The 57,671-nt window shown below is 41.9% G+C and carries 55 protein-coding genes, 1 other RNA gene and 2 pseudogenes (1 of these 58 running past the window's edge); 8 read left to right on the top strand and 50 right to left on the bottom strand.

Going from position 1 to position 57,671, the window contains the following annotated elements:
- The 8 genes from pknB to P7J49_RS07500 form a co-directional block, all read right to left on the bottom strand.
- Positions 1–1,032: the 5' portion of a Stk1 family PASTA domain-containing Ser/Thr kinase gene (gene pknB / locus P7J49_RS07535; RefSeq protein ID WP_408570319.1), read on the bottom strand. It extends 963 nt beyond the left edge of the window; the window shows 1,032 of its 1,995 coding nt (coding positions 1–1,032); the start codon lies at positions 1,030–1,032; its stop codon lies beyond the left edge, outside the window.
- The gene (locus P7J49_RS07530) at positions 1,032–1,769 is read right to left on the bottom strand and encodes a Stp1/IreP family PP2C-type Ser/Thr phosphatase (RefSeq protein ID WP_408570318.1); all 738 of its coding nucleotides are present in this window, start codon (positions 1,767–1,769) and stop codon (positions 1,032–1,034) included. The genes pknB and P7J49_RS07530 overlap by 1 nt, the downstream gene beginning before the upstream one ends.
- A 37-nt stretch (positions 1,770–1,806) precedes the next feature.
- A complete protein-coding gene (rsmB, locus tag P7J49_RS07525) occupies positions 1,807–3,120 on the bottom strand; it encodes a 16S rRNA (cytosine(967)-C(5))-methyltransferase RsmB (protein WP_408570317.1) in 1,314 nt (437 codons plus the stop codon).
- Entirely contained in the window at positions 3,110–4,045 is a 936-nt protein-coding gene (fmt, locus tag P7J49_RS07520; protein ID WP_408570316.1) for a methionyl-tRNA formyltransferase, read from the bottom strand. The genes rsmB and fmt overlap by 11 nt, the downstream gene beginning before the upstream one ends.
- 130 nt (positions 4,046–4,175) lie before the next feature.
- Positions 4,176–6,566, bottom strand: coding sequence for a primosomal protein N' (locus P7J49_RS07515; protein ID WP_408570315.1), 2,391 nt, complete (start codon positions 6,564–6,566; stop codon positions 4,176–4,178).
- A gap of 84 nt (positions 6,567–6,650) precedes the next feature.
- Complete coding sequence (gene rpoZ / locus P7J49_RS07510; protein ID WP_004195201.1) at positions 6,651–6,965, bottom strand: DNA-directed RNA polymerase subunit omega; 315 nt, start codon at positions 6,963–6,965, stop codon at positions 6,651–6,653.
- Positions 6,966–6,997: 32 nt separating this feature from the next.
- Entirely contained in the window at positions 6,998–7,618 is a 621-nt protein-coding gene (gene gmk / locus P7J49_RS07505; RefSeq protein ID WP_024377213.1) for a guanylate kinase, read from the bottom strand.
- A gap of 119 nt (positions 7,619–7,737) precedes the next feature.
- Positions 7,738–9,351 carry a ribonuclease Y gene (locus tag P7J49_RS07500; protein WP_408570314.1) on the bottom strand — a complete coding sequence of 538 codons (1,614 nt, stop codon included), beginning with the start codon at positions 9,349–9,351 and terminating at the stop codon, positions 7,738–7,740.
- Positions 9,352–9,480: 129 nt separating this feature from the next.
- Between P7J49_RS07500 and P7J49_RS07495 the strand changes: the two genes are divergently transcribed.
- A complete protein-coding gene (locus P7J49_RS07495; protein ID WP_029186807.1) occupies positions 9,481–9,963 on the top strand; it encodes an S-ribosylhomocysteine lyase in 483 nt (160 codons plus the stop codon).
- Between the two features lie 219 nt (positions 9,964–10,182).
- Here the strand turns inward: P7J49_RS07495 and P7J49_RS07490 are convergent, their stop codons facing one another.
- From P7J49_RS07490 to P7J49_RS07470, 5 genes are all read right to left on the bottom strand, one after another.
- Positions 10,183–11,637: a cell division site-positioning protein MapZ family protein gene (locus P7J49_RS07490; protein ID WP_029186808.1), complete on the bottom strand. Its 1,455-nt coding sequence runs from the start codon at positions 11,635–11,637 to the stop codon at positions 10,183–10,185.
- Positions 11,638–11,646: 9 nt separating this feature from the next.
- On the bottom strand, positions 11,647–12,813 hold the full coding sequence (locus P7J49_RS07485) for a class I SAM-dependent RNA methyltransferase (protein ID WP_024377209.1): 1,167 nt from the start codon (positions 12,811–12,813) through the stop codon (positions 11,647–11,649).
- Between the two features lie 53 nt (positions 12,814–12,866).
- An RNA gene (gene rnpB / locus P7J49_RS07480) (RNase P RNA component class B) lies at positions 12,867–13,231 on the bottom strand.
- 138 nt (positions 13,232–13,369) lie between these two features.
- Positions 13,370–13,705, bottom strand: a complete 336-nt coding sequence (gene gpsB / locus P7J49_RS07475) for a cell division regulator GpsB (RefSeq protein WP_044673778.1) — start codon at positions 13,703–13,705, stop codon at positions 13,370–13,372.
- A gap of 70 nt (positions 13,706–13,775) precedes the next feature.
- Positions 13,776–14,315 (bottom strand): DUF1273 domain-containing protein, encoded by a 540-nt coding sequence (locus tag P7J49_RS07470; protein WP_408570313.1) that lies wholly within the window; start codon positions 14,313–14,315, stop codon positions 13,776–13,778.
- A 65-nt stretch (positions 14,316–14,380) separates the two neighbouring features.
- On the opposite strand from P7J49_RS07470, the gene recU reads away from it, so the two are divergent.
- Genes recU through rsmG form a run of 3 tightly spaced genes read left to right on the top strand, consistent with a single transcriptional unit; the run spans position 14,381 to position 17,925 of the window.
- A complete protein-coding gene (gene recU, locus P7J49_RS07465) occupies positions 14,381–14,998 on the top strand; it encodes a Holliday junction resolvase RecU (protein WP_004194173.1) in 618 nt (205 codons plus the stop codon).
- Positions 14,979–17,153, top strand: a complete 2,175-nt coding sequence (gene pbp1a / locus P7J49_RS07460; protein WP_408570312.1) for a penicillin-binding protein PBP1A — start codon at positions 14,979–14,981, stop codon at positions 17,151–17,153. Before recU ends, pbp1a begins: the two co-directional genes overlap by 20 nt.
- 58 nt (positions 17,154–17,211) lie before the next feature.
- The gene (gene rsmG / locus P7J49_RS07455; RefSeq protein WP_099832567.1) at positions 17,212–17,925 is read left to right on the top strand and encodes a 16S rRNA (guanine(527)-N(7))-methyltransferase RsmG; all 714 of its coding nucleotides are present in this window, start codon (positions 17,212–17,214) and stop codon (positions 17,923–17,925) included.
- A 41-nt stretch (positions 17,926–17,966) separates the two neighbouring features.
- Here rsmG and P7J49_RS07450 read toward each other — a convergent pair whose 3' ends face one another.
- From P7J49_RS07450 to P7J49_RS07410, 9 genes are all read right to left on the bottom strand, one after another.
- Complete coding sequence (locus P7J49_RS07450) at positions 17,967–18,170, bottom strand: cold-shock protein (RefSeq protein WP_004195223.1); 204 nt, start codon at positions 18,168–18,170, stop codon at positions 17,967–17,969.
- Positions 18,171–18,329: 159 nt separating this feature from the next.
- Entirely contained in the window at positions 18,330–19,163 is an 834-nt protein-coding gene (locus tag P7J49_RS07445; RefSeq protein ID WP_024398636.1) for an energy-coupling factor transporter transmembrane component T family protein, read from the bottom strand.
- Positions 19,160–20,833 (bottom strand): ABC transporter ATP-binding protein, encoded by a 1,674-nt coding sequence (locus tag P7J49_RS07440; protein WP_408570310.1) that lies wholly within the window; start codon positions 20,831–20,833, stop codon positions 19,160–19,162. The genes P7J49_RS07445 and P7J49_RS07440 overlap by 4 nt, the downstream gene beginning before the upstream one ends.
- 106 nt (positions 20,834–20,939) lie before the next feature.
- Positions 20,940–21,071, bottom strand: a complete 132-nt coding sequence (locus P7J49_RS07435; protein WP_408570308.1) for a hypothetical protein — start codon at positions 21,069–21,071, stop codon at positions 20,940–20,942.
- A gap of 446 nt (positions 21,072–21,517) precedes the next feature.
- Entirely contained in the window at positions 21,518–22,501 is a 984-nt protein-coding gene (locus P7J49_RS07430) for a rhodanese-related sulfurtransferase (RefSeq protein WP_408570306.1), read from the bottom strand.
- A gap of 210 nt (positions 22,502–22,711) precedes the next feature.
- On the bottom strand, positions 22,712–23,632 hold the full coding sequence (locus P7J49_RS07425; protein ID WP_253212384.1) for a hypothetical protein: 921 nt from the start codon (positions 23,630–23,632) through the stop codon (positions 22,712–22,714).
- A gap of 106 nt (positions 23,633–23,738) precedes the next feature.
- A complete protein-coding gene (locus tag P7J49_RS07420; RefSeq protein ID WP_408570304.1) occupies positions 23,739–24,287 on the bottom strand; it encodes an ECF-type riboflavin transporter substrate-binding protein in 549 nt (182 codons plus the stop codon).
- Between the two features lie 20 nt (positions 24,288–24,307).
- The gene (locus P7J49_RS07415; RefSeq protein WP_004194192.1) at positions 24,308–25,156 is read right to left on the bottom strand and encodes an S-adenosyl-l-methionine hydroxide adenosyltransferase family protein; all 849 of its coding nucleotides are present in this window, start codon (positions 25,154–25,156) and stop codon (positions 24,308–24,310) included.
- 461 nt (positions 25,157–25,617) lie between these two features.
- A complete protein-coding gene (locus tag P7J49_RS07410) occupies positions 25,618–26,334 on the bottom strand; it encodes a YebC/PmpR family DNA-binding transcriptional regulator (RefSeq protein ID WP_024419089.1) in 717 nt (238 codons plus the stop codon).
- Positions 26,335–26,494: 160 nt separating this feature from the next.
- On the opposite strand from P7J49_RS07410, the gene P7J49_RS07405 reads away from it, so the two are divergent.
- Positions 26,495–26,806: a PadR family transcriptional regulator gene (locus P7J49_RS07405; RefSeq protein ID WP_029186817.1), complete on the top strand. Its 312-nt coding sequence runs from the start codon at positions 26,495–26,497 to the stop codon at positions 26,804–26,806.
- 10 nt (positions 26,807–26,816) lie between these two features.
- Positions 26,817–27,443 carry a DUF2812 domain-containing protein gene (locus tag P7J49_RS07400; protein ID WP_023369445.1) on the top strand — a complete coding sequence of 209 codons (627 nt, stop codon included), beginning with the start codon at positions 26,817–26,819 and terminating at the stop codon, positions 27,441–27,443.
- Between the two features lie 71 nt (positions 27,444–27,514).
- Here P7J49_RS07400 and P7J49_RS07395 read toward each other — a convergent pair whose 3' ends face one another.
- Both P7J49_RS07395 and P7J49_RS07390 read right to left on the bottom strand, forming a co-directional pair.
- On the bottom strand, positions 27,515–29,683 hold the full coding sequence (locus P7J49_RS07395; RefSeq protein WP_408570301.1) for a PTS transporter subunit IIBC: 2,169 nt from the start codon (positions 29,681–29,683) through the stop codon (positions 27,515–27,517).
- Positions 29,684–29,716: 33 nt separating this feature from the next.
- Positions 29,717–30,508, bottom strand: a complete 792-nt coding sequence (locus P7J49_RS07390) for an endonuclease/exonuclease/phosphatase family protein (RefSeq protein WP_408570299.1) — start codon at positions 30,506–30,508, stop codon at positions 29,717–29,719.
- A 196-nt stretch (positions 30,509–30,704) separates the two neighbouring features.
- Between P7J49_RS07390 and P7J49_RS07385 the strand changes: the two genes are divergently transcribed.
- A complete protein-coding gene (locus P7J49_RS07385) occupies positions 30,705–31,412 on the top strand; it encodes a UTRA domain-containing protein (RefSeq protein WP_408570297.1) in 708 nt (235 codons plus the stop codon).
- Between the two features lie 69 nt (positions 31,413–31,481).
- On the opposite strand, the gene glgP is transcribed toward P7J49_RS07385, so the two are convergent.
- From glgP to P7J49_RS07260, 25 genes and pseudogenes are all read right to left on the bottom strand, one after another.
- The gene (gene glgP / locus P7J49_RS07380; RefSeq protein ID WP_408570295.1) at positions 31,482–33,746 is read right to left on the bottom strand and encodes a glycogen/starch/alpha-glucan family phosphorylase; all 2,265 of its coding nucleotides are present in this window, start codon (positions 33,744–33,746) and stop codon (positions 31,482–31,484) included.
- Positions 33,739–35,247, bottom strand: coding sequence for a 4-alpha-glucanotransferase (gene malQ / locus P7J49_RS07375; protein WP_024389575.1), 1,509 nt, complete (start codon positions 35,245–35,247; stop codon positions 33,739–33,741). Before malQ ends, glgP begins: the two co-directional genes overlap by 8 nt.
- 182 nt (positions 35,248–35,429) lie before the next feature.
- A complete protein-coding gene (locus P7J49_RS07370; protein WP_408570293.1) occupies positions 35,430–37,529 on the bottom strand; it encodes an ATP-dependent Clp protease ATP-binding subunit in 2,100 nt (699 codons plus the stop codon).
- A gap of 539 nt (positions 37,530–38,068) precedes the next feature.
- A complete protein-coding gene (locus P7J49_RS07365; protein ID WP_408570291.1) occupies positions 38,069–38,479 on the bottom strand; it encodes a peptide deformylase in 411 nt (136 codons plus the stop codon).
- Between the two features lie 29 nt (positions 38,480–38,508).
- On the bottom strand, positions 38,509–39,681 hold the full coding sequence (locus P7J49_RS07360) for a peptidoglycan bridge formation glycyltransferase FemA/FemB family protein (RefSeq protein WP_408570290.1): 1,173 nt from the start codon (positions 39,679–39,681) through the stop codon (positions 38,509–38,511).
- Entirely contained in the window at positions 39,681–40,907 is a 1,227-nt protein-coding gene (locus P7J49_RS07355) for a peptidoglycan bridge formation glycyltransferase FemA/FemB family protein (RefSeq protein WP_408570288.1), read from the bottom strand. Before P7J49_RS07355 ends, P7J49_RS07360 begins: the two co-directional genes overlap by 1 nt.
- Positions 40,908–41,131: 224 nt before the next feature.
- Positions 41,132–41,850 (bottom strand): annotated as a pseudogene (locus tag P7J49_RS07350) (MerR family transcriptional regulator).
- Between the two features lie 61 nt (positions 41,851–41,911).
- A complete protein-coding gene (locus tag P7J49_RS07345; protein ID WP_408570286.1) occupies positions 41,912–42,352 on the bottom strand; it encodes a UPF0158 family protein in 441 nt (146 codons plus the stop codon).
- A 3-nt stretch (positions 42,353–42,355) separates the two neighbouring features.
- On the bottom strand, positions 42,356–43,171 hold the full coding sequence (locus P7J49_RS07340; protein ID WP_408570285.1) for a hypothetical protein: 816 nt from the start codon (positions 43,169–43,171) through the stop codon (positions 42,356–42,358).
- 3 nt (positions 43,172–43,174) lie between these two features.
- Entirely contained in the window at positions 43,175–44,008 is an 834-nt protein-coding gene (locus P7J49_RS07335) for an SWIM zinc finger domain-containing protein (protein ID WP_408570283.1), read from the bottom strand.
- A 96-nt stretch (positions 44,009–44,104) separates the two neighbouring features.
- Entirely contained in the window at positions 44,105–45,193 is a 1,089-nt protein-coding gene (locus P7J49_RS07330; protein ID WP_408570281.1) for a nucleotidyltransferase, read from the bottom strand.
- Positions 45,190–45,936, bottom strand: a complete 747-nt coding sequence (locus tag P7J49_RS07325; protein ID WP_408570279.1) for a class I SAM-dependent DNA methyltransferase — start codon at positions 45,934–45,936, stop codon at positions 45,190–45,192. The genes P7J49_RS07330 and P7J49_RS07325 overlap by 4 nt, the downstream gene beginning before the upstream one ends.
- 122 nt (positions 45,937–46,058) lie before the next feature.
- Positions 46,059–46,418, bottom strand: coding sequence for a ribosome silencing factor (gene rsfS, locus P7J49_RS07320; RefSeq protein ID WP_408570278.1), 360 nt, complete (start codon positions 46,416–46,418; stop codon positions 46,059–46,061).
- A 1-nt stretch (position 46,419) separates the two neighbouring features.
- Positions 46,420–46,929: a cysteine hydrolase family protein gene (locus tag P7J49_RS07315; RefSeq protein WP_408570276.1), complete on the bottom strand. Its 510-nt coding sequence runs from the start codon at positions 46,927–46,929 to the stop codon at positions 46,420–46,422.
- Positions 46,926–47,381, bottom strand: coding sequence for a GNAT family N-acetyltransferase (locus P7J49_RS07310; protein WP_408570274.1), 456 nt, complete (start codon positions 47,379–47,381; stop codon positions 46,926–46,928). Before P7J49_RS07310 ends, P7J49_RS07315 begins: the two co-directional genes overlap by 4 nt.
- Positions 47,382–47,383: 2 nt before the next feature.
- Positions 47,384–47,971 (bottom strand): bis(5'-nucleosyl)-tetraphosphatase (symmetrical) YqeK, encoded by a 588-nt coding sequence (gene yqeK / locus P7J49_RS07305; protein WP_408570272.1) that lies wholly within the window; start codon positions 47,969–47,971, stop codon positions 47,384–47,386.
- Positions 47,968–48,600 carry a nicotinate-nucleotide adenylyltransferase gene (locus P7J49_RS07300; protein WP_408570270.1) on the bottom strand — a complete coding sequence of 211 codons (633 nt, stop codon included), beginning with the start codon at positions 48,598–48,600 and terminating at the stop codon, positions 47,968–47,970. Before P7J49_RS07300 ends, yqeK begins: the two co-directional genes overlap by 4 nt.
- Positions 48,601–48,612: 12 nt before the next feature.
- Positions 48,613–48,924, bottom strand: coding sequence for a ribosome assembly RNA-binding protein YhbY (gene yhbY / locus P7J49_RS07295; protein ID WP_004195298.1), 312 nt, complete (start codon positions 48,922–48,924; stop codon positions 48,613–48,615).
- A 57-nt stretch (positions 48,925–48,981) separates the two neighbouring features.
- Positions 48,982–50,088, bottom strand: a complete 1,107-nt coding sequence (yqeH, locus tag P7J49_RS07290; protein WP_011922650.1) for a ribosome biogenesis GTPase YqeH — start codon at positions 50,086–50,088, stop codon at positions 48,982–48,984.
- Entirely contained in the window at positions 50,089–50,616 is a 528-nt protein-coding gene (locus P7J49_RS07285; protein WP_099809818.1) for a YqeG family HAD IIIA-type phosphatase, read from the bottom strand.
- A 110-nt stretch (positions 50,617–50,726) separates the two neighbouring features.
- Positions 50,727–51,404, bottom strand: a complete 678-nt coding sequence (locus P7J49_RS07280) for an SEC10/PgrA surface exclusion domain-containing protein (protein ID WP_408570268.1) — start codon at positions 51,402–51,404, stop codon at positions 50,727–50,729.
- A 117-nt stretch (positions 51,405–51,521) separates the two neighbouring features.
- Positions 51,522–52,151, bottom strand: a complete 630-nt coding sequence (locus P7J49_RS07275) for a copper homeostasis protein CutC (protein WP_408570266.1) — start codon at positions 52,149–52,151, stop codon at positions 51,522–51,524.
- A gap of 49 nt (positions 52,152–52,200) precedes the next feature.
- The gene (locus P7J49_RS07270) at positions 52,201–53,109 is read right to left on the bottom strand and encodes a DMT family transporter (RefSeq protein ID WP_408570264.1); all 909 of its coding nucleotides are present in this window, start codon (positions 53,107–53,109) and stop codon (positions 52,201–52,203) included.
- Positions 53,110–53,184: 75 nt separating this feature from the next.
- Positions 53,185–54,666: a UDP-glucose--hexose-1-phosphate uridylyltransferase gene (gene galT / locus P7J49_RS07265; protein ID WP_408570262.1), complete on the bottom strand. Its 1,482-nt coding sequence runs from the start codon at positions 54,664–54,666 to the stop codon at positions 53,185–53,187.
- Positions 54,667–54,675: 9 nt separating this feature from the next.
- Positions 54,676–55,848, bottom strand: coding sequence for a galactokinase (locus P7J49_RS07260; protein WP_408570260.1), 1,173 nt, complete (start codon positions 55,846–55,848; stop codon positions 54,676–54,678).
- Between the two features lie 132 nt (positions 55,849–55,980).
- On the opposite strand from P7J49_RS07260, the gene P7J49_RS07255 reads away from it, so the two are divergent.
- Positions 55,981–56,979, top strand: coding sequence for a LacI family DNA-binding transcriptional regulator (locus tag P7J49_RS07255; RefSeq protein ID WP_408570258.1), 999 nt, complete (start codon positions 55,981–55,983; stop codon positions 56,977–56,979).
- Positions 56,980–57,281: 302 nt separating this feature from the next.
- On the opposite strand, the pseudogene P7J49_RS07250 reads toward P7J49_RS07255, so the two are convergent.
- Positions 57,282–57,437: pseudogene (locus P7J49_RS07250) on the bottom strand (putative holin-like toxin).
- Positions 57,438–57,671 lie beyond the last annotated feature (234 nt).

Raw genomic sequence — 57,671 nt, 5'->3', positions numbered from 1 at the left:
ACGCATACCTGACCTTGGTTTTGAAACAGGCTTATTTCCCGACTTCGCCACTTCTTTCTTACCAGACCCCTTATCCGTCGCAGAAGTTTGGGCAGAACTGTTTGTATGCGGTACTTTCGTTTCAACATTGGCCTGGGAGAGTTTTGGCAAGGTTTTTGGATCAACCTTGTTCCCTTCTAGTTCAACCCTGGGTTCATTCCGACGATCCATGGATAGGGCCGAAGCTAAATCTGCATACATTTCTGCAACCGACTTATAGCGCTCGTTTAATTTTTTAGCCGTTGCTTTTAGTACAACATTTTCTAAAGCCTGAGGTACGTTGGCATTCTCTTCTCTAACAGATGGGAGAGGTTTTTGGAAATGCTGAAGAGCGATTGTCACAGCACTATCTCCATCATAGGGAATGCGACCCGTCAACATTTCAAAAAGGATGATTCCCATCGCATAAATGTCACTTTGAATGGTCGCTTTCGAACCACGCGCCTGCTCAGGTGAAAGATAGTGAACAGAACCCAACATGGAGTTGGTTTGTGTCAAACTCGTTTCAGCAAAGGCAACTGCAATACCAAAGTCTGTTACTTTAGCGACTCCATTGGAAGTCAAAAGAACGTTCTGAGGTTTCAAATCTCGATGGACAATTCCTCTCGTGTGCGCCATTCGCATAGCAAGGAGAATCTGTCCCATAATTCGCACCGCAACATCGTTGGAGAGTGGTGCATTTTCTTTTATATAACGTTTTAAATCGAGGCCATTGACATATTCCATAGCCAGATACTGTTGACCATCTTCTTCACCGATGTCCGAAATACGAACGATATTGGGATGGTCAAGTTCTGCCATGGCACGCGCTTCACGTTGAAAACGCTGGATAGCAATTTGATCTGTCTGATAGTTGGTCCGAAGAACTTTAACAGCAACCTCTTCTCCATCTAAAATCAAATCTCTTGCTAGGTAAACATCTGCCATACCGCCTCGACCAATTTGCCGAACGATTCGATACCGACCGGCAAAGATCTTACCGATTTGAATCATTACCTAGCCTCCTCCGTAATGTGAAGCAAACCTACTGTAATATTATCTAGACCGCCTGCATTATTGGCAAAACGTACAAGTGTTTCTACCTTGCTTTCAATTGAAACATCACTCAATACAATATCACGAATGTCCTCGGTTGGTACCATATTGGTTAAGCCATCGCTGTTAATAAGGACATAATCTCCAACCTCAAGAGTTTTCAAAGCAATGTCTGGTTCAATTGGTTCGGCTTGTCCGATGGACTGCGTTACAATATTTTTTTGAGGATGGCGCTGTGCTTCTTCTTCTGTGAGCTGACCAGCTCGAACAAGGGCACCTACCAGCGAATGGTCGTTGGTTAGACGTGTATATTCGCCATCTCTAATCAATCCAACTCGTGAATCTCCGACATGGGCATAGATCATTTGGTTGTCGATGACAACAACTGCTTCAAGAGTTGTTCCCATCCCCTTGTATTCTTCTGTCTGTCCAAGTTCATGAATCTTTTGGTTTTCAGCGTCAATGTTGGCAACCATCCACTCACGAACTTCGTTTAAAGTCACTAATTGGGTATCAACCCAAGCAGCCCCTAAATCTGTCGCTGCCATCTCACTGGCAATGTGGCCCGCACGATGACCACCCATTCCATCAGCCAATACGACTAAATCAATACCTGCTCTGTTTTTATAGCGGTTAATATAATCTTGGTTGTTTGAACGTTTTTGTCCAACATCAGTTAATAATGCAATTTCCATACTTTTTTCGTTGCTAAGCAACTTCCTCCTCTTACTTCTAAAATTTTCTTCTAAATTGACCGATGAAAAATCCATCTGTTTGGTATTGTTCCGGTGTAATCAACAAGCAACCATCCACCATAATATCTGTTTTGGGATGGTCCAGCATGACCTGTTCAAAATTAGGATGCTGGTTTAAAAATTCTTGAATAACCTCTTGGTTTTCCTTTTTAATAATAGTACAGGTGCTATAAGTTATTATACCACCGATTTTCAGGCTTTGGCAAACACTGTCCAATATCTGTAGCTGAATAGCTTTTAGAGAATCAAAGTCCATCGATGCCTTGTTATATCGAATATCTGGCTTACGGCGGATGAGTCCAATACCTGAACAAGGGGCATCTACCAATATCTTATCAAAGGTAGCTGGACCAAATTCCTCATGAACGCGACTGGCATCCTGACGTTTGGTCTCAATCTTATCTGCTAGACCTAAGCGAGTGGCATTTTCCTCAATGAGGGTGAGTTTATGATCATACAAATCCAATGCAAGAATTTTTCCATCCGTAAGATAGCTTGCCATATGACAGGTCTTTCCACCCGGAGCTGCACAAGCATCCAAGATGATTTCATCCCCTTGAATATCCAAAGTTGGCGCCACTAATTGACTGGTTTCGTCTTGAATAGTGATAAGCCCTTCCTTGAAATAATCTGTCCCCGCAAAGTGTCCATGAGATTTAACCAACCCAACTGGTGATAACTGCGAGTGTTGGGCATCTAGTTCCTCTGCCAATTGCTCCACTCGTTGACTATCTGTCACACGAACGCTGGCCTTATTCCGATCATGTAAGCTTTGGAAAATCTTCTCTGCACGTTCATCACCATATTCTGCAATCAAGGTTTGGACCAACCAAACTGGCACAGAATACTGAACGGATAGACGTTTGTTCTTTCGTTTGATTTCTGCAGGATTGGGCAAGGTCGATTGGCTCATTTTACGCAAAATAGCGTTGACAAACTTGTCAGTACCAGGCTTTCGCTTGGCAATATTAACTGCCTCATTGACAACTGCGTGGGGTGGTAACTTGTCCAAATATACCAACTGGTAGAGGCTCAACATGAGGAGATAGTAGACCCAAGTGTCCAACTTTTCTCTGTCTTCAATGAAATGGGCCAAATACCACTCTAGGGTAATTTTACGAGAAACCGTCCCATAAACCAACTCGGTCGCCAAGCCCTTGTCCTGTGCTGATAAACGAGAAGATTCTAGAGCCTTATTGAGAGCGATGTTCGAGTAAGCACCTTGATCAAAGACGCCTTCCAGTACAGATAAGGCTAGACTTCTGGCTGTTTCATGTTTATTAACCACCAAATTGTTCTCCTACTGCAATATCTCGACCTGCTCCATTCAAAAAGTCTGCAATGGTCATTTTTGGCTTACCAGCTGGCTGGACAGTTTTCAGAGAAAGGGCTCCCTGACCTGTCGCAATGATCAATTCTTTCTTGCTTCGAGCAATAACCCGACCAACTGGTCCTTCACCTTCTGCTTCTACAGCTTCTTGAATTTTAAAACGTTCCCCTTGCCAATAGGTGTGGGCAACGGGCCACGGGTACATACCGCGAATGTGGTTAAATAGTTGACGGGCTGACTTATTCCAATCCAGTACCTCTTCTTCTGGCTGGATATTTGGTGAGAAGGTTACCTGTGCTGGATTTTGAGCGACTGGTTTCAAGTCACCAGCAATATAGGCTGGCAAGGTTTGCAATAGCAAATCCCGTCCAACAACAGCCAACTTTTCAAATAAGGTACCAACATTATCCGTTTCTTCAATAGCAATGCTATCGCTGGAAATCATGTCACCAGCATCCATTTCCTTAACCATTTCCATGATGGTTACGCCGGCACGTTCATCACCGTTAATCAAAGCGTAATGGATAGGGGCACCACCACGGTATTTAGGAAGAAGAGAAGCATGAACATTGACTGCAAAGTCAACTGAGTTCAATAATTTGGTTGGTAGGAATTGCCCAAAAGCTGCCGTCACAATCCCATCTGCTCCTAAATTCATCAGCTCATCCATTTCTTGACTTCCTGATAACTTTTCCGGTTGATAGACTGGTAAACGGTGTTCCAAAGCCACTTCTTTCACAGGTGTCATTTGAATGACTTTTTTTCGTCCAACAGCTCGGTCAGGCTGGGTAACAACAGCTAAGATTTCATACTGATCATCCGCCAAAAGACCTTTTAAGACTGTCGCAGAAAATGCTGGTGTTCCCATAAAAATCAACTTTGTCATCTTTGCTTTCTCATCTCCTTTACATTACATCGTTCGTACTTATTCTATTATCCCTTAATTATACCATTTTTGCTTATTTTTTCCTTAATTAAAGGTTTTTAAAACAAAAAATGCAAGGTCAATAGTGACCTCACATCATATTCTGCGGTTCGTTGTCAATAATCAGCCGCAAATCTTGATTTTCTCTCTCCTGCGTCCAATCCAAAATCTGATTCAATACCTCTTCCAAACGGTCTTCATGCCGATATTTCAAGATGATCTGGTAGTGGTAGAGATTATGGGTTCTGGCAATAGGCTTGGGCGTCGGTCCCAGGATTTGAATTGCATCTGTTAAGTGTTGACGGAGAAAGGCTACAGTTTCATAGGCTTTTTTCACGACAAATTCTTCCGACTTGTGCGAAAAGGTTAGACCAACTGTAAAATAGTAAGGTGGATAACCAAGATTTTTCCGAATTCCCATCTCATAATGATAGAAACCTTCATAGTCCTGCTCTTTGGCAAAGGCAATAGCATAGTGGTTTGGGTTGTAGGTCTGAATTAAGACCTCCCCTTCCTTATCTGCCCGACCAGCCCGACCAGCTACCTGAGTTAGCAACTGGAAAGTCCGCTCAGAAGACCGAAAATCAGGCAAATTCAGAGCCGTATCCGCATTGAGCACGCCAACTAGGGTCACATTTGGAAAATCCAAGCCTTTGGCAATCATCTGAGTTCCCAGAAGAATATCCGCTTCGCCTCGACCAAACCGTTCGAGCAAGTCCTCATGAGCACCTTTTTTCTTGGTAGTATCCACATCCATACGCAAAATTCTAGCTTCTGGCAAGAGCTCCTGCAATTCATCGTAGGCCTTTTGCGTACCCGTCCCATAATAACGAATAGAACGACTTTGACAGTTTGGACAGGTCTGAGGAATCCCCTTTTGAAAACCACAATAATGGCAATTCATGGTTTTTGTATCCATGTGAAGCGTTAGGGAAATATCACAGTTTGGACACTGGTCCACACTCCCACAATCACGACACATGACAAAAGAAGAATAACCACGCCTATTCAACATAAGAACGACCTGTTCCTTACGAGCCAGCTTTTCTCTAATCTTCTCAATCAAAACAGGGGTGAAATTACTAGCTTCCTGCTGACCGATGTAATCTCGGAAATCCACAACTTCCACTTCTGGAATACGAGCCAAGGAATTGGCCCTCTGGTTAAGAGTCAGTCTTCCATAGACTCCGCGACTAGCCCGAGCCCGTGTTTCAAGACTCGGCGTAGCAGACCCCAAGACCAGAGTCGCTCGATTATAATCTGCCCGCAACTTTGCCACATCACGCGCATGATAGCGTGGATTACTGTCCTGCTTGTAGGTCGCCTCATGCTCCTCATCAATGATGATAACACCCAAGTTTGTCAAAGGGGCAAAAATGGCCGAACGGGCCCCGACAACCACCTGGGCATTTCCCGCCTCAATCTTCCGCCACTCATCGTACTTCTCTCCGTCAGACAATCCAGAATGGAGAATGGCAACCTGCTGACCAAAACGAGAAATAAAACGATTGGTCATCTGAGGGGTCAAGGAAATTTCAGGCACCAACATTATAGCCGTTTTCCCCATTTTCAAGACCCTATCAATAACCTGCAGATAAACCTCCGTCTTCCCAGATCCTGTCACCCCTTGTAGTAGAAAGGTTTGGCTTTCCTGACCGATAGAGGCCACAATCTCCCGAACCGCAATCGCCTGCTCTGGATTCAGTTCCAAGGCCTGCGTTTTTTCTACCTTATCAAAAACACCCTGAGTCCGCGACACTTCCTCTTCCCAGACTTCTATATAGCCTTTTTCTTGGAAATAGCGGAGCGTATCAGCTGAATAATCCGATTTTAGGTTTGAAAGGAGCTGGTCTTCAGGATGAGTCAAAAGAAATTCTCTTAATTGCTGCCGTTTTTTAGCCCGATTGCTGATGTCTGCTTCTCGTAATTTCTCCAAACAAACTCGGTACCATTTTTCTGTCTTGATTTGCTTTTTATCCTTGGCCACATAGTCTACCAAGATTTTTCCTGACTGGGCCAGACGCATGATTTTCCCTTGCTCTGTCACGTCCAAGTCAGAAAAACGAATCTGCTCCTTATCACCAAACAGACTAATCTGCTCTGCCATTTCCAAACCAAGCCCTGGACGGAGCAATTTGTCATAGGTCGAATTGAGCAGGCTTGGCAACATGGATTTTAAGAGGGTAATTTTATAGGAGAAGACCGACTTTCTCATCTGGTCAGCTAACCAAAATTGCTCTTGATTGAGAACAGGACTATAGTCCAAGACTTCCGCAACCTCTTTCAAATCCTGCAAATCAAGCCTATCATCTTCATCAATCAAGTCAACTACAATCCCTTGAATCAGCCGATTTCCCTTACCAAAGGGTACATGGACACGCACGCCAACCATAAGTCCCTCTTCCAAGTCAGCTGGTACTTGATAGGAATAGGCCTGATCGGTCTGCATCAAGGGGACGTCTACAATAACCTGTGCTAACATACTTCCTTCCTCCTTTCTGTCAAAACTTTCATCATTCCGTAAGTGAAAAGAAACCCGGATGGTAATCCCAACCGAGTCTTGTTTCTAAATCTTTTCGCCTTCTTCTTTTTCTTTAGCGATTTGTTCTTTGATTTTCTTCTCTTCTTCTTCCGCCAAACGCTTCGCTTCTTCCGCACGGCGACGAACTGCCTCACGTTTTGCTTCTGGGTCTGGGTGGATGACTACATTGCCAGATTCAATTTCTTCCAAGGCACGAAGGGTTGATTTTACTGAAGTAAATTCTTGAGTTGGCTTTGCACCTGCTTCCAATTCATGGGCACGTTTTGCCTCAAGAATAACCAAGGAATACTTAGATGGTACCTTGTCCAACAAGGTATCGATAGATGGTTTCAACATCATAGTTCTATTCTCTACTTTCTGTTAAGGTTCTGTTACTTGTTCACATCACGAATCATTTCGTCATAACGACCGATTACGCGATCGACACGGAAATGCTCTGCTTCGATAATTCGTTTGACACGTTCAGCTGCCAAAGGAACTTTATCATTGACAACCGCATAGTCATACTCACGCATCAAGGCAATCTCTTCCTTGGCACGTTCGATACGTTGCGCAATGACTTCCTCACTGTCTGTCCCACGACCAACCAAGCGATCTTGCAACTCCTCCAAGTCAGGTGGTGTCAAGAAAATAAACACCCCATCTGGAACCTTTTTCTTCACTTGGAGGGCACCCTGTACTTCAATTTCTAAAAAGACATCAATTCCCTTATCAAGAGTTTCATTGACATAGGTCAGAGGTGTTCCATAGTAATTTCCAACGTACTCTGCATATTCCAACATCTGACCCTGGCGAATCAAATCTTCAAATTCCTCACGACTACGGAAGAAATAGTCAACACCATCAACTTCTCCCGGTCTCTGTGGACGTGTCGTCATGGATACAGAATATTCAAATTTATTATCAGAGCTTTCAAAAATTTCCTTTCGAACTGTTCCTTTTCCAACACCAGATGGGCCAGAAAAGACAATGAGTAAGCCTCGCTCTTTCATGATATCTCCTTTTAAATCTTTCATTCTAGTGTAACAAAATTTAGCATGAATTTCAACTGATTTTAAATGAGCAGGGTATTTTTTCAAGCAGAAAGGGAGCTGATTGGGCTCCCTCCGCATTATTTAGCAATATCTGTCGCTCTTGTTTCACGAATGACAGTGATCTTGATATTTCCTGGATAATCCAGATTATTTTCAATTTTCTCACGAACATCATGGGCCAAGATGGTAATCTGATCATCAGTGACCTTGTTAGGATGAACGATAATCCGAATTTCACGACCAGCCTGAATAGCATAGGATTGTTTAATCCCTTCAAAACTGTTAGCGATTTCTTCCAAGTCTTGCAGACGTTTGATGTAAGCTTCCATAGATTCACGACGCGAACCTGGACGAGCAGCGCTCAGAGCATCTGCCGCAGCCACAATAACTGCAATAGTACTTGTCGCTTCTACATCGCCATGGTGACTAGCAATCGCATTGATAACAATTGGATTCTCTTTATATTTCTTAGCCAATTCTGTACCGATTTCAACGTGGCTTCCATCCACCTCACGGTCAATAGCTTTACCAACGTCATGTAGGAAACCAGCTCGCCGTGCCAAATTCACATTCTCGCCCAATTCAGCAGCAAGTACACCTGCTAATTTAGCAACTTCGATTGAGTGGCGAAGAACATTTTGTCCATAAGAGGTACGGAAATGCAAACGTCCCATGATTTTAATCAAGTCTGGATGAAGGTTTGGTGCCCCAACTTCATAAGCAGCAGCTTCCCCATACTCACGAATACGATTATCCATCTCTACACGGTGTTTCTCAACCAACTCCTCAATACGAGCTGGATGAATACGACCATCTTGAAGCAAGGTCTCCATGGTCATACGGGCAATCTCACGGCGAATCGGATCAAAACCTGATAGAACAACCACTTCGGGTGTATCATCAATGATAACATCGATACCTGTGAGACTTTCAAAGGTACGAATATTTCGACCCTCACGTCCAATAATCCGTCCCTTCATCGCATCATCCGGTAAATGAACCGATGTAATCGTCTGCTCAGCCACATATTCACCTGATATACGTTGCATCGCTTGGGCTAACAAGTCCTTTGCCATCTTGTCAGAACGTTCTTTTACTTCACGCTCTGCTTCCTTGATACGAGTCGCAATTTCATGCGTCAGTTTATCACGTGTATCGGTAAGGATGATTTCCTTCGCCTCTTCTTGACTGAGGGCCGCCACTCGTTCTAACTCCAAAGCTTTTTGTTCTTCGAGTTTTACAACTTCTTGTTCACGCTCATCAATGTGCTTAGCTTTATCGGTCAGACTTTGTTCCTTTTGTTCCAAAGTCTTTTCCTTGTTGGTCAAATTGTCGTCTTTGCGGTCCAAGCTGGTCGCCCGCTCTGTCAAGCGTGATTCGATTTGCTTCAACTCTTGACGTTCTGACTTAAATTCTTCTGCAATTTCTTCTCGGTACTTACGAGCTTCTTCCTTAGCTTCCAAGAGTAATTCTTTTTTCAAGGTCTGGCGATCGCGCTCAGCTGTTTTTAGAATAACCTCAGCTTGCTCTTCTGCTCGACCACGAACATTACTAGCTTCTTGTTCTGCGTTTAAAAGTGTCAATTCTGCAGTTTCTTTTGCAGATTTCATCTTCAAAGAAATGGCAAAGTAACCTAATACTAAACCAATGAGAGCAGAAACAAGTGTCACTACTACTGTAATGATGTTCATATTTCTACCTCTTTTTTTATAATTCGATTTTCACAAAATCTGTATCTATTCTATCATATTTGAAACGATTTCACAATTCCAAATTGTCAAATATGGTATAATAAATTCATCACTTATTTGGAGGAAACCATGAAAAAAGAAGTCACTGTCGAAAGCTTCGAGCTAGACCACACTATTGTAAAAGCACCTTACATCCGCTTAATTTCTGAAGAAGTCGGACCCAAAGGAGACATTATTACAAACTTTGATATTCGCCTTATCCAACCCAACGAAAATGCAATGGATACAGCTGGTCTACATACCATCGAGCATCTATTAGCTAAACTAATTCGCCAGCGCATCGATGGGCTAATCGACTGCTCTCCTTTCGGGTGTCGGACAGGTTTCCACATGATTATGTGGGGAAAACAAGACTCTGAAAAGATTGCTCGAGTCATCAAGTCGAGTTTGGAAGAAATTGCAGAAGGTATCACTTGGGAGGATGTTCCTGGGACAACCATTGAATCATGCGGCAACTACAAAGACCACAGCCTTCATTCAGCTAAAGAATGGGCAAAACTAATCCTTTCTCAAGGAATCTCTACCGATGCCTTTGAAAGAAAACCAATCTAACAAAAAAGCGGATAAACCGCTCCGAACGTAGACAAACTCCTAAAAATATAAAAAATTGAAGAAGTTTGCGAAAGATAGCAAGTCATTAAACTCTTAGAAACATTGATATTTCGGCGTTTCTGAGAGTTTTTTATTTTCAACATAAAGAAAAAAAGATTGAAGAAAATTGTCCAAAATGGACTTTTTCTTCAATCCGAAGCGACTAAACCGCTTTTTTGTTTAATAATCCAAGGCATCAGAATGACCAGCACCATTGCCGACAAAGTAGCCTGTCTTACAATTTATAGAGAACAAGTAGGTCCCATCTGGTTTAAACATATTGTAGTAGCCATTGCCGTTGATAATATTAACTTTTTCCAAGATATATTGATTGCCTGTTATATACCCACGTTGTTGCGAGATAGTCACAATATTTTCAAGAATACCTGGATTGAAATTCCATGCTTCATTGTTTACATCATCAATCATTGCTTGATTATAAGGAACACGACTGCGGTCACGTTGCAAGACGACACCAGCTGGCACGGCAATACCAAAGTCGGTTGTTGAGCCTGAAACCGTTGTTGAAGCGACTTCTGTTGTCGCTGGTACACCAGTAGATACAGTTTCATCAGCACCTTGGTTGCTTGTGACTGCAGCCTCACTTGCTACCGTAGCCGAAGCGACTTCCTGTTGTGAACGACCAAAATTCACGACTGATGCTAATAGACTGTCAACTGCACTAATCCCTGTCGTTGTCGCAGAAAGAGATTCTCCTGATTTAACCGTCGCCGTTGTATCAATTTCACCATTAACAACGACTTCTTTATCAAACTGACCATTAATGGCCTGAATGGCTGCAATGGCTTTTTCAAGATGATCATACTGTTCTTTAGCTTTGGTATAACCGTCCGAATTCTTATCCAATTTTTCCAACAGCACTTTCAGTTCTGCTAATTTACCAAATTCTGAATTTTTTAGCTTGGTCAAACTACTATCCGTAAAGAAACTATTATAGAGCTGTTCAAAAGCGGTCACATTCGCATCTGTCGAACTTGATGCTGTCGATGACGTCTGGCTTGTACTTGTTGAACTTGAAGAAGTCGCAGTATTCGATTTGTTAACCGAATTCATCCAAACCAGGGCCGTCGCCATTACACCAATCATTGAAAGCCCTACTGCTGACCAGAAGTAAAATTTCTTTTTTTGGTCCCTATCTGCGCCCTCACTATGGTCCAAGTCTTCGGCCTCATCTTCTTCCAATTCTAAACTAGAATCATCTGCCATTGGAGATAACCCCTCCATTGCTACAGTACTTGCAATCACTGTTTCTTCCAAGGTTTCCATCGGAGTTACCGAAAGTTCTTCTACAATAGGAGCAATCTCCTCACTAACTTCCGTAAGAGAAGACTCATTTGCTTCTACCTCTTCCGCGCTTTCATGTCCTTGATTTTTTTCCTCATCAGCCACCTCAACTAAAGGAAGAAGATTGATTTTGGTTTCAAATTTTTGAGATTCAATTTCTGCGCGGTGTTGCTTGATATAACGATCCAAGAGACCATCATCTTCTGTCACACCCGCTTCAATTTCCTTATGTTTTTTGACTGCTTCTTCGATTGTTAAATCTTTCGCCACTTCAAAATCTAAAACTTTCTCCTCATCCAAAGGAAGATGATGACTATTTTTTTCTCCCACGATGTCCTCCTATCCTTGCACTTCTTGCACTTGACGTTTCACTCGTTGACCAAAAAATTGATAAAGATCCACTTTTAGGGTACCATTATACAGTTTGCGTTTCTTATCCGCTTGCTGTCCAAAACGGGTTTCAAACAACTCATCACTAGTTAGAATAAACTTAGACCATGTTTTGAGTGGTTCAAAAGTCTGCCCCATTTCTCGATACAGGGTAACAATGGCTTCATCATCCAACAAACGTTCTCCGTAAGGTGGATTAGAAATAATGACACCATTAATTTTATCTGTACGCAAGTCTTGCACACGCATTTGCTTGAAAACAATATCCTGCTCAACTCCTGCCGCAAATGCATTCTTCTTCGCAATTTCAATCATACGAGCATCAATATCTGATCCAGCAATATCTAATACCAAATCTGCCTTGATAGAAGCTTGCGCTTCTTTGCGTAATGCAGCCACCAATTGATCCTCAACCCACGGCCATTCCTCAAATGCAAAACTTCTCTTCAAACCTGGAGCTATATTTTTTGCCAACATAGCCGCCTCAATACAGAAAGTTCCCGAGCCGCAAGTAGGGTCAATAAGCGGTTTATCTGGATACCAATTCGATAATTGCAAAATAGCAGCTGCCATATTTTCTTTGATTGGTGCGCCACCTTTTTCCACCCGATAACCACGTTTGAACAAACTAGAACCTGTCGTATCAATCATGACTGTCGCCACATCTTTCAAAATCGACACTTCAATTTTAAACTCTGCCCCCATCTCTTGCAAGGGAACCCCTTCGGGACGAGAGAAGTGTTTCTGCAGTTTCTTTACAACTGCTTTCTTAGAAATAGCCTGCACACTTGGTTCATTATGCAATTTCGATTTGACACATTTGGCCTTGGAAATAGGGAACTTACAGCCTAGAGGCAAGTAATTTTCCCAGTCCAAGTTAAAAACTCCTTGGAACAACTCTTCAAAAGTCTTTGCTGGAAATTGTCCAACAATGATTTTAATTCTATCTGCTGAACGCAACCAGATATTGGTTTCGATAATGGATTTTACATCTCCTTGGAATCGAACACGGCCATTTTCCACTTGACATTCATAGCCAAGATTACGAATTTCTCGACCCACAACCGCTTCCAGACCTGCTGCTGCCGTTGCAATCAACTCAAATTGTTTTTTCATTTTTTTCCTCTACAATAAAAGCTAGCAGAGCTAGCTACCTATTTTATGCAATTTTCTGTAAGCCATGTTTTGTTCCGGTGGTACTAGGTTCTACCACCTTCGATAACCATCTGTCTACTGTCTAAACAGTCAGGATTTCTGTTCATTTCCATCCATCCCATGCCCCGACCAAAGTTTGGGTTGCTAGCTTGAGGGGTTTACCGCGTTCCATTTTTTACGTTTCCATAAAAACTTCGTCACTGTGGCACTTTCAGATCTACTCTGGCATATCAAAAGACTTAGCCATTTTAACCGCCGTAACGCCCAAGGGCGTCCCTAGGCTTATTGATTCGCCTAGCACAAACACTACTGGCATCTCAGCCAGTGCTAGCATGGACTTTCCTCATGGTAGAAAACTACCACGCGATTATCCAAAAATTGCACCTTAATTATCTTAGAAGTTGTATCTACAAAGCAAGCCACTTTAAATCAAGGAATATCTTTGACAAAAATACAGGATGTATTTGTGCACAAGAAAATAACTGTGAATAAAGTGTCAGTTTAGGTGTATAATTTTCTATTCTTGATCCTGAACGATTTGTTTTCCAAATACTTCTTTCTCCAGACGATTCAGACGGCGGAGAATATCAAAGTTTGTCGCTGAAGATGGACGTTCTGTACGCAATACGTCGTTCGATTCTTCAGTAGGAAGAGTTGTTTTGGAAGAATTTGCTGCCTGCGCTTTCAATCGAGCAATTTCGCCTTTTAATTCCTTGATAATCGCTTCATAAGCATCATAGTCTTTCATAATATCATCAAGAAAATCGTTCACTTCATCTTGATCATAGCCACGAAAACCAATTTTAAAATCTTGCTCGAAAATATCTTTTGTCGTAAATTTAATACTTGCCATCTCTCTCTCCCTAATCTAAAACGTCACTGCTCCTATTATATTAAAAAAAATAGGGAAAAATCAAGTCAAATCACTCAGAATTTGAAAAATTTTCAGCCTCCTCATTCAATTCCTCGAAGGTAAGCGTTTTTCTATTATATCCTTCTTTCTTTAAGACCATGTGATATAAATATTTCAAATTGGTTTCATTTTCAGAATCGTAAAATAAATAACAACCTGTCGTATTATCCAGTAAAAACTGGTTATAGTCTCTAAATTGCCCTGGGTTTTCATAGCGTGGATAGGCATACTTTACAAAATCAACCTGCTTAAACCGTGCTAACTTTGCTTGGTTAGCCTCATTCCACTGTTCGCCATGATTTTCAAATGGAAATATTATTGCAATACTCAGTTGATACCCTTCGGCTCGTAAATCTTCTAAGACTTCTAAGGACCAGTATTCAAATCCCAATTGACCTGTCAGTATAAACCAACTAACTCCCTCTTCTAAAAAACGAATAAAACTCCTACGAATTGCAGATTTAATAATGTGCAGTCGAGGATCTTTTTCTGAAAAAATTCCCAGGTCTGTATGTCTATAACCTGTTACCAAAAGGCTCTTAGTATCCATTTCTTGTACTCTTTTCGCTAATTATGGTATAATATGCTGATATTATTTTATCAAGAAGGAGTTCTATGGTCAATTATCCTCATAAGGTGTCAAAAAAAATCAATAGAACCAGTCCTATTTCATCCCAGCGAGTAAACTTTGCTAATCGCGGAATGTCTTTTGAGGCCGCTATCAACGATAGCAATCAATATTACCTTGCGCACGACATTGCTGTCATTCACAAGAAGCCAACTCCCGTGCAAATTGTAAAAGTTGATTACCCCAAACGGAGCCGTGCTAAGATTGTCGAGGCATACTTTCGACAGGCATCTACAACAGACTACTCTGGTGTTTTTAAAAGACATTATATTGATTTTGAAGCGAAAGAGACACGCCAAAAAGCATCCATGCCCATGAAAAATTTTCATGCGCATCAGATCGAACACATGAAACAGGTTGTAAAACAAGGTGGCATTTGTTTTGTCCTTCTTCACTTTTCAACATTAAAAGAAACCTATCTCTTGCCAGCCACTCATTTGATCGAATTTTATCAAGTAGACATGGGTAGTAAGTCGATGCCTCTAACCTTTATTCGACAATACGGCTTTGAGATTCAAATGGGGCGTTTCCCCAGCATCCCATATCTGGAAATCGTTGAAAAAAATCTATTAGGTGGTGAATCTTTTGAAAACTACAACAATTAAAAAAGCTCTTCTAATCACTGCAAATATGTTACTTGCGGGGGCTATCATTGCCTGCCTGGCCGGAGCTGCATTGGTTGTTTACTACATCCAAAGCGCTCCAGAATTGACAGAAGAATCTTTGACAGCAACTGTGTCAAGTAAAATTTACGATAAGAACGGAAATCTTATTGCAGATTTAGGAGCAGAAAAACGTTCGAGTGCTAAGACTGAGGAAATTCCAACAGACTTGGTAAATGCGATTGTCGCAATCGAAGACCAACGCTTCTTCAATCATAGAGGGGTTGACGTGATTCGTATTGCGGGTTCCCTGATTAATAACTTGAGCGGAGGACGTTTGCAGGGTGGCTCGACACTTGACCAACAGCTTATCAAGCTGACTTATTTCTCGACATCCGTAGAAGATCAAAATCTAAAACGGAAAATTCAAGAGGCTTGGCTGGCTACTCAATTGGAACGCCGCAATACCAAACAAGAGATTTTGACCTACTACATCAACAAGGTGTATATGTCAAATGGTAACTACGGTATGAAGACTGCTGCTCTTGCTTTTTATGGAAAAGAGTTAAAAGATTTGACTCTTCCTCAATTAGCTCTTTTAGCAGGAATGCCCCAAGCGCCAAACCAATATGATCCTTATACCAATCCAGAAGATGCAAAAACACGTCGCGATTTGGTATTGGCTGAGATGCTGGAAGAAAAGTACATTGATAATACCCAGTATGAACAAGCTGTTCTAACACCTGTAACAGATGGTTTGCAACCATTATCTAATGCAGCTGCTTATCCTGCTTATATGGACAACTATCTGAAACAAGTCGTTGAAGAAGTTGAAGCCAAAACAGGTTACAACTTGCTGACAACAGGGATGGATGTCTATACGAACGTCGATCCTGCCGCCCAGCAACAACTTTGGAATATCTACAATACAGATATGTATGTCAGCTATCCAGATGATTTATTACAGGTAGCTTCAACGGTTGTGGATGTTTCTAATGGTAAAGTCGTTGCGCAATTAGGTGGTCGTAAACAAGAAACAAACGTCTCATTTGGTACCAACCAAGCCGTTGAAACCAACCGAGACTTTGGTTCTACAATGAAGCCAATCACTGACTATGCTCCTGCTTTTGAAAACGGCATTTATACATCTACAGCAGATTTAATCTTAGATGGTCCTTATAATTACCCTGGTACAACAACTCCTGTCAATAACTGGGATAAACAATACTATGGTAATATCTCTGTTAAGACTGCTATTCAGTATTCTCGAAATGTTACAGCCGTTAAAGCATTGGAAGCTACAGGCTTAGAAAATGCCTTGAAATTTTTGAATAGCGTTGGTATCAATTACCCAGATATTCATTACTCTAATGCTATTTCAAGTAATACATCCGACACTGGTAGCCAGTATGGGGCAAGTAGTGAAAAGATGGCTGCTGCCTACGCCGCTTTTGCCAATGGCGGCACATACTACGCTCCGCAGTATGTCAATAAAATTGTCTTTAGTGACGGAACAGTAACAGAATACGCTCCTCAAGGGACCAAAGTCATGTCTGCCGAAACAGCCTACATGATGACCGATATGATGAAGGCTGTTATGTCTTCCGGTTATGGATTAAACGCTTCTGTTAGTGGAGTTCCTATGGCAGGTAAAACAGGTACATCAAACTATACCGATAGCGAAACGGATACTATTCTAGCTTCAATTCCAGAAGCAAATTATAGCTACATGGTCGTTCCTGATGAAAACTTTGTTGGATATTCTAGTCAGTATGCAATGGCTGTTTGGACCGGATATACCAATCGTATGACTCCTATCCTTGATAGTAGCATGCGAATTGCAACAGATGTCTACCACAATATGATGCTCTTTATGCATTCGGACTATACTGCTACCGATTGGGAGTTGCCAAGCGGACTCGTACGTTACGGTTCCAACTACTATCTCAGAGGTAGTCGCTCACTCTCCAATGCTTATAACACGTACACTAGCTCTAGTACAAGTTCTTCTAGTTCGACTGAAACTAGTGAAACAACCGAAGCGACGACAACATCAAGCGAAACATCATCTGGAACTGCAACCGAGACTGCAACTTCTTCAGCTGAAACTGCAACAACAGGAAACAATCCTGCGACGGGACAGACAGATGGTCAATAAGAAAATTCCCAGACTCTTCTGGGTTTTTCTTTTGCTTAAATTATGATAAGATAAGATTATGAAACCTGAAGTATTTTATAAAACCTTGGCAGACCAAGGTATTCAATTAACTGACCAACAAAAACACCAATTTCATCGCTATTTCCAACTATTAGTGGAATGGAATGAAAAAATCAACCTGACAGCTATTACCGAGGAAAGCGAAGTCTATCTGAAGCATTTCTACGATTCTATCGCTCCAATCCTGCAAGGCCATATTCAGAACGAACCTCTTCGGCTTTTAGATATTGGAGCTGGAGCTGGATTTCCTAGCCTACCTATGAAGATTATCTTTCCGCAACTAGATGTTACCATCATTGATTCTCTTAATAAACGAATTAACTTTTTACATTTGCTTGCCGAAGAACTAGAGCTCGAAGGTGTTCATTTCTATCATGGTCGTGCAGAAGACTTTGCACAAGATAAGAACTTTCGTGCACAATTTGACCTTGTCACGGCACGCGCAGTTGCCCGCATGCAGATTCTTTCTGAATTGACTATCCCTTATTTGAAGCTCAACGGAAAATTAATCGCACTCAAGGCGTCCAGCGCAGAAGATGAATTGACCCAGGCAAAAAACGCACTCAATCTCCTCTTCGCAAAAGTCATCGAAAACCACGACTATACTCTTCCAAATGGCGACCCTCGAACATTGACCATCGTCGAAAAGAAAAAGGAAACTCCAAATAAGTTTCCACGCAAAGCTGGTATACCAAATAAAAGACCCCTTTAAACATAAGAAAAGCGAGTTTCACTAAGAAACCCGCTCTTTTATTATCCAATTTTTGTAATATTGGTTGCTTGAAGACCACGTTGGCCTTGCTCCACTTCAAATGTCACTTTTTGACCATCTTCCAAAGATTTAAAACCATTAGACTGAATTTCAGAAAAGTGTGCAAATACATCTGGACCGTTTTCTTGAGCAATAAAACCAAATCCCTTTTCTGCATTAAACCATTTAACTGTACCTTGTACCATTTGTGTTACCTCTTTTTTATTTATTTGTAAAACTTATCAAGAGGAAAAACAAAAGATGAAACTGATACTTAAACTCTAAACTTATTTACATTCTCTACTGTAACAGTATATTTCATATATGTCAACGATAAAGGGTTGATCGCCCAATAAATTCAATAATCATCGCCACGGATTATAGAATCGCCCCTGATTAACAAAAAATAGATAGATTGTCACGACTACTAGAGCAAGAATAAATAGCAAGACAGCGTAATCTATTCTCTGTAGAGGCTGTTGGGTATACCATGTTCTTTTTTTATTCTTTCCAAAACGCCGCAATTCCATAGCTGTTGAAATCGTATCAATCCTCTCCAAGGAGCTGAAAATCAGAGGAATGACAAGGGATAGATTCCCTTTTATACGATCCATCACTTTTCCTTTTCTGGACAATTCCAAACCACGCGCTTCTTGAGACATTCGAATCGTATAAAACTCTTCTTGAATATCTGGAATATAACGCATGGTCAAACTGACTGCGTAAGCAACTTTGTAGGATACCCCAATTTGATTCAAGCTGGAAGCAAACTGGCTAGGATGAGTGGTCATGAGAAAGATAATCGCTAAAGGAACTGTACAAAAATACTTCAAGAGAAGATTCACCAGATAAAATGCTTGCTGACTCGTCAAGGAATAAACTCCCAGACCTGATAGCAAGGGAGTGTCTGCTCCGTAAAGTTCCACTCCATACCGTGGTGCAAACAAGTGAACCATCAGGGCATTCATTGCAGCAAAAATGATCGTCAGAATTAAAACAAGAGAGATTTCTTTATAACGAATCCCTGACATTTTGAACAAGGCTAGAGAAAATACTGCGATAAAAAGAATCAAGCGGGTATCGTAAGTAATCATAGCAAGAATGGAAACTATGAGAAAAAAGAGTAATTTACTGACAGCCGATAAACTATGAATCAAGCCAGTTCCTGGATGGTAACCAATTAGTTTTTGTTGACTCATCTTCCTCTCCTTTCTTCCTGCATATAAAACGTCGTTAATTCTAAGGGATTAACTCCCACCCTCTCCGCCAAGTGAAAAATTGATGTTTCTTTTAAATTGGCTCGCTCAATCACCGTATCATCAGATAAAATTTCTGCTGGACTGGCATCTTCAATAATCTGCCCATCCACCACAACAACAGCTCTATCTGAATAATCTAGCATGAGTTGCATGTCATGGGTAATCATGACAATGGTGTGCCCTTGGGCATTTAATTGATCCAAAAACTCCATCATTTCCCGATAATGTCGTTGATCTTGTCCTGCTGTTGGTTCATCTAGCAAAATAATTTCTGGATTGAGAACCAAGATAGATGCTATCGTTACCCGTTTTTTCTGCCCATACGAAAGTGCCGAAATCGGCCAATTACGAAACGAATACAGGCCACATACTTTCAAGATATGGTGAACTCGGTGTTCGATTTCTTCTTCTGTCACCCCTCGCATACGCAAACCAAGGGCAACCTCATCAAAAATCATCGTTTGGCTAATCATTTGGTTGGGATTCTGAAGAACATAACCAATCCGTTCTGCTCGCTCTTTGACAGAATCTTCTTTGATCGACTGCCCCTTCCAGAGAATCTCACCCTCACCCTGAATAAAACCACAAAGCACCTTGGCTAAAGTAGATTTCCCAGCACCATTTTTTCCAACAATAGCTAGACGTTCCCCCTTATGAATCGTCAGTTGAATATCTGTAAGAACTTGTTTGTTAGGATAGGAAAAATGAAGATGCTTAACTTCTAACAAAGCCTCTTTCTCTCCATTTTCAAAGTGTAGAGTCGGTAGGGATGCTATATTCAAAGCCTCAATATCAATTTCCCAAACTGAGGAGAGGCGTTCTGCCTGCGCAATCGGATATCCTAAGGCGCGAAGAGTCGATAGATATAAGGGTTCACGGATGCCGTTTTCCTGTAACAATGAGGTACGTAATAAATCATCAGGTCCTCCATTGAACAAAATCCGACCGTCATTAATCAATACAACTCGGTCCACCTGACGATACAGTACGTCCTCTAAACGGTGTTCGATAATAATGGTTGTGGTCCCTTCTTGCTTGTGCAGACGGTCAATCAAATCAATCGTATCTTGGCCCGATTTGGGGTCTAAATTAGCAAGTGGCTCATCAAACAACAAAATAGGACTCTCATCAATAAGAACTCCGCCCAGACTGACATGTTGCTTTTGACCTCCAGATAAATCTTGTGGTCGATGTGCTAGTAAATCGGTCAAAGACAGTCTTTCTGCCCAATCTCCTACTTTTTGCTTCATCACCACCTGGTTTTCCATATCGTTTTCCAAAGCAAAAGCTAGGTCCTCGGCAACTGATAAGCCAATGAATTGACCATCTGTATCTTGAAGAACCGTTGATACGAGCAAGGACTTATCATAAATTGAAAGATTAAAAGCTTCCTGACCATCCAATAGTAAACTTCCGCTATGTTCTCCCTTGTAAATATTGGGAATAATACCATTAAGACATTGTCCAATCGTCGACTTTCCTGAACCAGATGGACCAATAATCAGAACTTTCTCTCCCTGATAAATCGTTAACTGAATATCTTTTAAAGTGGGTTCCTGTTGCGCTTGGTATTTAAATGTAAAATCTTTAAACTCAATGATTTTTTTCATAAGACTATTATAGCGTAAATTGACTCTGAAAAAAAGGAAGAATCATCAGTTTCTCCCTTTTCAAATAAGTTCATCTATGATTCTAGAGCAGATGAATTCTAACTTCCTACATCACAATCATATTAAAATGATGCCCATCAAGGTCTGTAAAACTTGCTCCATAAAAGCCAGGGGCATCTGTCGGGCGACCTGTAATTTGCCCGTCATTTGCTTCAACACGCTCGATAATTCTATCCACTTCTTCCCTACTCGCCACATTAAGCGAAATCAAGACTTCATTGCCACTCGCTACTACCTGAAATGGTACGCGTTGAGCAAAGCTATAGCCTGCATCAAAATCAAGTTGCCACCCTCAGGCAAAGTCGCAGACTTAATATCTCCAAACATCGCAACTGCAAAGCCGATTGCCTCATAAAACCGACCAGCTATTCGAGGTCTGCTACTGCTAATACTCAATGAAAATCAAAAGTGACCTAGGAAACGAAGCGAAGATAGAACTGAAGTTCATCAAAGCAAGTTGACAACGGATAATTTTATTTTCGAAGGGGATAAGTTCATCCAAAATGACTTCATCTCCTTCTCTTTTCTAATTGATAGGCTTCGTATAGAATGGACTGAAAAAATATAAAGAATTCTGATTGCACAAAAAAATTGCACTGATTTTTCAATGCAATTTTGGTATTACTAAGCATTTGCTGGAGTAAGAGTTTCCCCAATCGCTTCCAAGCGTTCTACCCATTCTTGACGAGTCAAGCCGTTTTCAGAGATGTAACGGTTGCGCTCATGAGCACGACATTCAGCTGAACAGCCACGAACATACTTGTGCTCATTCTCTTCTGATGTCAAAATACGACGGTTACAGAATGGATTGCCACAGTTGACATAGCGCTCACATGGTGTGCCATCGAACCAGTCCTTACCAACGACAACTGGGTCTACATGGTTAACATCGACCGCGATACGCTCGTCAAAGACATACATCTTCCCATCCCACAATTCGCCACGAACTTCTGGGTCTTTACCATAGGTTGCGATACCACCGTGGAGCTGGCCAACGTCCTTGTAGCCTTCACGAACCATCCAGCCTGAGAATTTCTCACAGCGAACACCACCAGTACAGTAAACAACCACGCGCTTGTCCATGAATTTCTCTTTGTTATCACGGACCCATTGTGGCAATTCACGGAAGTTGCGGATGTCTGGACGGATGGCACCACGGAAATGCCCAAGGTCGTACTCGTAGTCATTACGTGTATCCAAAACAACTGTATCTTCGTCCAAGAGAGCTTCTTTGAACTCTTTTGGTGACAAGTAGGCACCTGTGGTTACAAGTGGATCAATGTCACTGTCGAAGTCATTGTCTTCCAAACCAAGGTGGACAATTTCTTTTTTATAACGAACAAACATCTTCTTAAAAGCTTGCTCATTTTCTTCGTCAATTTTAAACCACAAATCGCTGAACAATGGGTTGGCATGAACATAGTCCATGTACTTTTGAGTTGTTTCATAGTCACCAGAAACAGTACCGTTGATTCCCTCATCAGCAATCAAAATACGTCCTTTGAGTCCGATAGACTTACAGAAAGCTAGATGCTCAGCAGCATAGGCTTCCGCATTTTCAATTGGGACATATTTATAATAAAGTAATACACGAATGTCTTTTGACATGATTTCTCCTTCTCAATCTTTGCAATAGATGATAAAACTCTGTCATTTCTAATAAATGATACCTTACGATTATATCGTTTAGCCCCTCAAAAGACAAAAATCTGAACTGAAAATTTAGAACCTCTATTCGCAGGTTCAGTGCTTATATGTAAAAAATACGGTAACATGGATGACATGCTACCGCATTTATTGAAGGTTCGCTATAACTTCTTAGTCGTCTAATTCTATTTTCAGCTGTCGGAGTTTTTCCAAGGTATCATGTCCGATAAGTTGGTCCACTTTTCGCTTATGGCGTCTAGCAATATTTTCCTTCCATTTATCTTCAATAGGATTATGTGGCTTCTCGATTTTCCTTTGCTCTTTGATTTCTCTTGCCTCCTGCCACTCCACTCCTTTAATAACTTCTTCCCAATAGCTGGCAATGGCAGAGCAGAGATAGAGTTGGACCTTATTCAACCAGTGTCCAAAAAAAGTTTGCGGAGCATTTTCCTCCACTAGCCGATAGGTCCTTTGGATTTCAATAAGTTGACTTTGATATTTTTCCCACTGGAGCATAGCTTTACTCGGCTTTTTTCGATAAAGTTGACGCTGTTTGATTAGAGCTATATACGGTGCAACAAAACGACTCGTCCGTATCTTGATAAAATTTCTGGAGGAGCGAATGGCCACCAGCATGCCTGAGGCCAATAGGCGTTCAACCTCCCTTGCCTGATGATCTGGAAAACGGTAATGGACTTGCCACCCCTCTTCTTCAACCACTAAGCGAATCTGCATCCTACCATTTTGCCAACTCGCCTCCACCTCTTGCTTTTCATCCCATAACTTTTGAAAAAAGAGAAGAAGGTAGTAGCCTTGCTTACTAAGTTCATACCAACTGTTCGTGTGGTAAAGGTAGGTCCGAATCGCTCCTTTCATATAAAATTCGCCATGGAAATCATAAAAAGTTGGCTGTTTATATGTAGATTGTGATGGGTGGTTACTAACTCGGAAAACCTTATAATAATAACTATTCCAAAGAATGCATCCATAAATTGATTTCGTCGTTTTCGATTGATAAAGACTTAAAACTTCCTCGTCAGGATTGAGTATAGAATGAATAATCGGTCCCAACTTTTCTTCTGTCCAGACCATACTTCTCCCCTTGAACACATGTTTTTGTTTGTTTTATATTATTATATCATATATGTATTTTTTTGTATTAAAAAACCCTAGAATTTTTTCTAGGGAAAATAAAAACTTAATCTTTAGACAAACTACCTGTCTTCGTTTGAGATTTTGCATAAACAGCCAAAAGGAGTGTCCCTGCAATAGCAACTGTAATACTGTTTGCAATACCTGCCACAAGTCCCTGTGCAAAGACCTTATTCGCTGCCTCACTGTAGATAAGAATATCTAAAACTGGGGCAATGACTCCCCAAGCAATGAGGTTAGCTACTGCTTGAAAAATATTGAAAGCAAAAATATCTTTTCCGTCAAAAATTCCTTCTTGAATACGCAGACGTTTTTTGGTAAGACCAACAACCAAACCAAAAACTGCTGAGGCTAGAACCCATGACCACCAAGGCGACCCACCTCGCAGCGCGTCTATAAAGGCATGACCAATAAGCCCTACAAAGAAACCAACAATTGGTCCAAAAACAATTGACAAGAGCGACTGAACTGCATACTGCAATTGAATGTAGGTATTTGGTACAAAGGTTGGAATACTAATCAGCAAACCAATAACCACAAAGAGGGCTGCGCCGATACCAGTAGCAACGACTGTTTTGATTGAATTATTTTTCATAACTATCTCCTAAAATTTCTTTAATTACTAATACGTTTGATTTCAATATGCCAGTTTTGACCTACACCGACATTATAAGCCTTGGCAAATGAGCCCTGATTAATCGCAACACCTACACGATAGAGGGAATTGATATAAATCAATGGTTGTCCAATGCGTACATCCGCAAAGGACTTGCCGTAGGTTACTTGGTTTTGATACACAAGCATGTCGTTATTGTATATGGTCACTTCAAAGCGATCTTCAAACTGCGGTTGCAAGGTGTAAAATTCTTCCCTCGTAATCGAGGTCCAAAGCGAGCCGAATCGAACATCTAGAATATCAATTGCACCTTTTACATAGTCCGAACCCACTTCCGTTGGGACAGTTGGAATTTCCACAATCTTATCCACGCTTAATTCTGGACCAACTTCTTCAAAGCTAATGTGTCCAGAAGCCAATTTAGCTCCCGTATAGGCATAAACATCTCGACCATGGAAGGTGTACGAATGTTCTGTATTGGCACGGCGATTGGCCACCTCTGAAATTTCTCGAACCGCCTTTATCCCCACATATTTTTTGATGAAGGATAGCGTCCCATTATCTGGCGTTACAATATAGTGATTTTGTTCGGTCAAAGCTACTACACTCTTACGTTTTGAACCAACTCCTGGGTCAACAACCGAAACAAATGTTGTCCCCTCCGGCCAGTATTCGACCGTTTGAAAGAGGCGATATGAACCCTCAAAGATATTGTACGGAGTAATATCATGAGTTAGATGGTGAACAACTAAATCTCTCGATTCTTGGAGAGCAACACCAATCATCGCTGAAACTGCACCATCAACTAAACCAAAATCTGATTGTAAAACAAGTAAATTATTTGACATAGCTCCTCCTAAAAATAATACCACTCTATCATATCAGAAAAGCTAGATGCTTTCAAATAGCTATTTCCTAAACAATGCTATAGTTTCGCCTTATAGCTAATTATTTTAGAACAACTTATTTACATCTTCAATCTGAACATTTTACAGTTGGTTATCATTTGGCAATCTGGCACTAAAAAATTTCCCAACGTCCGTTCTAATTCCCAATCTAGAGCTTACACTTTCATATTCATGCAAAGAATACCGCCTAACGGCAATTCCAATCTTCAACTTTTTAAGCCAAAAATTGTCCTTATGGACAGCTGAAAATAAAGAAAACCAGCTACCGCTGGTTCTCATTTCCAACCTTTTAATAAAAATGACTATTCCCCGGACTTTTGAGTATAAAGAAAACTGCCTACCGGCAGTTCCATTCTCCAACCTTTTAATATAAAAAAAGTGCTACTAGCACTTTTTTTATATTAAAACCCATCTACATTCGTGTAGATTTTTTGGACGTCTTCGTCGTCTTCGAGGGCGTCGTAGAGTTTTTCAAATGTTGCGAGGTCATCGCCTTCAAGTGATACTTCTGATTGTGGGATCATTTCAAGTTCAGTGACGTTGAACTCTTGGATTCCTGATTCTTTAAGTGCCACGATTGCCTTGTGCAAATCAGTTGGTGCTGTATAAACAGTGATTGTGCCTTCTTCTGCTTCTACATCATCAACTTCCACATCTGCTTCGAGGAGCAATTCAAAGATAGCATCTGCATCATCACCAGCAAAGACAACCACACCTTTTTTATCAAACATGAATGATACGGAACCAGATGCCCCCATGTTACCGCCGTTTTTACCAAAAGCAGAGCGCACGTTAGCTGCCGTACGGTTTACGTTTGATGTCAAGGTATCAACGATAATCATAGAACCATTTGGTCCAAAGCCTTCGTAACGACCTTCTACGAAAGTTTCGTCTGTATTTCCTTTCGCCTTGTCAATGGCCTTGTCAATGATGTGTTTTGGAACCTGCGCTTGCTTAGCACGGTCGATAACAAATTTCAGCGCTGAGTTTGTTTCTGGATCTGGGTCACCCTTTTTCGCTGCTACATAGATTTCAACACCAAATTTGGCGTAAACTTTTGAGTTAGCACCGTCTTTTGCGGTTTTCTTGGCTACAATATTGGCCCATTTACGTCCCATGGGGAACCTCCTACATTTTATAAAATCGCTTTATTATACCATAAATGGCAAGGATTGAGAAGATTTTTAAAATCTTCTTCACTATACAGTTGACATGTATAGTTTCCCGATATATAATATATAGTACAACTATACATTTGAATTACATAGGAGAAGCCAAATGAAAAGGAACAAGCATCTCCCCTTAACGGAGACAACCTACTATATTCTATTAGCCCTCTTGGAACCTGCCCATGGCTACCATATCATGCAAAAAGTAGAGGATATGAGTGATGGTGATGTGAAAATCGCTGCAGGAACCATGTATGGAGCGATTGAGAATCTTTTGAAACTAAAATGGATTTATTCCGTTCCAAGTTCCGATAAAAGAAGAAAAGTCTATCAAGTAACAGCAACGGGACAAGAGATTATTAAACTGGAAACACAACGTATTCAAAAACTACATCATATTGCCAAAGAATTAGGTTTTTAAGGAGGAAGCCATGATAAGACACAAATTATTCACCAGTTTACAAGAGGAAGAACATTGGATCAATTCGATTCAATCCGAAGGTTATCAGCTTGTCAAAGTAACTCCGTGGACAGCAGCCTATCATTTTGAAAAATGTAGTCGCCCCCCTCATCCCGTACGCCTTGATTTTCATGAACATATTGCAAAAGGAGAATATTCAAATTACCTCTCTCTATTTGAAGACTGTGGTTGGCAACCTATACAAGGTAGTCGTAGATGTGGCATCCATTATTTTCAACAAACAATCGAAACTTCAAGCACAGAAATTTTTTCTGATACCGAATCGAAAAAAGCATTCTATTCACGCTACCAAAATTATGCCTACTCCTATTTCGGATTATTTCTGACTTTATTTTTTATCCATTACCAAGTTGGACTCCAAAATGGATACACACTTTGGAATCCTAAATCCTGGTACCTAACTCCAGGGCTATGGGAACGAACTGGTACCAGTTTTTGGTTTGGTTTTCTCTTTGAAACCCCATTCGCATTGTTTAGAAGTGGCATTATTCCCTTATTTTTCCTTGCTTGGTCTATTTATTTCCTCCATATCGCTGAAAAAGGTAAAAAAGAAGCGAAGAAATTAGAAAAATACTGATGGCATACTATCCAAACGAAAAAGATTGAAAAGAGTTGACTGCAATCATCTTTTCAATCTTTTTTTACTTTTTACAACTCAACTGTCGCAACTTGGCTATCTTGACTGACTTGCCCAAGATTTTCAAGGCTGACAGATTTGATTTCTGCTGTGTTTGTGAAGGCAACAACGATGGTTGTTTCACGCCCTGCTGAGCGAATGGCTTCCAAATCTGCGACAAGGAGCAAATCCCCTGCTTCAACACGTTGACCATCTGTTACCTTAGTTGAGAATGGAGCACCGTTTAGTGCAACTGTATCTAGGCCGACGTGCACCAAGACTTCTACACCCTTGTCAGACAAAATCCCGACAGCGTGTTTGGTTGGGAAGACACTGGTTACGATACCTGAAACTGGTGCGTAAACATTGCCGGAGCTAGGCTCAACTGCATAACCGTCGCCCATCATTTTTTGTGAGAAGACTTGATCTTTCACTTCTGTGATGGCAATGGCTTGCCCTTCAGCAACAGAGTAAACTGTCTCCATCACACCTTTGAATTGTGCTTCCTCAACTACTGTTTCAGTCGCAACAATTTCCGTACGAGGGATGGCCACGCCAGATTCTAGCAAGTCTTGAATGTCTGATTTGAGAACATCTGCTTTTGGTCCATAGACTGCTTGAACACCTGAGTCTTTGATAATCAAGCCCATAGCACCAGCCTGTTTCCAAGCATTTTCATCTCCAACCTGTGTCACATCTTTAACACTAACGCGAAGACGAGTCATACAAGCATCCACATCTGCGATATTATCACGACCACCAAGCAAGTTGATGATTTGTACCACTTGTGAATTGGCATCTGCAGTATCTACGTTTGAGTTTGAAACCACATCCGTTGTTTCTGTATCATAGTTACCATTGCGTCCAGCTGTTGCTAGGTTGAATTTCTTAATCATAAAGTTGGCAATGAAGTACATACCAACCGCAAAGAGGGCTGTTACCCAGATAAAGTTAATAACATCCATACCGATACCAGCTTTAATCGCCATCGGTGTACGTGTAAGGAATTCGATATTACCAAATGAATGCATACGCAAATTGACAATATCCGCCATAGCAAAAGCAGCACCTTGTACAAAAGCATATACGACATAGAGCGGCATTGCTGCAAACATGAACATAAACTCAATTGGTTCTGTTACACCTGTCAAGAAAACGGCTGCAGCAGATGAAAGGAACATACCGCGGTATTTTTTCTTCTTATCCTCATCAACATTGCGGTACATAGCGTAAGTCAATCCCATCAAAATCCCTGATGAACCAATCATTTGACCAACCTTGAAACGGGCTGGAGTAATGTTTGCAAGCAAGTCATTGTACTGCGCCAAATCACCAGCATCCTTGAGGTTAATCAAGTCTGTAATCCAAGCCAACCAGAGCGGATCTTGACCAAATACTTGTGTACCTGCTTGAGCACCTGTCAAGATGTCATAGGTACCACCAAGTGACGTATAGTTCATTGGAATGGTCAACATGTGGTGCAAACCAAATGGAAGAAGCAAACGTTCCAAGGTACCATAAACAAAAGGTGCAAGAATTGGTGCTGTATCCTGTGAGCTCGCAATCCATTTACCAAAGCTATTGATTCCTGTTTGAACAACTGGCCAAAAGATTGCCAAACCAAGCGCTACAAGGACAGAACGATAGATGACAACAAACGGCACAAAGCGTTTGCCGTTAAAGAAGGTCAATACATCTGGCAACTTGCGATAGTTGTAGTATTTGTTGTAAGCAGTCGCCCCAACAAAACCAGCAATAATCCCTACAAAGACACCCATGTTCAAAGCAGGTTGACCCAAGATATTGACGAAGTAGCCTGAAACTGGAATCTCTGTTCCAAAAACAGTGGTTACGGTTGCCGCTGCATCTGCAAGCATGTCAGTCGTCACACCAAAGAAGTGACCTGTAATCAAGTTAATAAGGATGAAGGCAAGACCTGCTGAGAAGGCTCCACCAGCCTTTTCCTTAGCCCAGCTTCCACCGATTGCCAAGGCAAAGAGCAAGTGGAGGTTACCGATAATCCCCCAACCGATTTGGGCGATGATATTCCCGATACGAATCAAGAGTTCTGATTCTGGGCTGATTAACGGAATAGAGTTTCCGATAGAAACCATCAGACCTGCTGCAGGCATAACGGCGATCACGACCATTAAACACTTACCGAATTTTTGCCAAAATTCGAAACTAAGAAATTTTTTCATTTTTTCTCCTTTATTTTTTGGCTATGTGCCATTTTATACATTAATTTCAACTTCCACTCCGAAGTGGTCCGAGATAACCGGAAGATTGTCCCCATTGAAAATCACTAAGCTGGATAAAACTTCCTTTTTCTGATTTAAGAACACATAGTCCAGACGTTTTTCCTGACTATGCCCTGCCCATCCGTCAATGGCTTTTTCAACAGTGATACCTGCATCCTTTTCCTCTGCCAAATCATAACTATCATAAAGTCCAAGGTCCCTGATAGCTTGGTAGGCTTTGGGATTTGACAGGGCATCCGTATTGAAATCTCCCATTAGAATTTTCAAGTGCCCCGAACTTGTCCGTTCCACAATCGAGCGGATATTATCTAGCTGATTTTCTTCTTTACTGTCAGGAAGATTGATGTGACAAGAATACAGGTCGATCAATTCCTTCTCATACAAGACCGTCAAACCGATGATTTTTCTAGATAAGATTGATGTCAGGTCTTGGTGCTGACTACAGTAGAAGGCATCCACTTCGTAGACCGGTAATCTTGTGAGAAAGGCAATCCCTTCATCATACTTATCATAGCCGATATGAGAATTGGACCAAAAATAAGAATAGTCTGTCACTCCCAGCTCTGTCAGTTTTTCAAGCAAAACCAAACCATAATTGTCCTGGCGCAGTTCTCTGGTTACCAAGGGGCTTGTCATTAGCTGATTGACTTCTTGCAGGGCAATCACATCGTATTGCTTTTGAGCAATGGTCTGAGCAAGTATGTCCAACTTTTGGTCTTGATTTTCTTCGAACCAGGCATGGACATTGACTGTTAGTAATTTCATAGGTCTCCTTTCTTCATCGTATTCTAAAATAAAACGTTTCCGTATTTGTAAACTAATTGTAACGTAAACGTTTCCATTTGTCAACTCTTTTACGGAACAATTCAGTAACTTTTACGTAATTCTTTTAAAAAAACTATAAAACTGACGATTATTCCTAAATATGTTAAACTAGTGATAGAAGAGTTGAGGAGTCACCATGAGTAAATATAAAAAAGTCTACGCAGACATCAAGGAAAAAATTGAACAAAATATCTGGCAGGCCAATCAAGAGATGCCAACTGAAAATGAGCTAATGGACATCTACTCCTATTCCAAGGATACTATCCGCAAGGCACTATCGCTATTAGAAATGGATGGCTATATTCAAAAGCGTCAGGGGAGAAACTCGATTATCTTAGACCACAACCTGGTCAGAAAACCGTATGTGTCTGAATTGAAGACCGTTAGCGAACTCAACCGCTTTGCTCACCATCAAGTCCAGACCCAACTGACCAATCTCTACATCGTACAAGGCCAGCCAGAAGTCATGAAGGAATTGGAAGTGGATGAAAAGACAGATCTATACCGTGTCAGCCGCGTTCGGACTATTGATGGAGAACGATTAGAGTATGAGATTTCCTACTTTGACCGCAGGATTGTTCCCTATCTCAGCAAGGAAATCGCCGAAAGCTCGATTTATCAGTATCTAGAATCGGACCTGGGCTTAGGAATCTCTCATTCACGTCGGGAAATTTCCTTCCGCTTTGCTACGGAGGAAGAAAAATCCTTGCTGGATCTGGCTGGCTACGACATGGTGGTTTCCGTCACCAGTACCACCTATCTGGCAGACGGCCGTCCTTTTCAGTACGGAACCATCACCTATCGACCAGATAAGGTTACCTTTGTTTCAATGGCCGAACGGTAAAAAATGAAAAATACAAAAAAGAATGTTCCCACTCAGGAACATTCTTTTCAATTTAGGAGAGCAAAAGTATTAGTTTGAATGCCAAATATCTTGGTTGTACTGTTCAATAGTACGGTCAGATGAGAAGAATCCTGCTTTGGCGATGTTGTGAACAACTTTCTTGTTCCATGAATCTTGATCTTCGTAGTCTGCAAAGACTTGCTCTTTTACTTCGATGTATTCAGCCAAGTCAATCAAGGTCATGAACCAGTCTTTCGAAATCAATTCATGGTGCAAGCGACCTAGACGTTCTTCATTACCAAGTGCTTTTACCTCATCGCTAACGATAAAGTCAACTGCACGTTTGATATTAGCATCACCATTGTAGTAGTCCGCAGATACGTAACCAGCCTTGTCGTACAAGTCGATGATGGTATCTGAATCTTTACCAAATGTATAGATGTTGTCCATACCAGCCAACTCAGCAATCTCAACGTTGGCACCGTCCATGGTACCGAGTGTCAATGCACCGTTCAACATGAATTTCATGTTACCAGTACCTGACGCTTCTTTAGAAGCCAATGAGATTTGTTCTGAAATATCTGTCGCAGGAATGAGTTTTTCAGCAACCGTTACGTTGTAGTTTTCTACCAAGTGAACGTTGAGGTACTTGCTCACTTCTGGATCATTGTTGATCAACTCAGACAAGCAGAGAATCAAATGAATGATGTCTTGGGCAATCACGTAAGCTGGAGCTGCCTTACCACCGAAGATAACAGTGATTTTACGTTTTGGCAGGTTGCCGTTCTTGATTTCAAGATACTTGTGGATGACATACAAGGCATTCATTTGTTGGCGTTTGTACTCGTGGAAACGTTTGATCTGTGTATCGATGATAGAGTTTTCATCCAGCTCGATACCTTTGTTGTCTTTAAGGTAACGTTTAAGAGCCAATTTGTTGTTGTGTTTGATTTCAGCCAACTTAGCATGAACTTCTTTGTCATCAGCAAAGGCAAGCAATTTTTCAAGTTTAGTCGCATCTGTCAAGTATTCATCGCCAATCAATTCTTTGATGTAGTCAGCGAGGTCTTGGTTGGCAAATTCCAACCAACGGCGGAAAGTGATACCGTTTGTTTTATTGTTGAATTTTTCTGGGTAAAGCTCGTAGAAAGCTTTTAATTCAGAGTTTTTGAGGATTTCTGTGTGAAGCGCAGCTACACCGTTCACTGAGTTAGAGAAGTGGATATCCATGTGGGCCATGTGGACACGACCTGATTCATCAATGATTTGGACTGCTGGGTCTTTAATTTCTGCACGAATAAGGGCATCCAATTCTTTGATAATATCAACCAAGTGTGGCACCACTTCTTCAAGGAACTCAAGTGGCCATTTTTCAAGTGCTTCCGCCAAGATAGTGTGGTTTGTGTAACCAGTCATATTCTTAACAATCGCAACAGCTTCCGCAAATTCAATACCATGTTTTTCAGTCAAAAGACGGATCAACTCAGGAATCACCATTGATGGGTGAGTATCGTTGATTTGCACATAAGCGTAGTCAGCCAAGTCATGCAAGTTTGAACCGCGCTCAATTGCTTCATCAATCAAAAGTTGAGCAGCATTTGATACCATGAAGTATTGTTGGTAGATACGAAGCAATTCACCATTCTTATCAGAATCATCTGGGTACAAGAAGAGGGTCAAGTTTTCTTTAATGTCTGTCTTGTCAAATGAGATGCCATCTGTAATCAAGTCATAGTTGACAGACTCAATGTCAAACAAGTTAAGGTAGTTCTTAGTCTCTTTTTTATAGCCAAGAATATCAAGACGATCCAATTTCGATTTCAACGTGAAGTTTTTGAATGGAACATCATAGCTGATAGTTGTTGGAATCAACCAAGAATCATTTTCAATCCAGAAGTTTGGCTCTGCTTCTTGCTCATTTTTCTTAAATACTTGGCGGAAAAGACCACAGTGGTAGTTCAGACCAACACCTTCACCGTTGATAGCAAGTGTTGACATAGAATCAACGAAACATGAAGCCAGACGTCCCAAACCACCGTTACCAAGTGATGGTTCTGGTTCAACGTCTTCAACTTGAGCCAATGATTTACCAGCTGCTGCCAATTCTGCTTGAATGTCATTGTAAACACCCAAGTTGATCAAATTGTTTGACAAGAGTTTACCGATAAGGAACTCAGCTGAGATATAGTAAACTTTACGTTTTCCTGTGTTTTTTGGTTTTGTAGCTGCTACATCTTTTACGTAGTTTAACAATTGAAGATAGATTTCTTCATTTGTCAAATCAGCTAATTTCTTCGAAGTATTTGTTTCTGCAAATGTTGTAAATTTAGTCATGGTTTTCATTTCCTCGTTGGTATAGTAATGTCATTTTTGTCAAGAAGTCTTTGCGCTCTTGGGTCAAGTCTTCAGCTTTCATGCGCCATTCCCAGTTTCCACCGATAGTTGACGGCATATTCATTCGACTTTCTTCACCCAAGTCTAGGACGTCTTGCATGGTTGCAATAGCTGTATCACTCACTGTTGCAAACAGCATACGGAGCATAGCTTGGCTAACTTTTTCAATCGGCTTACGGTTGCTGTAGGCGTCCACGTATTCTTGTTGTTCTGGATCAAGATTGTTGTACCAGCCATTGACAACCTCATTATCGTGAGTTCCAGTGTAGGCAACTGAATTTGGAATGCAACGGTGTGGAGCATCGATACTCTTACCTGTTACATCAAAGAAACCAAATTCTAAGATTTTCATGCCTGGATAGCCACAATCTGCAAGCAATTTGCGAGCTTTAGCGTCAATGTTTCCAAGGTCTTCTGCAATGATTGGAAGGTCTCCAAGTGTTTCTTTGACAGCCTTGAAGAGATTGTAGCCAGGACCTGGTTCCCAGGTACCAACCTTAGCTACTTCTGCCTTACCATCAACTTGCCAGAAGTCTGAGAAACCTTTGAAATGGTCAATCCGAAGGACATCATAAAGTTTAAAACTTTCATGGATACGATAAATCCACCAGTTATAGCCTGTTTTTTCATGTTCTGCCCAATCGTAAATAGGATTTCCCCATAATTGACCATCTGCCGAGAAGTTATCAGCTGGTACACCTGCTACATAAAGCGGCTTGCGTTCACTGTCCAATTTGAATAGTTGGGGTTTTGTCCACACTTCAACGCTATCAGCAGAAACATAGATTGGCATGTCTCCGATGATTTTGATGTGGTGTTTGTTGGCATATTCTTTCAATTGTTTCCATTGGCTGAAGAAGAAATACTGTGTGACTTTGTAGTAGTCGATTTGATTTGCCAATTCTAAGCGGTACTTATCAAGAGCTTCCTCGTTGCGAGCTACAACTTTTTTATCTTCCCATTCTTGGAGAGCTTTATTACCAAAGTATTCCTTGATAGCCATGAACTCCGCATAATCTGTCAACCAAGATGAGTTAGCCTTTTCAAACTCTAGAAAAGCAGCTTTCTTCTTATCATCTTGTAAAAATGCTTGAACTGCCTTCTCCAAAATTGGTCGGCGAACTTGATAGATAAGAGCATAGTCTACTTTTTCAGGATTATCTCCAAAATTTACATCTTGGAAATCTTCTGTTGCCAATAAGCCATCTTCAACCAAGAGGTCAAAGTCTATCAAGTGTGTATTTCCTGCAATAGCAGAGAAAGACTGGTAAGGAGAATCTCCATAGCTTGTAGTTGTTAGTGGTAAAATCTGCCAGTAGGTTTGCTTGGTTTCCACCAAGAAATCTACAAAATCATAGGCAGACTGTCCAAAAGTACCAATACCAAACTTACCTGGAAGTGAGGTAATATGCATCAAAATTCCACTGGTACGATTTGTCATAAAAACGTTTTCCTTTCTGTCGGTTACGAATATAGTTTAACGCAAACGTTTGCACTTGTCAAGGATTTTATAAAAAAAGTTTCAATATGCTCTAAAAAGCCTATTTTATAGCATTTGTTAGCGGATAACAAAAAAGAAAAAATCAGATATTTCTATCCGATTTTCCGAATTCTTCACTATTTTTAAGCAAAGCTTTGCTCTTTTATTTGGATGCTTCCATCAACCATATCCGCTTCCAGATATTTGACATCAACATGATCCAAATAGTAATCTGTTACCTTGTCTCGAATCTGATTTTCAATCACACGGCGCAGAGGACGGGCTCCCATGGCCTGGTCATAGCCTTCTTCCATCAAGAATTCTTTGGCAGCTTCCGTTACCATTAATTGGATGCCTTTCTTCGCCAGGGTATTATTGACCTGAGCCAAGAGTAATTCTACAATGGCTTTGAGATCATCTTTATCCAAGTGCTTGAATTCGATAACTGCGTTAAAACGATTAAGGAACTCCGGACGGAAGAATGGTGCGATGCGGTCCATGATGTCTTGATTTTCTTCACCTTCTGCCATTCCATAACCAAAACCTGCATTAGAAGTCGCGATAATAATGGTATTTTTAAAGTTAACTTGGTTGCCCTGTCCATCAGTCAAATGCCCATCATCTAGCACTTGCAAGAGAAGGGTAATCACTTGTGGGTCTGCCTTTTCAATCTCATCCAAGAGGACAATGGAGTACGGATTGCGGCGGACGCGCTCGGTAAGAGTATGGGAATTGTCATCGTAGCCAATGTAGCCAGCTGTGGTACCGATCAGCTTGGAAACAGCTGTCCGATCGCTGTATTCAGACATATCCAAACGAATAATGGCATCCTTGTTACCAAACAAGTCTAGCGCTAACTGTTTTGCCAGCTCTGTCTTACCTACACCTGTCGGACCGACAAAGAGGAAGGAACCAATCGGACGGTTGCCGTCATCAAAACCTGCACGATTCCGACGAATGGCACGAGATACAGCTTCTACCGCATCGTCTTGACCGATAACCTTAGCTGCCAGACGATTTTTCAATTCCTTGAGTCGTTCAATGTCAGAAGCTCCCATTTGAGAGACTGGAATTCCTGTCATCCGCTCAACCGCCTGAGCCACATCATTAACAGTCGCAACAACTTTTTGACTTTCGGTATGGTTGTCAATCTGTTTTTGTAGCTTATCAATGCGGACCTTTTCATTCAAGGCTCTTTCGTAGTCTTCTTTTTCTGCTGCTTCCAACTGCAACTGTTTTGCCTCAGCCATTTCTGCTTCTAAGGTCTGAATATCTGTCACAGGATGTTGTGCAGCCAAGTGTGCAGCAGTCACATCGATTAAGTCAATAGCCTTATCAGGCAAGCTACGTTGTGGAATATATTGGACGGAATAATCAACCGCAGCTCTCAAAACCTCATCTGGCAATTCAATATTGTGATGAGCTTCGTAGAGCGGTTTGATCCCTTTCAAAATCTGGTAGGTGTCTTCTGCGGACGGAGCATTAACCTTGACTTCATTGAAACGACGAGCCAGTGCAGCATTCTTGTGAATAGTATTGCGGTATTCGTCCTGTGTAGTCGCACCGATAACAGTTAACTCTCCACGGGAAAGAGCTGGTTTGAGAATATCTGCCAAGCCCTTGGAACCTGAGTCTCCACCAGTGCTACCAGCTCCCAAAATCTGATGAATCTCATCAAAGAAGAGAATGATATTGCCAGCTTTTTTGACTTCATCCACAAGATTTTGGACATTTTCTTCAAAAGCTCCACGATACTGAGTCCCAGCTTCCAAGCCTGAAATGTCGATGGAAATGATTTCCTTGTTCTTAATGGCTGCTGGTACATCACCATTGACAATAGCTTGAGCCAAGCCTTCTACTACCGCAGTTTTACCAACACCCGCATCACCGACCAGAACAGGATTATTCTTGGTACGGCGAGCCAGAATTTCAGATGTTTCTTGAATTTCCTTGTTTCGTCCAATGACTGGATCTAACTTCCCTTCACGCGCATCTTGTGTCAAATTGCGACCAAGTTTTGCCAGAATTCCGTCTGACTTTATCTGACCTTTAGCCTGTGTTTGAGCCACTTCTTCTGTCTGTGGCAGGCGACCAGTCTGACGGTAAATGGCAAATTCCTCCGGTGTTACTTCACGCCCATTGATAGAATAACGGCGACGCTCTGTACTATAGCCACCCATGTTGCCCATGAGTTGATTGAAAATATCATCCATATTGTTAAAGTTATTGAAATTGTTGTTCATCGTTTTTACCTCGTTTATATTTTTATTTTTTGACTTTTACTGACCTTTATTTTAAAAAAATTGATATAGTCTTTTAGTTTGCTTTTAGTACTAGGCAACGAGCTGAAGGCAGTACTGAAGTACGGCAAAGCGAGTTAACGCAGTAATAAAAGATAAACTAAATGACGCTAATAGGGTATAATCCTGTCTTTCATCCCAACCTCCTTAGAAGTTTGTCTTTTACTGACCAATAGGTTCAAGAGTAAGTCAAACTGTTCTCGTTTGACCTAAACTGACCTTTTGTTCAAAGAATTCGTAAGGTCCTTTACCTTACGAATCTTATTTTACACCATTGGTCAGTAAAAGTCAATAGTTTTGTTTGACCTTTTTTGACTTTTATACAAAAAATCTACCTGACGGTAGATTTGGTATAGTCGAGTGAATTAGAAACGGGACACATCTAAGTTTGTCAATTTGAGAGCTCTAAAGTTATTTTAGGAGTGGGTTATTAACACTATAACTTAAAATCGTCCTTTTTCTAATTCAAACTGCTGTAGCTACTAGATGATAATCCCTTCCAAATGATCTAGTTCATGCTGGACAATTTGAGCTTGAAAATCTGTCAGCTTTAGGCTCTGCTTTTTCCATGAAGCATCGAAAAACTCCACTTCAATCTCCTGATAGCGTGTCGTCGGGCGAGTACCTTCGAGCGACAGACAGCCCTCCTCAGTCTGATAGGGCTTGGCCTTGCTGATGAGGATTGGATTATACATGACCAGGTTGGTAAAACCCATGCTGACGATGATAATCCGCTTTTTAATACCAATCATATTGGCTGCCATACCCACGCAGGCATGAGCGTTGGCTGCTAACGTATCCTGCAAGTCCTGACCGACCTGCACGTCTAGCGGAGTTGCAGGTTCAGACTTCTGCTGCAAGAAGAAAATATCTTTCATAATAGGTTGAATCATGGGAACCTCTTTCGATAAAGTATATAGTATTATTTTACTATTTTTTTGATAATTTGAATTATTTTATGCTTTATCGGATGAGGATAGTAACGAAAAGTACCAGCTTTTCTCAAAATATACCCATTAAAGTTCTGTTTAAACCGAAGAACACCGTCTGAGTTGTCGAATATCCCTTGAATACCAAGGAAATTATAACGCTTAAGATTTCGTTTTATTGCACGTTGCATCGCCTCATATTGAAGTAAGAAAGGTGCAGATAGGCTTTGAAACTCTGAATATGAGCCACCAAAAAGATAAGTTGCCTCGTTCACATCATAAATTATCAGTGCACATGCCAAAAAAATAGGAGCTGTCTGAGTTTGATTTAAAATATTTTGAACCACCTCCTGTTTTTTCAACAATTTCTGTACCTGCTGTGCATACTGTTTTGAATTTCTATCACTTGTTTCTATTTCCTTTTCAATTTGCTTTAGACTGGCTTTCGGGTCAAGTTCTGCAACTAAAAAATCTGCCTGTGTACCAAAGCTTTCAAAAAGACTGTTATAGTAACCACTATCTCTATCTTCAAAGCCTTGTCTAGCTCCAGTTTCCTCAATTATTTTTTTGAAATCTGAAAGCTCCTTATGATTGATACTACGAATCCTGATACCGTAACTTTCTGAATTTTTTATGTTTCGTTTACTATTTTTATTGTAGGATTGCAATAACGACGTTGTTGAATACCCTTGCAAATCCTTCACATAATGCCAAACAGGCTCTCCATTTGGATAACCTATTTGTAAGCCATCATGTTTAAATCCAACTTGCACCATCTTCTCAATTAGTTGAGTATCTACTTCACTCATTGGATTCCCTACACTATCAAAGAGTTGATAGACTTGGGAAGGCTTGACCACCAATTCAAGTACGCCTTCACGCTTCGCATAGTTTGTTAAAGATTGATAAAATTCCTCTAAATAAGCATCATCGGTAACCAGCGGTCCAGAATTCAATTCCATATACAAACCACCTGCCATCTTCTTACAGAAAAGCAAAGTAGAAATAACGATTTCTGATTGTGAATTTTTAAAACCAACATAGCGAACATCATATCCTCGCTTGGATAGTAATCCAGCCATCTCAATAGATTGAAAAAATGATTTTTCATTTACTTGTTCACAATGCTTTAAAAATTCTTCTTTAGCTATTTGACAAAAAGCCATTATTTTTTCTTCCTTAATTTTTTTCTAATTTCCAGTAAAACTTGAAAAATCTTATATAATATTGGCGAAACAATCAAGTCGAATTCCCCAATATACTCTTCTACTACTGGATTCAAATGTGATTTAAAGTGATAAAGGCCTCCGTCTAAAGTTGGCTCTATTCCTCCTAAATTTTGCCATTTCACACCTCGTTCGAAAGCATACTTTGCTGTCTCCACCCATGTTAATAAAGCAGGCTGATAATGTTTAAACTTTTCATCCATACCAGCATAGATATTTTCAGATGTTCCTGCAAAATCAATTGTCAAAGTACCAGCCAATGGAACTAACTTACTCCCGTTACGAATCAGAGAATTTATCATTTCTAATTCTGTATTTATTCTTCGGGTTTCTTTTTTATAATTTTCAATCTTCGATTGTCTTGTAGTGAAGGTGAAAGTCTTGGCTTCTTTTACTAATTTTTCTTCAAGATAAGATAACTGTTCATATCTCTTTGCTAAATCCAAATAGGCAACTACAATATAAGAATTTTCTGGATAGGCATTCAATATTTTTTGATAATACTCTCTCCCCCGCAAGCGAATAGATTTGCGCTCCTCAGTCTTTTTTAATAGCTCTGAAAAATCTCTTAACAATTCCTCACGACCAATTCGAATCTCAATACCTTTATTACGCGCCGAGCGAATATTTTGTCGAACTCGTTTATTTAGTGATTCCTCTGAGAAGGATTCGCTATATAATACTGCATGACAAGTAGGTTGGATTGTAGCCGACATGGTCTGCACTCGACCAGACCAAATACCTCCCAAATCAACAATCCTATCTTTGACGGCAAGTACATTTAATTCTTCTTCCCTATCTCCTGTTATAGTTTTACTAGATAGTCGAATAAATGGATCGAATTTTATAACAACACTGCGTTCTCGGAGGGCAAATTCTTTAATGGACTTAAATACAAATGATACTAATTCAGCATCTTCATAATCCATTACAGGACCTCTTGGTATATAAATCATCGTAAAACCAAATGGTACTACCAACCTTCTGATAAGAAGAGAAGCAACTGCCACTAATTTCCCATCTTTAAAAAAGCCTAGTCTCTCATTTCGCCACTCACTTTTTACGGTTGCCCACTGACTGCTCTGCAAGAGATTGACTTGGGGAGATTGTTTGAGGAAGCCATCGTGCTCTACCTCAGAAATACCAATTTTATATGTATAAACCATGATTACTCGACCTTCTATTCCAAACGACCGTGTGAGAGCCAAGCATAAAGAGCCCTTACTTTGCAATTTATGTAGCTTTTTCGTTATCATCTAGAAATTGTTGCTGATTAGAAGGGCTTGGCCGATAGGTCAAGCCCTGATATACTTAGTATATCAGCGGTTTTGTCAAGTATTTTGTCCTGTTTTCAGTAAAAAAAGCCTAGTTTTCACTAGACTTTTCTTATTTATTTTCCACAATAAATCGCAATCGCTTGGCTGACAAAGGCTGCTGTTCCTTCTCCTCCCACTTGATCAATAAATTGAGTAAACCGGTTATCTTCAATATACATTTGTCCTAGACTTGCTAGAATTTCATTGGTACAATTATAAAAATTCTCACTAATATAAGCTTTAAGAACCTCTACTTGTTTCTGAACTTTAGAATCATCAGCTGATAATTTTTTCAATTATCCAAATTCCATCATGATACCAGACATTTCTGCACTTATCTGAGCAAACCCTTCCTGATTCGTCTTAGCAGAAAATTCCTGAAAAGCTGTGGTATTCCCCCATCTTTCTTTAGCTTCCTCCTGGAAAGCCAACAAATCTGACTTATCAAACACTTCAAAATTCATGTAATTTTCTCCCTTCTGCTGTAAAGACTTGGCATGCTTTATGACTTTTTCCAAGTGTTTCTTTTTCAACTCCAGTAATCTAATCTGGTCTTTCAAAGCCGCTTCTCTGTCATACGCCGCATTCCCTACAATTTTTTTATTTCTTTGAGAGGAAATTCCAATTCACGAAAAAGTAAGATTTCTTGCAACTTTTCAAACGCCTCATTATCATAATAACGATATCCGTTTTCCGCAATAAAACTAGGTGTCAGCAAATTTATTTCATCGTAATAATGAAGTGTGCGCACACTGACACCTGAAAGCTGACTCATTTCCTTCACTGTTTTCATGGAAAATCTCCTCTCTATGATTAGTATAAGGGGTAACGTAAGGTGAGAGTCAAGGGAAATATTACATTTTTTTCAGCCGGTTATCCACAATAGCAATCTTATTTTCCTGGCACCAGTCCAGTACAAGTTCTTTGTAACATTGTGTTTCAAAGGCATACCATTCTTCCAAACGGTCACATCTCTCTAACTCATTCTTAAAACGTCTAAAAGCACCGCGCCCTCGAATAGCTCGAGATAGATGGCCAGACAAGTCTCCATCTGTCAAATCAGAAATATAGAGCTCCATGAATGTGTAGGTATTGAAGTCATAATAGGTCGGCAGCCTTACAAACCGTCCCATGACATCCTCCTCAATCTCTTCTTCTAAACCTTCACGGGATTCAAGTCTGAACTCCCCAACAGACAGGTAGACTAATTCGTCTAGGTGGCTATCATAATAGTACCTGTCACCTTGATCCAGCATCTGCAACGAATCAATCACATCTTGAAACCAAACTGCCATATCCTACCACCTCACTGCATCTAATTCCTCTATCATGGCTTTACGTCGCGGATACTGGACTTTCCACGAGGTGCGAAGACTTGCACTCACCACTTTTCCATCAGGTAAACCTGCAATTTTTACCAAATACCCTGCCAACTGACGATAGCGGCTTCGACTACTAGCCACATCCATCTGCTGACAAAGAGCTTGAGCGTAGGCATCTCGTAATTGCTCAGGCAGTTTCTCTGATAAATAGTCTTCAAATCGATCCAAATTTTCTAAGAACCAGTAACTTGCTGTAATGCGGTCCAATAATTCCTGCGGTCGGTCTGCCAATTGCAACAATTTCAACTGCTGCGACTGGAAACGACCATCCTCCAGCAAATCATCTAAGTAGCTCTGCCATTCTTCCCTAGAAACATAGTCCCGCAACTCCTCTACCAGCTCCAAATCAGTATCACCAGCGGAGAAAATCATCTCCAGCAATTCTTCTCTGACCTTGTCATCCTGCCCCTGAGACCGGTAGATGTCCCGTAACTGCTGGCTATAATCCGACACCAGTCCCCTATACTGGGCATCCAGGCGCTTACTTTCCTGCAAGAGTTGAACTGCACGATCTAGATGCTGATTTGCTACAGCCTGGGCAATGGCTAGTTTACGGAGTCCAGCCACCTCCCAATGATTGGCCTGGAAGGTCAACAAGTCTGCCTCACTAGAGTCCAACTGAACCAACAACCTGTAACAGAGCAAGGCAAATCGATCACGACGGAATTTCCATGACCAAGAGGACTTGTCTCCTTCTTCTATCGCCTGCAAGACCGCTTGAAAATAGGTCAATTTCTACTCAAAGAAATGTTCTTCTTGAAACTCTGTTTCTACAAATTCCATGAGAAGGTCTTCTGCAACCTCATAGCCACTTAGCTTTTCTAAGCACCAATCTAGTAATTCTTGGACAATCTTATCCGGAGCTACAGTCACTAAATGCTGCCAGTAACCAGCAAGTCTATACAGCAGACTACCAGTCGTTCCATTGGAATCATCCAACTCCTGCCGGCAAATCTGATGGTAAAAGGCATCTGATATAGCCAAGAAATTTGCATACTCACACCTATCCAGTAAAGGCTGGAGATACTGATGCATGGCCTTTTCCACGGCTCGTTCGTAATCCCTAGTCTGCCTATACTCGATATAGCCCGTACGCCTGTCCTCAAAGGGACGGCCGAGGTCTCTGATTTCCTTTTTCACATTTTCCACTTGCTGAGAAGTTAGCTGGGCAGAGAAACGCAGTTGTAGCCGATTGGCTAGTTCCCTATCTTCTTGGGCTAATTCAAGAACAACAGCCCGTAGTTGCTCAACTGTCAGTTTATCCAGGAGCTGGGCAAGTGACACATCTTTGCCCTCAAGAGCTGGCTGGCTATCTAATTCAGAAATAGCAAACAAGACTGCTGCCATATGCTTGCAGTGGTTCATTTCTTGAGCATATGGACACTCACACCACATATTGACCAGCTGACCGTGCTCAAAGCTAATCTCCACCTCATAGACTTGACCACCAATAACGTGTGCATTGTAGCCATCACTGGTCTTTTGAAGCCCTTGAACAGCATCGTCTAAAAATAAACTGCAACCCCTATCTACAATGTAAGGCTTAAAATAGTCCATCCAATTTTCCATGATTTATTTCCTTTGATTTTGCTACTTAAATTATACAAAAAAAATAGGAAGGTTTTCAAGTCAACGACAAAAACTTCCCATTCTTTATTGAATTCATCACTCCACCCTCACCGGCACGCGCCCATAGGTCTGCTCTGCCATTGCGTCAGCGCCGAGTTGATAGACCACATCCGCCTGCTGGGTCAGGCTGTCCCAGGGCTCTTTTCCGATCCGCGTCACCAAGCCCACCCACTCCTTGACCTGCTTGAGATAGGCCTGGCCACGATTCGTGAAGCCCAGCACATGAACCGCATCTGGCAAGGGAGCTTCCACCGCATTAACCAAGATGTAGGTCAGCACCCGCCGCACCCGCGCCTTGGTGTAGCGCTTGGTCGCAACAGCATCCACTAACTCCTCCACGGTCGCTACGCTCCCAATAGCAGAGCGGATACGACTGGCTAGTTCTTCGTTGACTTGAAAGACCTGACTGAGATCTGGGTGGGTCGCAATCTGGTAGCGGAGCAGCGGAAAATAATTTCTCCAGCTTACCTTGGTCGCCTCTTCAAAGAGATTGGCAGATGGTAAAAAGTCACGCACCAAGTCCAGCTGGTCAGCACCCTTGCGGATAGCTATCGCCGAGGCGTAGGACGTTTCCACCTCTTCCGAATGAAAACCAGCTCCCTGCCGTTGAACAGGGCTGAGCTGAATGCCTGTCCCTGCCACCGCCTTGGCGTAAGCCAGAGCCAGAATATGGTTGGGCGTATCACCTGTGAAAGTCAGCCCAGCAAACTCCTGCCACATAGCCTGGGTCTTCTGTGGATAAGAGAGATTGTCTGGCAAGTTTTTCACAAAATTTTCCATCTCTTCCGACTTATCCACATAGATATCCGCAATTTTCTGGTAATCCAGCATTTCTTCCGTACCGAAAACCAGTTTTTCCACACCCAGCTTGTGTAAAATGCTGATTGCTCCCTTGGCGAAATGGTCAGCCGACTGGACCGACACCAAAAAGGGCATCTCAACAACAAGATCTGCCCCGTGTTCCAAAGCCATCTGAGCCCGTGTCCACTTATCCACAATGGCTGGCTCACCCCGTTGCATAAAATTGCCAGACATAACTACAATTTTCAGCCCCTCGGCCTGTTCCAGCAGGTATTTATGACCTGTATGGAAGGGATTGTATTCTGCAATAATCCCTGAAATCATGCCTTGACCGCCTTGAAAAACCACCGCTGGCTAGTTTCTGTCGGAGCTTGATTTTCAAAGTCCGCAAAGACTTCCACAGAAGCAAATCCAGCTTGTTTCAATAATTTCACATAGGTTTCAATCGGATAGGTCCGCTCTTCATGAACTTCATCCCGACGGATAAACCGCTCCTCTTGACTGTCTTCATCTTTGACAAAGAAGGTCAATTCGTGAACAATCGAATGTGCATGCTCCCCCTCATAGGTGTCCCAGACAAAGGCAAAATCCTCATAGTTTTCATGGTAGCTATAACCTGCAAAGCCCTCCTCCATTTGATAGATGGAATGAACGTCAAAAAGGAAAGTACCACCTTGATTGAGAACAGAGTGAACTCCTTCAAAGACCCGTAAAACGGCTTCTTGGTCCGCCATGTAGCACAGACTGTCCGAGTAACAGGTCACCGCATCAAAATCTCCAACTCCTTCCAGAGCCATCATATCTGCCTGGGCCAATTCCATCATGACACCAGTAGCTTCTGCTTTTTTCTGGGCCAATTCCAACATTTCATAGGACAGGTCAAGCCCTGTCACCTCATAACCCTTTTGAGCAAAACGTACAGCCTGAAGCCCTGTCCCACAGGCCAATTCTAAAATTGTCTTGGTGTCTTGTGGCAAGTTCCGCAAGCTAAAATCTGTCCATTTATCATACAAGCTGTCATCCATGATTTCATCATAGACCGCCGCAAAGGTTTCATAAGTTGCCATATTTTTCCTTTCATAAAAAGCAGCCAATCGACTGCTTCATTAACTCATGCTGTGTTCAAGAAGTCATAGTTTTGAGTTGTTAACAAACTCTTTTTGACTAGTCGAGTTCTCTCCCGCTTCCACTATTCCTCTTCTAAAAGTTCTGCGACTTCTAGGAAGCTGCCTTCGTGCCATAATTTTTCAAGGTTATAGAGGTCACGCATTTCTTCTGAGAAGATATGAACAACTACGCCGCAAAGGTCCAAAAGGACCCAGCCACCGTTACTATCGCCTTCTACACGGCTACCTTTGATTCCAACTTCCGCTACCTTTTCACGGATGTTTTCCGCAATAGCCTCCAACTGGCGACTATTCATGGAACTGGCAATCACAAAGTAGTCTGTCAGGCTGGTCACGCCTTGAACATCAATTACAACAAGGTCCTCAGCTCGCTTGTCATCAGCAGCCTGAACCACAACTTTTACTAAATCTAGTTCTTTCATCTTATCCTCTAATTATATTTTCTAATTTATCCACCTGGGCAAAATTCCATGACCAGATGTTTTGGTAGTGGTCAATCAAGTCCTTGGCATCCAATTTTCCTGAATAACCTGTTGTCGTTCCGCCCTGAATCACTGCTACCTTGTAGCCTAGTTCAAAGGCTACTTTAATCGTCGTGTCAATGCAAAAATTTGTCGCCATGCCCATGATGATGAGCTGCTCAATTCCCTTTTCCTGCAAATAAGCATGAAGCCCTGTTTCCTTGAAGGCGCTATTGAAGATCTTATCGAAAATCTTCTCACTAGCTAAGGGGGCAACAGTTGAGTGAATCTCCCAGTCAGCAGTCCCTTCGACCAATTCTTTGTCATGATGCCGGACATGGATGACCTCTAGCCCCGCTTGACGAGCTTGAGCAAGGCAATCTTGCCAGAGCCGAAGCCGATTTTCAATTCCATAGGGCTTGCTTTCTACAGGCAAATGCTGAATGTCAATGACTAACAATGCTGATTTCAAAACTTGCCCCCAGGCGTTTCCAAACGGAACACCAATTCCCTTTCTTCTTCAAGATCTAAGACAAAACCATTTTTCTCCAAGAGTCTTGCCATCTTTTGGTTGCCCTTGACATAGGAGACAATCAAATGATTGCAGACAGGGTGCTTCTGAGCCAGTTGAATAACAGCTTCCAAAGCAGCCTGACCATAGCCCCTTCCTTGAAATTCTTGACCAATCATAAACCGCCAGAGCATATACTGCTGGATGTCCTCATCAATATCAATCAAGGCAAAGCCAATAACCCGCTCATCTGCCCAGATGGCATAGGGAAAGACATCACCATTCATTCTGTATAGCCAGGCATCCGCCAAGGAACGCACGTTGGGAGCCACGAAGCCCTTATCTGCCTCGGCTACTGTCAAGTCCAAGACAGCTTGATAGGAGCTTTCATCCACAGGTTTTAATACAATCATCCCTACTCCTTCAAATATGTAACATAGCCATTATAGGTTTCCAAGGTTTGTGGATAAATAGGAATTCCTTTCTTGGCTAAGTAAGAAATGGTTTGGGCAGTTTCATAGGCTACTGCCTTGTCCAAGGACTCTCTTGCGATACGACGCGCCTCGTCCACCCCAGGAAAATCCCGATTAGGTTCGATGTAGTCCGCCACATAGAGCACCTTGTCCAGCAAGGTCATCTGCCCAGCACCAATGGTGTGTCGTTGAATGGCTTGGAAAATCTCCTCATCTTTCAAGCCAAAATCTTCTGCAATTTTATAGACGCCAACCACACCGTGCCAGATATTATTATCCCAGTTGAGCAGGTCCTTGTCCAAATCATACTTGGCAATCAAGTCCAGAAAGACTTGGTCTTCCACTTCCTTAGCATAGTCATGCAAGAGTGCTGCCAGACTGGCTTTTTTCGGATCACAGCCATATTGGTCTGCCAAGGCAAGCGCCGCCTGCTCCACACCCAAGACATGTTGGAAGCGCGCTGGCTTCATAGCTACACGGATTTTTTCCAAAAGAGCCTGACGGTCAAATGTCAAATCTGCTGCAATCATTGGTAAAGTCCTTTTTCTTCGATATAGTCCAGAACTTCATGAGGCACCATAAAATTCGGCACTCGTCCTTGCTTGATAAAGCTCCGCACCATGCTGGATGAAATGTCCATCAAGGGCACATCTACCCAGATAACCGGATAGGACGTCCCCGCCTTGTAACGAGGACGCTGGACACCAACAAACTGCACCAACTGGACCAATTCATCAATCCTATGCCATTTTGGCAGGTAGTCTACCATATCTGCACCGATGATAAAATAATAATCCGTATCAGGATTTTTTTCTTTCAACAATTTCATGGTGTCGTAGGTATAGCTGACACCACGGCGTTCCAGTTCAATGGTTTCGATCCCCAAGCCCTCGATACCTGCAATAGCCATCTTGAGCATGGAATAGCGATGGTATTCGTCAATGGTTTCTTTTTTATCCACATGAGGCGGAATGAATTCTGGCATGAACAAGACTTCATCCAGCTTCAACTGTTGACGGACCTGGTCTGCCACAATCAAGTGAGCATTGTGGACAGGGTTAAAATTCCCCCCCAGAATACCTACTTGTTTGCGATTGGTTTCTTTCTTTTCAACCTCTAATTCAACCTTGGTAAAGGGTGTTAAGAGTTCAATAGCCATAGGCTCTCCTTCTTAGATTTCTTTGACCTGTTTGGAAATTTTACGGTTCTCTTTCTTGCTAGATTGTTTGAATAAAATCAGGATGCGACCGATTTTTTGGACCGTATCCACACCGATTTCTTCTTCCAAGATTTCAGCTACTTCGTGGATGTTTTCATCCGTATTTTGTAGCAAGGTCACCTTGATCAATTCACGCGCGTCCAGTGCCTGACGAACACTGGTTTTAATTTGGTCATTGAGACCATTTTTCCCAATCTGAATGATGGGTTTGAGACTGTGTGCCTGACTGTTCAAAAAGGCACGTTGTTTTGAAGTTAATGACATCTATTTTTCCTATGTTTCTATAATTTATTGGCTAACAAATGCAGCCAGTACGCACATCTAGATAATGGCTTTGCGGATCACCACATCCACACCCTTAGGTGCCCAGGCAGCAATCTTAGCCTTTTCATTGACACGAATCCAACCAAGACCAGAGAAGACCACATCCGTCTTTTCGTTGATGGTAAATTCATGACGGACTAATTCAGGAAATTCTTTCAATTCCTTGCTGGTTGGCGGCACTAAAAGTGAGCCCGCATGTTTCTGGTAAAATTCACTAGCCCCCTGCAGTTTGGTGCGGTGGAGCTGCAATTCATTGTCAAAGAAGGCCGTAAAGCCTTGGCGTTCACCAGCCACAAAGTCAAATCGTCCCAGACCAGCCAAGAACAAGGTTTGTTCTGGATTGAGCTGGTAGGTCTTTGGCTTGATTTCTTTCCGAGGGCTGATGTACTTAAGGTTTTTAGCCGTCAAATAATGGGCCATCTGGTGACGATGGATAATTCCTGGCGTGTCATAGATGTACGAACCATCATCCAAAGGAATTTCAATCTTATCCAGCGTCGTTCCAGGGAAACGTGAAGTCGTAATGACATCCTTGTCCCCTGTGATTTCTTGAATAATAGCGTTGATCAAGGTTGACTTGCCGACGTTGGTCACGCCGACCACATAGACATCCCGTCCCTTACGGTGTTGTTCAATTTTTTCAATCAAGTCCTTGATAGCCTGCTTGTTTTGGGCCGAAGTCAAAACCACATCAACTGGTCGCATGCCGATTTCATGTGCCCGCTCGGTCAACCACTGAGTAACCTTGCCTGTCTTGACAGACTTGGGTAAAATGTCCTGCTTGTTGCCGACCAAAAGCACGTCATTTCCAGAAATAAAGCGAGGTAAACCTGGAATGACCGAACCATTGAAATCAAAAATATCAATGACATTGACCACCAAGGCATCGCTTTCTCCTACGCTATGGAGGAGTTTCAAGAAATCGTCATCCGAGATATTGACATCTGAAATCTCATTATAATGGCGCAAACGGAAACAACGTTGGCAGTAGAGTTGCCCTGTTTCCAGGCCTTTTTCTAGGGCTGATTGAGGTGTAAAACCAGCGACAGCCTTGTCTAGCGTCTGAATCTGGGCACCACAGCCGATACAAAATAATTCTTCCACTTACATCTCCCTCTTGTAGTCTATCGCTCCATATTTAGCGATGATTTTTTTCATGGTCCGTCGCTCACGCCAACGGTTAATCTGCGTATTAATCGAATCCGTCTGAATCAGAGGTTTGACCAGCACAGACTTGAGCCCAGCTCGCTTAGCAGCCCGAATATCTGTCATCAACTGATCCCCAATCATAACCACCTCATGCGGCTGGACATCAAAGCGTTTCAAAGCACGGTTAATCCCAAAGGTGAAAGGCTTGAGAGCGAAGGCTTCAAATTCAATCCCAAATTTTTCAACCGCCCGTTTGACACGTTCGTATTTATTGTTAGACACCACAACAACAGGAATACCTGCGTCCTGCAAATCATGTAACCACTGGCGCATCTCTGGCGTACCATCGGGATTATTCCAAGCAATCAAGGTATTATCCAAGTCAACAAACACTACTTTTATGCCATGTTTTTTCAAGCTTTCGACGGTCACGTCATAAGCCTTTTCCAAGGCAAAATCCGGCATGTAATTTTCTAAACTCAATGTCGTCTCCAAAGTTTTTTATCAGATAATTATACCATTTTTCTAGGAAAAAAGCGAATAGATAGCCAAAAGGAAAACACCCGGTGGAGCCGAGTGCCTATTCTACGAAGCTATTTGCTTTCTAAAATCCAATCCTTAGGAATGAAAATCATATGGGTCAACAACCAATCAATATCCAGTGAATATTTCGAGAAGGCAAATCCAATTTCCTCAACACCAGAATCATCCTCATCCATGCCTAAAATCGTCGTCGCATGACCATAGTTCGCATGACTATCATCAAAGAGGCGCCAAATCAAAGCCTTGTAAACCAATTTTTTGGCATCATAAAGCGTATAAGCCTCTCGATATTCTGAAAAGGCTAAACAGTCCTTGCCTTTGGGTTCGACACCCTTAAGTTGAGCAATAGCAATCAAGCTATCATAGTTGTGATAACGGAGGGAGCTACTCAAGGATTGAGCCAACCTGTCTGCATAGTCCAGGGCTAAATCACTCACCTCCACAGCCACAGTTCCCAACTGTTCTCGCAGTGGATTGAGCAAATTCGCAGCAAAGCGAGCTAACTCTTCACGGATCTCTTGAGGTAAATTCTCTATATCTTCCAGAATAACCTCCCTTTCCTGCTCAGAACCCTTGTAGACATTGATGTCTAGCCCCTGCTCACCCAGTTTTTCCAGTTCAGAATCAAAACCTGTTTTCCCTGCTCGAACATATTGAGCGAGAGTTTCATAGTAACCTTCTGGCAAGATGATACGTTCTAAGTTATCAGCTCTTTCAATGATTGTCATAGATTTCTTCCCCCGTATGTTTGATATTCTTATTGTAACAAGGTAAGGGGAAATTGTAAACCTTTTCAACTTTTATTACATATTTACACCAAGTATATGAATACAAGTAATTCATCGCTACCAAAACAAACGGGTTCCATGAACCTGGTCAACTGGCAATTTTTCTAACAAATCAGGTACATTGTCCACCGTCAAGCCACCTCCAATTAAGATTTCAAGCTTGCCTTGGGCATAGGAAACAAGCTCCTGCAACCAATCGACATTGTTCAAGGCAGACCCTGTCAAACTGCCTCTTGTCAAAATCCGTGTCACTCCATGAGCTGCCAGCCAATCAAGAGCCTCAAATTGACGTTGGCGAGGGATTTGATCAAAAGCCATGTGAAAAACAATTTGGCAACCCTGCGCCACAGCAAACAACTGCTCCAAAGCGACTTCATCCAGCCAATTATCCTCTGTCAAAACACCAAATACTAAGCCATCTGATCCTAGTTCTTTGGCAACCTTACAGTCTTCAACCATCATTTCAACCTCTGCTTCATCGTAGCAAAAATCTCCACCGCGAGGGCGAATCATGGTCATGACTGTGGCTTCATTCTCATGAGCCAGTTGACAAACATGTTTGACCACTCCATAACTCGGCGTCGTCCCTCCGACTGCCAAATTATCGCAGAGTTCAATCCGCTGGGCACCCATTGAGATAGCTTTGGCAAGATCTACGTGGTTTTCCGAACAAAATTCTTTTATCATTGCAATTTCCTCTTATGTCTTTTACTTTAGTATATCAAAAAAGAGTATATTAACCAATACTCTTCTCTGAAATAATAATATCCTTTAATGAAATAAGAAGAACAGCTCCTAATATCAAGGCCATGCCCAGAAAATCAATCGGATAAAAACGTTCATTGACCAACCATACCGCAAAAAATACTGAGGCGATTGGTTCGATAGAAGCCAATAGACTACCATTGACAGGACCAACCATACTGACACCTTTGAGAAAGGCCGTATAGGCAAAAATCGTCCCGACTCCGACAATCCCAAATAAGCCCAATAGACTACCACCATCAAGCGGTAGATTGCCCTGCCAGGTCTGTAAACCAAAAGTAACCATCAACCCTCCCATCAACATGCCCAGACCAATGACTGACAAACTACCATACTGGTCAATGACTTGGGCAGGTAGGATAATATAGAGAGCATAGGTCAGGGCTGAGAAAAGTCCCCAGGCTAAACCAAGCGGGGTAATCGCTAGTTCCGTCAACTGTCCATGGGTTGCAATGAAAAAAGTTCCTACAATTGCCAAGACAATCGAAATCACTTCAACCCCTGTCGGTCTTTGCCTGTCCTTCAAGCAGGTATAGGCTAGCACTAAGATGGGGCAGAGGTATTGGAGAACTGTTGCCGTTGCCGCATTTGTATAAGCAATGGCCTGTAAATAAGCCAGCTGATTGAGGGCTAGGCCAAACAAGGCAAAGAAACATACAGCTAGCACGGCGCGTCCATTTTTCAAGAGTGCCAGCAAATTTCTCCTAGCTGTCACAGCACACATACCGAGCAAAACAAGTCCTGAAACCATCAGGCGCATGGAGGTGATCAACTGTACAGACATGCCTCGTCCGATTAAATACTGTCCACTCACCCCTGACAAGCCCCAGGCTATACCTGCTATTAATGTAATCAGTGTCCCCAATCTCTTTTCCGCCATCATATCTCCTTCTCACACTGTGAATACTTTCATTATACCAAAAAGAGCAGGATAGCGTCCCACTCTTTCTTACATTTATATTGCTAAACCTACAAATTCTACGAATCGTAGAAAGGCTGCCTGTCCTTCTGGTGTTCGTTTGTAGACCCCTGCATCTTCTAATACACGCGCAAAAATTTGTCCCACTGACTCACGAACAACTTGTTCGACAGTTTCTTCCGTCACATCTGGGTGAGCTGTTTTCAGGCTTTCCGCCCAAGGCTGATGATAGTCAGCCACCTGACTATCTTGACCCAGTAAGAATTTTTCTACTTCAGCCAATTCTGCCTTTAAGCGTGGAGGTAAAATCGCCAAGCCCATTACCTCAATCAAGCCGATATTTTCTTTCTTGATATGTTGCACATCTGGGTGTGGATGGTAGATGCCATCTGGAAACTCTTCTGAGGTCTGATTGTCGCGGAGAACCAAATCCAGCTCGTACAAATCTCCTCGTTTCCGAGCAATCGGGGTGATGGTATGATGGGGAGTTCCATCCGTTTCAGCCTTAATCTGAACGCTATCATCTGAGTAGCTCCGCCATTTTTCCAAAATCTTAGTCGCTAAACCAAGAAGCGATGGCTTATCTGCTGAACTCAAGCGAATCACCGACATGGGCCACTTGACAATCCCTGCCGAAACGGACTCAAAGCCGTCGAAGACTAGCTGGCGCTCAATCGGTGCCTTTTCCATGGCAAAACTGTGCCGCCCACCTTGATAGTGATTGTGGGTCAAGATAGAGCCACCCGAGATTGGTAGGTCGGAGTTGGAACCGACAAAATAGCCTGGCAACAAATCTAACAAGTCCAAGAGTTGCTCAAATGTTCGCGGACTGATGACCATCGGCACATGTTCCTGATTTAGGAAAATAGCATGTTCATTGTAGTAAGCATAGGGCGAATACTGGAAGCCCCACTTTTCCTGTCCAAGCTCCAATCGAATAATGCGGTGGTTGGCGCGTGCAGGATGATTAATCCGACCCTGATAGCCCTCATTTTCCATACAGAGTAGGCATTTGGGATAATTGCTCGCTTCAGCTTTCGTAGCAGCTGCAATAGACTTGGGATCCTTCTCAGGTTTGGACAGATTGATCGTGATTTCCAAATCCCCATACTCTGTCGAAACTTGATAATAGATATTTTTCGCAATCGCAGCCATCTTGATATAGTCATTGCGCTTGCTCAATTCATAGAAGTCACCAATCGCTTGCTCTGGACTATCCTGATAGGTCTGCCAAAAATCGCGATTGACCTGACTAGGACTTGGCGTGATTAAGTCCATCAAACAAGCCCCAACCATGTCCTGCTCTTCCAGTAATTCACCCACAAAACCAGTTCGAACTCCATGAGCCAATAGTTCATCTTTTAATTCAATCAAGTCCTCTAAATCTGTTTGAACAGTCAGAACCTGTTCTCCCACCAAAGCCAAGACCCGATTTCGCAGGTAAAGAGCATCCATTTCCTCAAAATCACTGTTGGCAATAACCTGCTCAACAAAACGATCCACCAATCCAGCCATCATTTCTCCAATCTATTTACGAGATAGAACGCGAGAGCCTCCAGCAATCTCCGCTACATAAAAGCTTGGTTCATAGCCAACCACTTCAGTATAGGTCTTGCCGACATTTTCCGTGAAGGCTTCAACCTTATCCTTGTGGACAATGGCAATACCACAGCCGCCGAAGCCAGCTCCTGTCATCCGAGCACCAAGAACTCCTTCTTGCTCCCAAGCTGTGTGAGCCAAGGTATCCAATTCCAAACCAGTCACTTCATAATCATGCTCCAAAGAAACATGGGAAGCATTGACCAAGCGACCAAAGGTTGCCAAATCCCCTTCTTCCAAGGCTTTACGCGCCTGCAAGGTCCGTTGGTTTTCCAAGACAGCATGGCGGGCACGTTTGATACGGTTCTCATCTTTGATTAAGTAACTATATTGGTCAAAGGTCCACTCATCCAATTCACCTAGAGTTTGAATGGTCAAGACTGCATTCAATTCTTCCACAGCTTTTTCGCATTCTGCCCGACGCTCGTTGTACTTAGAATCCGCTAATTCACGACGTTTGTTGGTGTTCATGATCACAATCACATGGTCACCCAAATCCAACGGCACCAATTCATATTCAAGCGTATTAGTATCTAGATAAATGGCACGTTGGTCTGCTCCCATACCGATCGCAAACTGGTCCATGATTCCAGAATTGACACCGATAAAGTGATTTTCCGTTTGTTTCCCAATTTTCACCAAATCAAGACGAGTCAATTCAAGACCATACAATTCTTCTGCGATGATGCCAATTAAAAGTTCCAAGGAAGCTGATGAAGACAAGCCTGATCCGTTTGGAATATTTCCGTAAACAAAGACTTCCATACCTGTATCAATGCTGTGCCCTGCTTCTTGCAAGAACTTGAGAACACCCTTGGCATAGTTGGTCCAGTTATCTGCCTTATCAAAGACCAGATTGTTCAAATCCACTTCGATAATCCCAAGTTCTTCAAAGTTAGCAGAATAGAAACGCAAAACTTGGTCATCACGTTTGCGAGCAGCTCCGTATGTTCCCAAGGTAATGGCTGCTGGAAAGACATGACCACCATTGTAGTCTGTATGCTCACCAATCAAATTAATCCGACCAGGTGAGAAGAAAGTCGCATCTGCCTCTTGACCAAACACATCAAGAAAGGCCTGCTTGAGTTGTTCTGTGTTCATAAGAACCTCCTAGATTTTGTAATCGTTTTCTTTTATTGTACAACTCAATAATTTAAAAGTCAATATTTTTACTAAATTTTTACTAATTTTATATTTTATGCTATACTAGAGACAAATAAACAGGAGAAGAACATGGTTACAATCAAAGACATAGCAAAACAAGCCCACCTATCCTCTGCCACCGTTTCCCGCGTTCTCAAGGGAGACCTGACCCTATCCGTCAGCCAAGAAACCCGCGACCGCATTTTCAACTTGGCACAGGACCTGGGCTACACCAAACACCTCAAAAAACAAGCTCCCCAACAAAAAGGCACCATCGGCATTGTCCAATGGTACACGGAGAGCGAAGAGCTGGCTGACCTCTACTACTATTCCATCCGTGCCAGCATCGAGCAGACCGCCAGCCTTCTCGGCTATCAAATCATCCGCTCCTTCAACGACTTGACCAATCCCCTCCTTCAAGGATTGGATGGCATCATCGCAGTTGGCAAATTTTCTTCTGGGCAAATAGCAGAGCTGGCTAGCTTATCACCCAAACTGATTTTTGTGGATTCTGATACGCTGACTGAGGGATTCTCCTGTGTCACGACTGACTTTGAACACTCTGTACAGACCGTTATCAACCACTTCCGTTCACAAGGTTTGACAGACATTGGCCTATTGGTCGGACAGGAAGAAACCACAGATGGACACCAACTGCCAACAGATCCCCGCCTGACTGCCTTTCGTGACTACCTAGACACCTTGGGCATTCTCCAAGAAAGCTATATCTATCAAGGAAAATTCTCCACCCAATCAGGCTATGAGCTGATGAGCCAGGCTATCGAGGACTTAGGCGACCAACTACCGTCAGCTTTCTTCATGGCCAATGACACCCTGGCGGTCGGTGCCCTGCGTGCTTTACAAGAACGTCAAATCGCAGTGCCAAATAGAGTCCAACTAATCGCCTTTAACGACACCGCCATCACGCGCCAGGTCTATCCAGCCCTGTCTTCCATCAGTGTCTTCACCGAGGAAATGGGCCAGGAAGCCATGCAACTGCTGGACCGTATCATAACAAGTCCAACGCCCCACCATCCCCGTAAGATTAAACTAGGTACCCAGCTGGTAATACGCGAGAGTTCTTATTGATAAGGAAATTTTCCATCATTCCGTTACTTATATTGAATTTTATACAAGTGGTTTGATACCGAGTACGGCTTTTCAATAAGTATTAAAGATGTTAAACTTCTTGTAAAACTTGTACTAAAATTTGCATAGCACATGCTCATAGCCAACATGAACAGATTATTTGCATTTTACAAGTAATCTGTTATAATGGATATAGAAAAAGGAGCTGGACGGCAATCCAGCCCCAAATGTAGAACCGTTAAAAAGACGGTGGCTCAGTTTAGATTATTTAGAAATAACCGTTACTGTCCAAAGTTTGACGGTTATTTCTTTTTGTCATTATCTTTGAAGATTTTATAGCACAAGCCAATCAATGCAATAGTAAAACTACCAAAGCCTAGAATAGTTTGCACAACTTCAAAAGCTGTCAAAAGATGCTACTCCTTTCCGTCAGATTTTGATGAATTGCCCATAGGCATCACCTCACTTTCAGAAAATCAAGAGCTACCGTCTTCACTTTTCTACTCATCTAGTATATCATATTTTATTCCTAAAAATTGTTGAAACTAGCGTAGTCTTTCCGAAACTTTTAGGAATCCAAAAAAATCTTCCTACTATCTAAGTAAGAAGATTTTTTATTGGCTCTATAATTTCTGTAGTGGGTAAAACCACCGTGGAGATTATGGAGCCTTTTTAAGTATATACAAAAAGTC

Source organism: Streptococcus suis, from assembly GCF_046032515.1.
Lineage (GTDB): Bacteria > Bacillota > Bacilli > Lactobacillales > Streptococcaceae > Streptococcus > Streptococcus suis_AL.
The sequence above is the reverse complement of the archived record's forward strand: the minus strand, read 5'-3'. Positions and strand labels throughout refer to the sequence as shown.

Excerpts from the sequence above, each read along its gene's own strand:
- fmt (WP_408570316.1), bottom strand. The coding sequence starts at position 4,045 with ATGACAAAGTTGATTTTTATGGGAACACCAGCATTTTCTGCGACAGTC.
- rsmG (WP_099832567.1), top strand. The coding sequence starts at position 17,212 with ATGAAACCTGAAGTATTTTATAAAACCTTGGCAGACCAAGGTATTCAA.
- P7J49_RS07445 (WP_024398636.1), bottom strand. The coding sequence starts at position 19,163 with ATGAGTCAACAAAAACTAATTGGTTACCATCCAGGAACTGGCTTGATT.
- P7J49_RS07385 (WP_408570297.1), top strand. The coding sequence starts at position 30,705 with ATGAGTAAATATAAAAAAGTCTACGCAGACATCAAGGAAAAAATTGAA.
- P7J49_RS07360 (WP_408570290.1), bottom strand. The coding sequence starts at position 39,681 with ATGGCTTTTTGTCAAATAGCTAAAGAAGAATTTTTAAAGCATTGTGAA.
- P7J49_RS07495 (WP_029186807.1), top strand. The coding sequence starts at position 9,481 with ATGAAAAAAGAAGTCACTGTCGAAAGCTTCGAGCTAGACCACACTATT.
- yhbY (WP_004195298.1), bottom strand. The coding sequence starts at position 48,924 with ATGTCATTAACTTCAAAACAACGTGCCTTTTTGAACAGTCAGGCACAC.
- P7J49_RS07485 (WP_024377209.1), bottom strand. The coding sequence starts at position 12,813 with ATGAAAAAACAATTTGAGTTGATTGCAACGGCAGCAGCAGGTCTGGAA.
- P7J49_RS07420 (WP_408570304.1), bottom strand. The coding sequence starts at position 24,287 with ATGAAAAATAATTCAATCAAAACAGTCGTTGCTACTGGTATCGGCGCA.
- P7J49_RS07255 (WP_408570258.1), top strand. The coding sequence starts at position 55,981 with ATGGTTACAATCAAAGACATAGCAAAACAAGCCCACCTATCCTCTGCC.
- P7J49_RS07415 (WP_004194192.1), bottom strand. The coding sequence starts at position 25,156 with ATGTCAAATAATTTACTTGTTTTACAATCAGATTTTGGTTTAGTTGAT.
- gmk (WP_024377213.1), bottom strand. The coding sequence starts at position 7,618 with ATGAAAGAGCGAGGCTTACTCATTGTCTTTTCTGGCCCATCTGGTGTT.
- P7J49_RS07400 (WP_023369445.1), top strand. The coding sequence starts at position 26,817 with ATGATAAGACACAAATTATTCACCAGTTTACAAGAGGAAGAACATTGG.
- P7J49_RS07275 (WP_408570266.1), bottom strand. The coding sequence starts at position 52,151 with ATGATAAAAGAATTTTGTTCGGAAAACCACGTAGATCTTGCCAAAGCT.
- P7J49_RS07425 (WP_253212384.1), bottom strand. The coding sequence starts at position 23,632 with ATGGTCTGGACAGAAGAAAAGTTGGGACCGATTATTCATTCTATACTC.
- yqeK (WP_408570272.1), bottom strand. The coding sequence starts at position 47,971 with ATGATTGCAGCAGATTTGACATTTGACCGTCAGGCTCTTTTGGAAAAA.
- P7J49_RS07450 (WP_004195223.1), bottom strand. The coding sequence starts at position 18,170 with ATGGTACAAGGTACAGTTAAATGGTTTAATGCAGAAAAGGGATTTGGT.
- rsfS (WP_408570278.1), bottom strand. The coding sequence starts at position 46,418 with ATGAAAGAACTAGATTTAGTAAAAGTTGTGGTTCAGGCTGCTGATGAC.
- glgP (WP_408570295.1), bottom strand. The coding sequence starts at position 33,746 with ATGACTAAATTTACAACATTTGCAGAAACAAATACTTCGAAGAAATTA.
- gpsB (WP_044673778.1), bottom strand. The coding sequence starts at position 13,705 with ATGGCAAGTATTAAATTTACGACAAAAGATATTTTCGAGCAAGATTTT.
- P7J49_RS07470 (WP_408570313.1), bottom strand. The coding sequence starts at position 14,315 with ATGGATACTAAGAGCCTTTTGGTAACAGGTTATAGACATACAGACCTG.
- P7J49_RS07365 (WP_408570291.1), bottom strand. The coding sequence starts at position 38,479 with ATGATTCAACCTATTATGAAAGATATTTTCTTCTTGCAGCAGAAGTCT.
- P7J49_RS07345 (WP_408570286.1), bottom strand. The coding sequence starts at position 42,352 with ATGGCAGTTTGGTTTCAAGATGTGATTGATTCGTTGCAGATGCTGGAT.
- P7J49_RS07335 (WP_408570283.1), bottom strand. The coding sequence starts at position 44,008 with ATGGAAAATTGGATGGACTATTTTAAGCCTTACATTGTAGATAGGGGT.
- P7J49_RS07280 (WP_408570268.1), bottom strand. The coding sequence starts at position 51,404 with ATGACAATCATTGAAAGAGCTGATAACTTAGAACGTATCATCTTGCCA.
- rpoZ (WP_004195201.1), bottom strand. The coding sequence starts at position 6,965 with ATGATGTTGAAACCATCTATCGATACCTTGTTGGACAAGGTACCATCT.
- P7J49_RS07515 (WP_408570315.1), bottom strand. The coding sequence starts at position 6,566 with ATGTTAGCACAGGTTATTGTAGACGTCCCCTTGATGCAGACCGATCAG.
- P7J49_RS07430 (WP_408570306.1), bottom strand. The coding sequence starts at position 22,501 with ATGTCAAAAGACATTCGTGTATTACTTTATTATAAATATGTCCCAATT.
- recU (WP_004194173.1), top strand. The coding sequence starts at position 14,381 with ATGGTCAATTATCCTCATAAGGTGTCAAAAAAAATCAATAGAACCAGT.
- P7J49_RS07260 (WP_408570260.1), bottom strand. The coding sequence starts at position 55,848 with ATGAACACAGAACAACTCAAGCAGGCCTTTCTTGATGTGTTTGGTCAA.
- P7J49_RS07440 (WP_408570310.1), bottom strand. The coding sequence starts at position 20,833 with ATGAAAAAAATCATTGAGTTTAAAGATTTTACATTTAAATACCAAGCG.
- P7J49_RS07390 (WP_408570299.1), bottom strand. The coding sequence starts at position 30,508 with ATGAAATTACTAACAGTCAATGTCCATGCCTGGTTCGAAGAAAATCAA.
- galT (WP_408570262.1), bottom strand. The coding sequence starts at position 54,666 with ATGATGGCTGGATTGGTGGATCGTTTTGTTGAGCAGGTTATTGCCAAC.
- malQ (WP_024389575.1), bottom strand. The coding sequence starts at position 35,247 with ATGACAAATCGTACCAGTGGAATTTTGATGCATATTACCTCACTTCCA.
- P7J49_RS07410 (WP_024419089.1), bottom strand. The coding sequence starts at position 26,334 with ATGGGACGTAAATGGGCCAATATTGTAGCCAAGAAAACCGCAAAAGAC.
- P7J49_RS07325 (WP_408570279.1), bottom strand. The coding sequence starts at position 45,936 with ATGGCAACTTATGAAACCTTTGCGGCGGTCTATGATGAAATCATGGAT.
- P7J49_RS07310 (WP_408570274.1), bottom strand. The coding sequence starts at position 47,381 with ATGATTGTATTAAAACCTGTGGATGAAAGCTCCTATCAAGCTGTCTTG.
- P7J49_RS07405 (WP_029186817.1), top strand. The coding sequence starts at position 26,495 with ATGAAAAGGAACAAGCATCTCCCCTTAACGGAGACAACCTACTATATT.
- P7J49_RS07330 (WP_408570281.1), bottom strand. The coding sequence starts at position 45,193 with ATGATTTCAGGGATTATTGCAGAATACAATCCCTTCCATACAGGTCAT.
- P7J49_RS07395 (WP_408570301.1), bottom strand. The coding sequence starts at position 29,683 with ATGAAAAAATTTCTTAGTTTCGAATTTTGGCAAAAATTCGGTAAGTGT.
- P7J49_RS07270 (WP_408570264.1), bottom strand. The coding sequence starts at position 53,109 with ATGGCGGAAAAGAGATTGGGGACACTGATTACATTAATAGCAGGTATA.
- P7J49_RS07370 (WP_408570293.1), bottom strand. The coding sequence starts at position 37,529 with ATGAACAACAATTTCAATAACTTTAACAATATGGATGATATTTTCAAT.
- P7J49_RS07530 (WP_408570318.1), bottom strand. The coding sequence starts at position 1,769 with ATGGAAATTGCATTATTAACTGATGTTGGACAAAAACGTTCAAACAAC.
- P7J49_RS07300 (WP_408570270.1), bottom strand. The coding sequence starts at position 48,600 with ATGGCTATTGAACTCTTAACACCCTTTACCAAGGTTGAATTAGAGGTT.
- P7J49_RS07500 (WP_408570314.1), bottom strand. The coding sequence starts at position 9,351 with ATGAACATCATTACAGTAGTAGTGACACTTGTTTCTGCTCTCATTGGT.
- P7J49_RS07355 (WP_408570288.1), bottom strand. The coding sequence starts at position 40,907 with ATGGTTTATACATATAAAATTGGTATTTCTGAGGTAGAGCACGATGGC.